50 protein-coding genes (1 of these 50 running past the window's edge) are annotated in these 56,978 nt (G+C 68.1%); 35 read left to right on the top strand and 15 right to left on the bottom strand.

The genetic code is table 11. The features are described from left to right. Positions 1 to 93 precede the first annotated feature (93 nt). Positions 94 to 1,482 carry a M20/M25/M40 family metallo-hydrolase gene (locus C5B85_RS16355; protein ID WP_104287078.1) on the bottom strand — a complete coding sequence of 463 codons (1,389 nt, stop codon included), beginning with the start codon at positions 1,480 to 1,482 and terminating at the stop codon, positions 94 to 96. 9 nt (positions 1,483 to 1,491) lie between these two features. Beyond that, complete coding sequence (locus C5B85_RS16360; RefSeq protein WP_104287079.1) at positions 1,492 to 2,043, bottom strand: MarR family winged helix-turn-helix transcriptional regulator; 552 nt, start codon at positions 2,041 to 2,043, stop codon at positions 1,492 to 1,494. Positions 2,044 to 2,082: 39 nt separating this feature from the next. Here C5B85_RS16360 and C5B85_RS16365 point away from each other — a divergent pair, with 39 nt between their 5' ends. The 8 genes from C5B85_RS16365 to C5B85_RS16400 all read left to right on the top strand — a co-directional run bounded on the left by C5B85_RS16365 (position 2,083) and on the right by C5B85_RS16400 (position 10,279). Then, positions 2,083 to 2,973, top strand: a complete 891-nt coding sequence (locus C5B85_RS16365) for a DMT family transporter (RefSeq protein WP_104287080.1) — start codon at positions 2,083 to 2,085, stop codon at positions 2,971 to 2,973. A gap of 132 nt (positions 2,974 to 3,105) precedes the next feature. Continuing rightward, positions 3,106 to 4,470 carry an ABC transporter substrate-binding protein gene (locus tag C5B85_RS16370; RefSeq protein WP_104287081.1) on the top strand — a complete coding sequence of 455 codons (1,365 nt, stop codon included), beginning with the start codon at positions 3,106 to 3,108 and terminating at the stop codon, positions 4,468 to 4,470. Beyond that, entirely contained in the window at positions 4,467 to 5,456 is a 990-nt protein-coding gene (locus C5B85_RS16375) for a carbohydrate ABC transporter permease (protein WP_258070858.1), read from the top strand. Before C5B85_RS16370 ends, C5B85_RS16375 begins: the two co-directional genes overlap by 4 nt. Before the next feature lie 13 nt (positions 5,457 to 5,469). Continuing rightward, complete coding sequence (locus tag C5B85_RS16380; protein WP_219819433.1) at positions 5,470 to 6,396, top strand: carbohydrate ABC transporter permease; 927 nt, start codon at positions 5,470 to 5,472, stop codon at positions 6,394 to 6,396. Then, on the top strand, positions 6,393 to 7,322 hold the full coding sequence (locus C5B85_RS16385) for an amidohydrolase (protein WP_104287082.1): 930 nt from the start codon (positions 6,393 to 6,395) through the stop codon (positions 7,320 to 7,322). Before C5B85_RS16380 ends, C5B85_RS16385 begins: the two co-directional genes overlap by 4 nt. A 113-nt stretch (positions 7,323 to 7,435) precedes the next feature. Next, a complete protein-coding gene (locus C5B85_RS16390) occupies positions 7,436 to 8,416 on the top strand; it encodes an aldo/keto reductase (protein ID WP_258070859.1) in 981 nt (326 codons plus the stop codon). Beyond that, entirely contained in the window at positions 8,413 to 9,261 is an 849-nt protein-coding gene (locus tag C5B85_RS16395) for a fumarylacetoacetate hydrolase family protein (protein WP_104287084.1), read from the top strand. The genes C5B85_RS16390 and C5B85_RS16395 overlap by 4 nt, the downstream gene beginning before the upstream one ends. A 211-nt stretch (positions 9,262 to 9,472) precedes the next feature. Continuing rightward, complete coding sequence (locus C5B85_RS16400; RefSeq protein ID WP_258070863.1) at positions 9,473 to 10,279, top strand: SDR family NAD(P)-dependent oxidoreductase; 807 nt, start codon at positions 9,473 to 9,475, stop codon at positions 10,277 to 10,279. A gap of 145 nt (positions 10,280 to 10,424) precedes the next feature. On the opposite strand, the gene C5B85_RS16405 is transcribed toward C5B85_RS16400, so the two are convergent. After that, positions 10,425 to 11,075: a dihydrofolate reductase gene (locus C5B85_RS16405; protein WP_181064471.1), complete on the bottom strand. Its 651-nt coding sequence runs from the start codon at positions 11,073 to 11,075 to the stop codon at positions 10,425 to 10,427. After that, entirely contained in the window at positions 11,072 to 11,881 is an 810-nt protein-coding gene (locus C5B85_RS16410) for a thymidylate synthase (protein ID WP_104287086.1), read from the bottom strand. The genes C5B85_RS16405 and C5B85_RS16410 overlap by 4 nt, the downstream gene beginning before the upstream one ends. Before the next feature lie 97 nt (positions 11,882 to 11,978). Here C5B85_RS16410 and C5B85_RS16415 point away from each other — a divergent pair, with 97 nt between their 5' ends. Beyond that, positions 11,979 to 12,830: a sugar nucleotide-binding protein gene (locus C5B85_RS16415; RefSeq protein ID WP_104287087.1), complete on the top strand. Its 852-nt coding sequence runs from the start codon at positions 11,979 to 11,981 to the stop codon at positions 12,828 to 12,830. Positions 12,831 to 13,025: 195 nt separating this feature from the next. Continuing rightward, entirely contained in the window at positions 13,026 to 14,801 is a 1,776-nt protein-coding gene (locus tag C5B85_RS16420; RefSeq protein ID WP_104287088.1) for an amidohydrolase, read from the top strand. A 63-nt stretch (positions 14,802 to 14,864) separates the two neighbouring features. On the opposite strand, the gene C5B85_RS16425 is transcribed toward C5B85_RS16420, so the two are convergent. After that, positions 14,865 to 15,413, bottom strand: a complete 549-nt coding sequence (locus C5B85_RS16425) for a hypothetical protein (RefSeq protein ID WP_104287089.1) — start codon at positions 15,411 to 15,413, stop codon at positions 14,865 to 14,867. 252 nt (positions 15,414 to 15,665) lie between these two features. Between C5B85_RS16425 and C5B85_RS16430 the strand changes: the two genes are divergently transcribed. Genes C5B85_RS16430 through C5B85_RS16490 form a run of 13 tightly spaced genes read left to right on the top strand, consistent with a single transcriptional unit; the run spans position 15,666 to position 30,384 of the window. Continuing rightward, positions 15,666 to 17,462, top strand: a complete 1,797-nt coding sequence (locus tag C5B85_RS16430; RefSeq protein WP_181064472.1) for a fatty acyl-AMP ligase — start codon at positions 15,666 to 15,668, stop codon at positions 17,460 to 17,462. Next, positions 17,459 to 17,734: an acyl carrier protein gene (locus C5B85_RS19295; protein WP_181064473.1), complete on the top strand. Its 276-nt coding sequence runs from the start codon at positions 17,459 to 17,461 to the stop codon at positions 17,732 to 17,734. Before C5B85_RS16430 ends, C5B85_RS19295 begins: the two co-directional genes overlap by 4 nt. After that, positions 17,731 to 18,690 (top strand): 3-oxoacyl-[acyl-carrier-protein] synthase III C-terminal domain-containing protein, encoded by a 960-nt coding sequence (locus tag C5B85_RS16440; RefSeq protein ID WP_104287091.1) that lies wholly within the window; start codon positions 17,731 to 17,733, stop codon positions 18,688 to 18,690. The genes C5B85_RS19295 and C5B85_RS16440 overlap by 4 nt, the downstream gene beginning before the upstream one ends. Further along, positions 18,687 to 20,096: an ATP-grasp domain-containing protein gene (locus C5B85_RS16445; RefSeq protein WP_104287092.1), complete on the top strand. Its 1,410-nt coding sequence runs from the start codon at positions 18,687 to 18,689 to the stop codon at positions 20,094 to 20,096. Before C5B85_RS16440 ends, C5B85_RS16445 begins: the two co-directional genes overlap by 4 nt. Beyond that, on the top strand, positions 20,089 to 21,423 hold the full coding sequence (locus C5B85_RS16450) for a type III PLP-dependent enzyme (protein WP_104287093.1): 1,335 nt from the start codon (positions 20,089 to 20,091) through the stop codon (positions 21,421 to 21,423). The genes C5B85_RS16445 and C5B85_RS16450 overlap by 8 nt, the downstream gene beginning before the upstream one ends. Next, the gene (locus C5B85_RS16455) at positions 21,420 to 21,689 is read left to right on the top strand and encodes an acyl carrier protein (RefSeq protein WP_104287094.1); all 270 of its coding nucleotides are present in this window, start codon (positions 21,420 to 21,422) and stop codon (positions 21,687 to 21,689) included. Before C5B85_RS16450 ends, C5B85_RS16455 begins: the two co-directional genes overlap by 4 nt. 2 nt (positions 21,690 to 21,691) lie before the next feature. Next, positions 21,692 to 22,558 (top strand): hypothetical protein, encoded by an 867-nt coding sequence (locus tag C5B85_RS16460; protein ID WP_104287095.1) that lies wholly within the window; start codon positions 21,692 to 21,694, stop codon positions 22,556 to 22,558. After that, positions 22,555 to 23,232, top strand: a complete 678-nt coding sequence (locus C5B85_RS16465; protein WP_104287096.1) for a hypothetical protein — start codon at positions 22,555 to 22,557, stop codon at positions 23,230 to 23,232. The genes C5B85_RS16460 and C5B85_RS16465 overlap by 4 nt, the downstream gene beginning before the upstream one ends. Next, positions 23,220 to 24,380, top strand: a complete 1,161-nt coding sequence (locus C5B85_RS16470) for an acyl-CoA dehydrogenase family protein (RefSeq protein ID WP_104287097.1) — start codon at positions 23,220 to 23,222, stop codon at positions 24,378 to 24,380. The genes C5B85_RS16465 and C5B85_RS16470 overlap by 13 nt, the downstream gene beginning before the upstream one ends. After that, positions 24,367 to 25,833 (top strand): MATE family efflux transporter, encoded by a 1,467-nt coding sequence (locus tag C5B85_RS16475; RefSeq protein ID WP_146077987.1) that lies wholly within the window; start codon positions 24,367 to 24,369, stop codon positions 25,831 to 25,833. Before C5B85_RS16470 ends, C5B85_RS16475 begins: the two co-directional genes overlap by 14 nt. Further along, positions 25,833 to 26,594 (top strand): 4'-phosphopantetheinyl transferase superfamily protein, encoded by a 762-nt coding sequence (locus tag C5B85_RS16480; protein WP_104287099.1) that lies wholly within the window; start codon positions 25,833 to 25,835, stop codon positions 26,592 to 26,594. The genes C5B85_RS16475 and C5B85_RS16480 overlap by 1 nt, the downstream gene beginning before the upstream one ends. A gap of 50 nt (positions 26,595 to 26,644) precedes the next feature. After that, positions 26,645 to 28,069: a condensation domain-containing protein gene (locus C5B85_RS16485; protein ID WP_181064474.1), complete on the top strand. Its 1,425-nt coding sequence runs from the start codon at positions 26,645 to 26,647 to the stop codon at positions 28,067 to 28,069. Continuing rightward, entirely contained in the window at positions 28,066 to 30,384 is a 2,319-nt protein-coding gene (locus tag C5B85_RS16490) for an MMPL family transporter (RefSeq protein ID WP_104287101.1), read from the top strand. The genes C5B85_RS16485 and C5B85_RS16490 overlap by 4 nt, the downstream gene beginning before the upstream one ends. Positions 30,385 to 30,438: 54 nt before the next feature. Here C5B85_RS16490 and C5B85_RS16495 read toward each other — a convergent pair whose 3' ends face one another. After that, positions 30,439 to 31,170, bottom strand: coding sequence for a FadR/GntR family transcriptional regulator (locus tag C5B85_RS16495; RefSeq protein ID WP_104287102.1), 732 nt, complete (start codon positions 31,168 to 31,170; stop codon positions 30,439 to 30,441). A gap of 94 nt (positions 31,171 to 31,264) precedes the next feature. Between C5B85_RS16495 and C5B85_RS16500 the strand changes: the two genes are divergently transcribed. The 10 genes from C5B85_RS16500 to C5B85_RS16545 all read left to right on the top strand — a co-directional run bounded on the left by C5B85_RS16500 (position 31,265) and on the right by C5B85_RS16545 (position 43,112). Beyond that, a complete protein-coding gene (locus tag C5B85_RS16500) occupies positions 31,265 to 32,437 on the top strand; it encodes a mandelate racemase/muconate lactonizing enzyme family protein (RefSeq protein ID WP_258070860.1) in 1,173 nt (390 codons plus the stop codon). Between the two features lie 417 nt (positions 32,438 to 32,854). Continuing rightward, positions 32,855 to 34,000: a Gfo/Idh/MocA family protein gene (locus tag C5B85_RS16505; RefSeq protein ID WP_219819434.1), complete on the top strand. Its 1,146-nt coding sequence runs from the start codon at positions 32,855 to 32,857 to the stop codon at positions 33,998 to 34,000. 73 nt (positions 34,001 to 34,073) lie between these two features. Continuing rightward, positions 34,074 to 34,988 (top strand): sugar phosphate isomerase/epimerase, encoded by a 915-nt coding sequence (locus C5B85_RS16510; protein WP_104287104.1) that lies wholly within the window; start codon positions 34,074 to 34,076, stop codon positions 34,986 to 34,988. Positions 34,989 to 35,163: 175 nt separating this feature from the next. Then, positions 35,164 to 35,919, top strand: a complete 756-nt coding sequence (locus tag C5B85_RS16515) for an SDR family NAD(P)-dependent oxidoreductase (RefSeq protein WP_104287105.1) — start codon at positions 35,164 to 35,166, stop codon at positions 35,917 to 35,919. Next, positions 35,916 to 37,088: an aldose 1-epimerase family protein gene (locus C5B85_RS16520; RefSeq protein WP_219819435.1), complete on the top strand. Its 1,173-nt coding sequence runs from the start codon at positions 35,916 to 35,918 to the stop codon at positions 37,086 to 37,088. Before C5B85_RS16515 ends, C5B85_RS16520 begins: the two co-directional genes overlap by 4 nt. Before the next feature lie 98 nt (positions 37,089 to 37,186). Beyond that, positions 37,187 to 38,587 (top strand): CaiB/BaiF CoA-transferase family protein, encoded by a 1,401-nt coding sequence (locus tag C5B85_RS16525; RefSeq protein WP_104287107.1) that lies wholly within the window; start codon positions 37,187 to 37,189, stop codon positions 38,585 to 38,587. Then, entirely contained in the window at positions 38,584 to 39,876 is a 1,293-nt protein-coding gene (locus tag C5B85_RS16530) for an extracellular solute-binding protein (RefSeq protein ID WP_104287108.1), read from the top strand. The genes C5B85_RS16525 and C5B85_RS16530 overlap by 4 nt, the downstream gene beginning before the upstream one ends. Further along, positions 39,873 to 40,667, top strand: coding sequence for an enoyl-CoA hydratase/isomerase family protein (locus tag C5B85_RS16535; RefSeq protein WP_104287109.1), 795 nt, complete (start codon positions 39,873 to 39,875; stop codon positions 40,665 to 40,667). Before C5B85_RS16530 ends, C5B85_RS16535 begins: the two co-directional genes overlap by 4 nt. A gap of 199 nt (positions 40,668 to 40,866) precedes the next feature. Further along, positions 40,867 to 42,087, top strand: coding sequence for a fumarylacetoacetate hydrolase family protein (locus tag C5B85_RS16540; RefSeq protein ID WP_258070861.1), 1,221 nt, complete (start codon positions 40,867 to 40,869; stop codon positions 42,085 to 42,087). Next, a complete protein-coding gene (locus C5B85_RS16545) occupies positions 42,084 to 43,112 on the top strand; it encodes a LacI family DNA-binding transcriptional regulator (RefSeq protein ID WP_104287110.1) in 1,029 nt (342 codons plus the stop codon). Before C5B85_RS16540 ends, C5B85_RS16545 begins: the two co-directional genes overlap by 4 nt. A gap of 686 nt (positions 43,113 to 43,798) precedes the next feature. On the opposite strand, the gene C5B85_RS16550 is transcribed toward C5B85_RS16545, so the two are convergent. The 6 genes from C5B85_RS16550 to C5B85_RS16575 all read right to left on the bottom strand — a co-directional run bounded on the left by C5B85_RS16550 (position 43,799) and on the right by C5B85_RS16575 (position 51,097). Further along, a complete protein-coding gene (locus C5B85_RS16550; RefSeq protein ID WP_104287111.1) occupies positions 43,799 to 45,373 on the bottom strand; it encodes an AMP-binding protein in 1,575 nt (524 codons plus the stop codon). A gap of 161 nt (positions 45,374 to 45,534) precedes the next feature. Continuing rightward, entirely contained in the window at positions 45,535 to 45,966 is a 432-nt protein-coding gene (locus C5B85_RS16555; protein ID WP_104287112.1) for a RidA family protein, read from the bottom strand. A 231-nt stretch (positions 45,967 to 46,197) separates the two neighbouring features. Then, positions 46,198 to 47,259, bottom strand: a complete 1,062-nt coding sequence (locus C5B85_RS16560) for an ABC transporter permease (protein ID WP_104287113.1) — start codon at positions 47,257 to 47,259, stop codon at positions 46,198 to 46,200. Then, on the bottom strand, positions 47,256 to 48,275 hold the full coding sequence (locus tag C5B85_RS16565; RefSeq protein ID WP_104287114.1) for an ABC transporter permease: 1,020 nt from the start codon (positions 48,273 to 48,275) through the stop codon (positions 47,256 to 47,258). Before C5B85_RS16565 ends, C5B85_RS16560 begins: the two co-directional genes overlap by 4 nt. Next, entirely contained in the window at positions 48,272 to 49,918 is a 1,647-nt protein-coding gene (locus C5B85_RS16570; protein WP_104287115.1) for a sugar ABC transporter ATP-binding protein, read from the bottom strand. Before C5B85_RS16570 ends, C5B85_RS16565 begins: the two co-directional genes overlap by 4 nt. A 96-nt stretch (positions 49,919 to 50,014) precedes the next feature. After that, on the bottom strand, positions 50,015 to 51,097 hold the full coding sequence (locus C5B85_RS16575) for a substrate-binding domain-containing protein (RefSeq protein WP_104287116.1): 1,083 nt from the start codon (positions 51,095 to 51,097) through the stop codon (positions 50,015 to 50,017). Between the two features lie 212 nt (positions 51,098 to 51,309). On the opposite strand from C5B85_RS16575, the gene C5B85_RS16580 reads away from it, so the two are divergent. Continuing rightward, positions 51,310 to 52,113, top strand: a complete 804-nt coding sequence (locus C5B85_RS16580) for a hypothetical protein (RefSeq protein ID WP_104287117.1) — start codon at positions 51,310 to 51,312, stop codon at positions 52,111 to 52,113. Between the two features lie 162 nt (positions 52,114 to 52,275). Here C5B85_RS16580 and C5B85_RS16585 read toward each other — a convergent pair whose 3' ends face one another. The 3 genes from C5B85_RS16585 to C5B85_RS16595 form a co-directional block, all read right to left on the bottom strand. After that, complete coding sequence (locus tag C5B85_RS16585; RefSeq protein WP_104287118.1) at positions 52,276 to 53,154, bottom strand: hypothetical protein; 879 nt, start codon at positions 53,152 to 53,154, stop codon at positions 52,276 to 52,278. After that, positions 53,151 to 53,996 carry a DUF3592 domain-containing protein gene (locus C5B85_RS16590; protein ID WP_104287119.1) on the bottom strand — a complete coding sequence of 282 codons (846 nt, stop codon included), beginning with the start codon at positions 53,994 to 53,996 and terminating at the stop codon, positions 53,151 to 53,153. The genes C5B85_RS16585 and C5B85_RS16590 overlap by 4 nt, the downstream gene beginning before the upstream one ends. 167 nt (positions 53,997 to 54,163) lie before the next feature. Continuing rightward, positions 54,164 to 55,498 carry a uracil-xanthine permease family protein gene (locus tag C5B85_RS16595; RefSeq protein ID WP_104287120.1) on the bottom strand — a complete coding sequence of 445 codons (1,335 nt, stop codon included), beginning with the start codon at positions 55,496 to 55,498 and terminating at the stop codon, positions 54,164 to 54,166. Between the two features lie 340 nt (positions 55,499 to 55,838). Between C5B85_RS16595 and C5B85_RS16600 the strand changes: the two genes are divergently transcribed. Further along, positions 55,839 to 56,978, top strand: the 5' portion of a protein-coding gene (locus tag C5B85_RS16600; RefSeq protein WP_104287121.1) for an NCS2 family permease. 408 nt of this gene lie beyond the right edge of the window; 1,140 of the gene's 1,548 nt are visible here — the first part of the coding sequence; it begins with the start codon at positions 55,839 to 55,841; its stop codon lies beyond the right edge, outside the window.

The following is a 56,978-nucleotide window of genomic DNA, read 5'->3' on the forward strand; positions in this document are numbered from 1 at the left end:
GGTGGGGAGATGGCGCGGGATGGTGGGGGAGGTGATCGGGGTTGGCGCGGGGAGGTGAGGCGCAGGGCGGCGGACAGAGTGGTGGTCTGTGGGTTAGATGGAGCGCAGCAGGGTCTCGTGGAAGCGCCGACCTGCCTCGAGGCTTGCGATCGAGACGCGCTCGTCAACGCCGTGGATCGAGGCGCGTTGTGTGGCGTCCATCGCGAGCGGCGCGAAGCGGTACGTCGCGGGAGCGAACCGCTGGAAGTGCTTCGCGTCGGTCGCTGCGAGCGTGATGTACGGGGAGGCTATCGCTTCCGGGTAGGCCGACCGAGCGGCGTCGCTCAGCAGTCTGAATTGCCGGTTATCCGTTGGCGCGAGAGCCGTCGGCTCGTTCGGGTCGGTGCAACGGATGCGCACCTGCCGGTCGCGGATCGCTCGCCGCACGTGCCGCAGCGTGGAAGCGACGCTCTCGCCGGGCGCGATGCGGCAGTTGAGGGTGGCGCTTGCGCTCGCGGGGAGGACGTTGTCAGCGGTCCCTCCGCTCAGTCGCGTCGTCGCGAGCGTCGTTCGGACGAGGGCCGCCGCGTCGCCGCCGAGCCTGGCCAGGGCTTGCGCTGAGACCAGCGGCGCGCGCGTCAGTGTCTCGAGGATCATGCGGCCGCGCCCTTGTGAGTGGGGGAGGAACGTCGCGAACATCTCCCGCGTCGCGGGTGCGACTCTGGCGGGGAAGGGGCTGCGCTCAACCCGCGTCACGGCCCGCGCGATGCGCGCGGTCGGCGTCAGGCCGGACGGAGCGGACGCATGCCCGGCGTTGCCACTCGCCTCGAGGACGATGTTGACCGACCCCTTCTCGCCGACGCCGATCATGGCGGCCCGCACGTCGATGAACGGCAGGGGCGCATCCACGACGGCGCCGCCTTCGTCGAGCACCAGCCACGGGGTGAGCTCGCGCTCGCGGAAGAGTGCGGCAGCTGCGGTTGCCGCCACAGACCCCGTCTCCTCGTCTCCGCCGAACCACAGGTACACGTCGCGTCTGGGGGTGAAGCCTTCCGCGAGCAGCGATTCCGCGGCCTCGAGGATCACGCAGAGCGCGCCCTTGTCGTCGAGCGTGCCGCGCCCCCAGACGGAGCCGTCGGCGATGACGCCGTCGAACGGCGGATGTGTCCACCCCTCGCCCTCGAAGGCCGGGACGACGTCGAAGTGCGCCATGAGGACTACGGGACCGGCGGCCTCGTCGGAGTTCGGAGAATGCGGGCGCGGTGCTCCCGGCCAGCGGTAGAGGACCCCGAACTCGGTGACGGATTCCCGTTCGAGTCGTTCCTGGACAAGCGGATAGAGCTCATCGATGAGCGCGAGGAACTCCTGGAACGGCGCCGGCCCACTCACATCGAAATCAGCCGAGACCGTCGTGACGCGCACCATGCGCGAGAGGCGCTCGGCGATGCCGCTCGGCTCGGCGGGGGAGCCTGGTCCGGGGTTCGACGCGTGGGGAGCAGCCATGGCGTCAGTCTAGGGACGCCCCGCGCTGCCGGCCTCCCCCGTGCTACCGGCCTCCCCCGCGCTGCCGCCTTCGATGTCGGCGAGCCAGCGGCCGAGAATGCGCGCCAGTGCCGCCCGGTCTTCGCCGCTCACCCCGGCGAGCAGGCGCTCCTCGTTTGCTAGGTGGCGGCCGTAGGCCTCGTCGATGAGCTCGAGGCCGCGAGGTGTGAGCTGCACAACCCGGCCGCGCCCATCCGTCTCGCTCACTCGCCGTGACACGAGGCCCGCGCCCTCGAGTCGGTCGATGCGCTTGGTCATGGCCCCGGTCGTGACCATGGTCGAAGCCGCGAGCGCGCTCGGGATGCGCTCGTAGGGTGCGCCCGCCCGCCGCAGGGTGGCGAGCACGTCGAAGTCGCCCTCGCCGAGCCCGAAGTCGCGGTAGACGCGGGTGATCTCTTCGGTGAGGTGTTGGCCTATTCGGTGGATGCGCCCGATGACTCCCATGGGGGAGGCATCGAGGTCGGGGCGCTCTCGCTCCCACTCGGCCAGGATCTGGGTGACGCGGTCATCCGGTGCTCGCATGTGGCCATCATAGCTTCCTTGGAAGCTAGACTGGCTTCCATGGAAGCTACTGTGTCGGCCGCGGGATCCAGGGTGTGCTGGATGCTCATCACCGCGATCGCCCCGATCGCCTGGGGCAGCAACTACTACGTCATGGGGTCGTTCCTCCCGGCGGATGCGCCACTTTGGGGCGCCGTGCTGCGTGCGCTCCCCGCGGGGCTCGTGCTCCTCCTGGTCGCGCGCAAACTCCCGAAGGGTGCGTGGTGGTGGCGCGCCCTCGTGCTCGGCACGATCAACATGAGCGCGTTCTTCGCGCTCGTCTATGTCGCATCGCAGCTGTTGCCCTCGAGTATCGCCTCGATGATCATGGCCGCGTCGCCCATCGTGATGATGGTCTTCGCGGTCTCCATGCTCGGGGAGCGGCTGCGCCTGCTGCCCGTGATCGGCGCTGCAACCGGCCTGCTCGGGGTTGTGCTCATGCTGGCAAGCGGGACGAGCACCATCGACTGGCGCGGCGTCCTCGCATCCGTCGCCGCCATGGCGCTCGCCTCGTTCGGCTTCGTGCTCGTGAAGCGCTGGGGGAGCACTGTCGAGATCCTGCCGTTGACCGCATGGCAGCTCGCCGGTGGCGGGCTGGTGCTGCTGCCGGTCGCGCTTGTCATCGAGGGGCCGATGCCGAGCTACGACGTGCCGGCGATCGCCGCGCTCGCGTACGTCGGCCTCGTCTCGACGGCGCTTGCCTATCTGGCTTGGTTCAGTGGGCTGAAGCACCTCACGGCGGGCACAACTGGCCTGATCGGGCTCCTCAACCCGGTCACGGGTGTTGTGCTCGGCACGCTGCTCGCTGGCGAAACGCTGGGGTGGCAGCAGGGGGCCGGCATGGGTCTTGTGCTGTTCGGCATCCTGCTCGGTCAGCCCATTCTGCGGCGACGCGCTGACCTATTGGTGTGATTCGCAGGCGGCGTATCCTTCTGGCAGCGCTGCCAAAAGTCCTTGCTCTAACGTCAGACGTATGATGTAATCGCATCAGCCCCGAGATGCGGGCAGCAGTCGTCAACGACGTCGACCAGAAAAGGACGCACAATGTTGCAAGATTCGTCCCAGAAGCGCCGCAGCAGGCGCATCGCCACCATCGCGGCAGCTGCTGCCTCAGCATTGCTTCTCGCCGGATGCGCCGGTGGTGCCGGCGGAGAAGTCAACAGCGAGTACGGCTTCGCAACGGCAGAGCAGGAAGCCGGCAGCCCCATCATGGTCTGGGTCGACGCGGCCCGCGAGCCCGCCATCGCGGCCTTCCAGGAAGCCAACCCGGACATCCCGCTCGAGTACGAGGTCTACGACGGCAACGCCGGCGGAAGTGGCACGTTCCAGACGCGCATCGCGCTCATGGACCAGGCGGGCGAGGGCTGGCCCGACGTCGTCTTCTCGACGCAGCAGAACGACGCATCCTGGGCATCGCAGCCCGCACCGGGTGGCGGGCAGGGCTTCGCGGCTCCCCTGAACAAGGGCTTCTTCGACCAGGAGTTCCTCGACGGGTTCGCCGCTGGCGCCCTCGACCCGTCGACGATCGACGACACCGTCTACGGCCTCCGCAACGACCTCGCGCAGGTCGTCACCTACTACAACCAGCCGCTGCTCGACCAGTTCGGCTATGAAGTACCGACCACCTGGGAAGAGTACGGAGCGCTCGGCGACAAGCTCGCGGCCGAGCACCCCGGCTACATCCTGGGCAGCGTCGGTGACGCCTTCATGCCGTACGTCTACTACCAGGGCTCGCAGTCGCCGGTGTTCCAGACCGAGGGTGACAACTTCGTCGCTGACATGGAGTCGGAGAACTCCGTGGAGATCTCCAAAATCCTCGACAAGATGATCGCCAACGGCACGATCGTGCAAGACAGCGTCTTCAGCGCCGAGTTCACGTCGAAGTACGCCGACAAGGTCGTCGTCATGCCAGGGCCGGTCTGGTACACGGGCGCCGTGTTCCAGAGCGCTCTCCAGGTTCCAGAAGGACAGCTCGGCGTCGCAGCCCCGCTCGCCTGGGAAGGCGAGGAGATCGCCACGGGCAACGTCGGCGGTGGCATCTGGTACGCCTCCAGCCACACCAAGAACCTCGAAGCGGTCAAGACGTTCCTCGAGTTCGCGGTGAGCTCCCCCGAGTTCCAGGTCGAGCTTTCGAGCGGCTACCCGGCATACTCGTCGGCGGCTGAGGGATGGCTCGGCAAGCTCGCCGACACCGGCTACTTCATCGACGGCTTCGAGCAGCAGATGATCGACGCCGGCGGCAGCATCTGGAGCGGCTGGGCATCTGCTCGCTTCAGCCCGGAGACCGGATGGGCAACCACCGTCATGCCGGCAATCGCCGAGGGCAAGACCATCGAGTCGGTCCTGCCGACCTGGCAGACCGAGGTGCTCAACGAAGCACAGGTGAACGGGTACACGGTCGCCGAATGACCTCCACCCCGCTCGAATCTGAGACGCGGTCTGCACCCGCGGTCGGCGCCGCTCTCCTGAGCGACGCCGACCCGGCGGGGCCGAAGAACCCCCGCAAGGCGAAGCGGCAGCGCACCGCCAACCCGCTCGCGAACGAGACCCGCTTCGGGTACATCTTCGTCAGCGGCTACGTGCTGCTGCTCCTCGCCTTCGGAATCGTGCCGACGCTCTACGCGGTCTTCCTCTCCATCACGAAGAACGGCGTCTTCGTCGGCATCGACAACTTCGTCCGTGTCTTCGGCGACTACCGCTTCCTGCCTGCGGTTGGCCACGTCACGCTCTACATCGTCTTCTGGCTGATCAGCCTCATCGTGCTGGTCGTCTTCCTGGCGATCATCGTGCACTCGATCCGCGCGAAGTGGCTCAGCGTCAGCATCCGCTTCCTCTACTACATTCCCGGGGCCATCGCGGGTGCCTCGAGCGTCATGCTCTGGCTGTTCCTGCTCGACCCGACCGTCAGCCCCGTCGCCGGCCTCCTGCGGGCCATGGGCTACGACTCGCTCATCCGCACCGTCTCCATCGACAACCTGCCGATCGTCTTCACCGTCATCGCGTTCTGGACCGGCGCCGGCAGCTGGATCGTCATCATGTACGGCGCGCTCAACAACATCAGCAACGAGGTCATCGAGGCGGCGAAGGTCGACGGCGCGAATCCCCTGCAGGTCGCCCTCTACATCCAGCTGCCCATGATGACCAAGTGGATCTCGTACATGGGCATCATGTCGCTCGCCGCAGGAACGCAGCTCTTCGTCGAGCCGCGCGTGCTCTCGCAGGCCAGCCGCGGCGTCGTGCCAGAGGACTACTCGCTGAACCAGCTCGCCTACCTGTACGCGTTCAAGCAGGGCGACTTCTCCGGCTCCGCAGCGATCTCCATCACGCTCCTCGTCGTCGCCCTCGCGCTCTCGACGGTCTTCATCCTCAAGGGAAAGCTGTTCGAACGTGACTGACACCGTGCAATCCATGAACGTCCAGCACCAGGACACCGCGCATCCGTCGACCAAGGCGCTCGCCCGCAAGCTCACGCCTGGCGAGTGGATCATGCGCATCGTGCTCGGCGCGGTCATTGCTTCCTTCATCGTGTTCTTCCTGCTGCCCATCGTGTGGCTCCTGCTCGCGGGCACGAAGGATGCGCGCTCGCTGCTGCTCGAAAACCCAATGTCGTTCGGCTCGTTCGAGCAGCTGGCCACCAACTGGGAGCAGCTGTTCAGCTTCCAGAACGGCATCTTCCTCACCTGGATCGGCAACTCGGCGCTGTACTCCTTCGGGGCGCTCGTCATCACGCTCATCGTGAGCGTGCCTGCCGGCTACGCTCTGGCGCTCGGCAACTTCAAGGGCCGCAAGGCGCTGCTGCTCGTGACGCTCATCGTCATGCTCATCCCGAACACGGCGCTCGTGCTGCCGATCTTCCTCGAGCTGAGCGCCGTGAAGCTCATCGGGTCGCCGTTGGCCGTGATCCTGCCGTTCTCGTTCTTCCCGTTCGGCGTGTACCTCACCTACATCTACTTCTCGACGGCGGTGTCTCGCGACCTGCTGGATGCCGCGCGCATCGACGGCGCGAGCGAGCTCCGCGTCTTCGCGCAGGTCGCGATGCCCCTCGCGGCGCCCGTCATCGCGCTGGTCGGATTCTTCAGCTTCACCGGCAACTGGAACAACTACTTCCTGCCGTTCCTCATGGTGGGCGGCAAGAACGTGCCAGTGCAGGTCGGTCTTGCGAACCTGCTCTCGAACGTGCCGCAGTTCAACCCGACGACCGCGACGAGCATCGTCATCGAGCTGCCGACGCTGGCCCTCGCGACGCTGCTCTCGGTCGCGCCGATCGTCATCATCTTCCTGTTCTCGCAGCGGTTCCTCGTCGACGGGATGACCGCGGGCGGCACGAAGGGATGAGCGACGACACGTCCCTGCGCATCCCGATCGACACGCATGTGCACCTGTGGGACCGATCGGTGGTGCCGCAGACCTGGATCGACCCGGATTCCATGGCGGCGATCAACCGCGAGTTCTCCGGCCTCGACCTCGCAGCTCAGCTGCGCGAGGTCGGCGTCACGCGCGCCATCGTCGTGCAGTCCGACCGCGTGCTCATCGAGAACGACCACCTCTTCGGCGAGGCCTCGCAGGCGCCCGAACTGGTCGGTGTCGTCGGCTGGGTCGACCTGCGTGGCGGCGCCGACGGCGTGCGGTTGCAGCTGGATGCGCTCGGCGGGCACGAGGGTGCGTCGAAGCTCGTCGGCATCCGGCACCCCGTGCACATCGACGAGGACGACCGGTGGCTGTCGCGTGACGACGTCGCCGACGGCCTCGCCGAGCTCGGCGCTCGTGGACTGAGCTTCGACCTGGTGGTCAGACCGTGGCAGCTCGGCCAGGCCGCGCGGCTCGCCGAGCGGGTGTCTGGCACCCAGTTCGTGCTGGACCACCTCGGCAAGCCGCCACTCTCAACGGGGCAGCTCGACGCCTGGAGTGCAGGCCTGCTGCGGCTGGCCGCGCTGCCCAACGTCGCCGCCAAGATCTCCGGGCTCACGATCGAGGACGATTGGGGCGACTGGTCGCAGGAGGCCGTGACGCGGGCCATCGACCCGGCGCTCGAGCTGTTCGGTCCCAAGCGCCTCATGTTCGGCTCCGACTGGCCGCTTGTCCGCTTGACGCGAGGCGGCTACCGGGCCTGGATCGATGCGTATCGATCCGCCACGGCCCCGCTCAGCGCCGACGAGCAGCGGCAGATCGACGTGGGCACTGCCGAGCGGGTGTACGGCCTCGATGTGGGTGCGGATGCGGGCATGGGCCTGCGCGTCGGCCCCGACGGGGGTGGCGAATGAGCGCGGTCGGCGATCCCGGGACCGCACCTGTGACTGGTGCACCCGCTGGTGCCGAACCGCGCGCGCGAGTCCCCAATGTCGGGCGGCGAAGGCTCGGCGAGTCCGATGTGCGCGTGAGCCGCATCGGCTTCGGCGCCGCGTCGCTCGGCAACCTCTACCGCGAGACGAGTGACGAGGAGGCCAGCGGTGCCGTCTCCGCGGCATGGGACGCGGGCATCCGCTACTTCGACACCGCGCCGCACTACGGGCTCGGGTTGTCAGAGCGGCGCCTCGGCGAGGCGCTCGCGGCCCGCCCACGGCACGAGGCCGTCATCTCCACGAAGGTTGGGCGCCTGCTGGTGCCCAACCCGCACCCGACGGGGGTCGACGACGGCTTTGTCGTTCCGGACGACCTCATGCGGCAGTGGGACTTCAGCCGTGACGGCGTGCTCCGCAGCCTCGAGGGCAGCCTCGAGCGGCTGGGCACCGACCGCGTTGACATCGTGTTCGTCCACGACCCTGACGCGTTCGGTGAAGGCGCCGCCCGCGAGGCGCTCGTGACGCTGCGAGAGCTGCGAGACCAGGGAGTCGTCGGAGCCATCGGCGTCGGCACCAACGAGACCCATCAGCTCGGCGCGCTCTTCGACGAGCGCCTCATCGACGTCGCCATGCTCGCCGGCCGCTACACGCTGCTCGAGCAGCCGGGCCTTGACACCGTCCTCGAACCCGCCCAGCGAGCGGGCGCATCCGTCATCGCCGTCGGCGTCTACAACTCCGGCCTCCTCTCGGCCCCGCGGCCCGGCCCGGACGCCGTCTACAACTACCTGCCCGCCCCGCCCGAGGTGCTCAAGCGGGTGCACCGCATCGCCGACACCTGCGAACAGCACGGCGTGACGCTGCCGGATGCGGCCCTCGCCTTCCCCCTGCAGCACCCGGCCGTCGCAGGGATCGCCCTCGGCATGCGCACCGCCGACCAGGTGCGCGACAACCTGCGGCGCGTATCCGTCGCCGTGCCCGACGGGCTGTGGCGCGCCCTCGCCGCCCAAGGCCTCATCGACCCCAGAAGCTTCACTACCGCAGGCACCACCCCAGACCAGCAGGAGGAAACACCGTGAGATTCGTTCAACGCCGCGACGGCGACCGAGTTGTGCCAGGCATCGTCGACGGCGACCGGGTCTACGACCTCGCCGGCGTCGAACAGGTGGACGGCGAGCTGCTCGCCCGCTCGGAGGTGCAGCTCGGCGAGCTCGAAGCCGCGGCCCTCGCGACCGAGGGGCGCGACCTGGAAAGTCTCGACCTCGCGGCCCCCATCGCGCGGCCCGTGAAGATCGTCTGCATCGGCCTCAACTACCGCGACCACGCCGCCGAGACGGGCGCCGCGATCCCCGAGGAACCCGTCATCTTCATGAAGGACCCCTCGACGATCGTCGGGCCCTTCGACGCCGTGCGCATCCCGCGCAACTCCGCCAAGACCGACTGGGAAGTCGAGCTCGGCATCGTCATCGCACGGGAAGCCCGCTACCTGGACTCGCCCGCGGATGCTGCGGGCGTCATCGGCGGCTACGTGCTCTCGCACGACGTGAGCGAGCGCGAGTTCCAGCTCGAACGCGGCGGCCAATGGGATAAGGGCAAGAGCTGCGAGACGTTCAACCCCCTCGGCCCCTGGGTCGCGACTCCCGACGAGATCGACGACGTGCAAGCGCTCGGCCTGCGCCTCAGCGTCAACGGCGTGCAACGGCAGAACGGCACGACCGCCGACCAGGTGTTCGACGTCAACCACGTCGTCTGGTACCTGAGCCAGTTCATGGTGCTGCAGCCGGGCGACCTCATCAACACGGGCACGCCAGCAGGTGTCGCGCTCGGCATCGACGGCAACCCGTACCTTCGCGACGGCGACGTCGTCGAGCTCTCCATCGACGGCCTCGGCACCGCCCGTCAGCGCTTCGAGGACGCCTCGTGAATGCGACGCCTCGCGGCGTGGTCGCCGCGTCCGCCGCTCGCGTCGCGGACGCCGTTGGCCGACTCGCGGGCGCCGTTTCGGGTTCGGCCTCGGTTTCGCCTACTTCAAGTTTCGGGATGGGTTCCTCACCTCGGGATGGGTTGCAAGGCATCCCGAAGTGCGTAACCCATCCCGAGACTGCTGGATGCACGGAGCTGGCAGCGTGAGCGGGATCGGAGCTGGCGGCGTGAGCGGCGTCGTCGATGCCAGCGCCAGCGGTGCGACGGGTGAGTTCGGCGGGCGCGCCGCGATCGTCACGGGCGGCGCATCCGGAATCGGGGCGGCCGTCGCCGAGGAACTGCTCGCGCGCGGCGCGCAGGTCGCGGTCTTTGACCTGAACGGCGGCTCAGTCGAAGGCTCGGCCCTCGGCGTGAGCGTCGACGTGGCCGACAGGGCATCGGTGGATGCTGGAGTCGCGGCCGTGCTCGATCGCTTCGGACGCCTCGATGTCGTCGTGAATTGCGCGGGCATCGGTGCGTTCGGCACCGTCGAGGACTCGAGCGACGACGACTGGGCGCGCGTGCTCAACGTCAACGTGCAGGGCGTCGCCCGCGTGTGCGCTGCGGCAATGCCCGCGCTGCGCGAATCTGACGCAGCCGCAATCGTGAACCTGACGTCGATCGCCGCCACGACCGGCATCCAGCAGCGCGCCCTCTACTCCGCGACCAAGGGTGCGGTGCACGCGCTGACGCTCGCGATGGCCGCCGACCACGTCCACGATGGCGTGCGCGTCAACGCGGTCTCGCCCGGCACCACCGATACGCCCTGGGTGCAGCGCATGGTCGCGAACGTCGCCGACCCGGAAGCCGAGCGCGCCGCCATGAACGCGCGCCAGCCCACGGGGCGACTCGTCACGCCCGCCGAGGTCGCGGGCGCCGTGGCCTACCTCGCGTCGCCACTCTCCGCATCCACGACGGGCAGCGTGCTCGCCGTCGACGGCGGCTTCGGCGGCCTGCGCGTGCGCCCCGTCCAGGCGTAGCTCCGCGAGGTCACTGCCTCGTCGATCACTGCCAGTCGAATCGCCCTCCACGAGGTCCGCTCAAGGGCGATTCGACTGGCAGCGATTCGCGGCGAGTGGGGTCCACCTCGCCTCATTAGCGGTGTGGTGGGGTGAGCCGAGCCGGTCAGGCGTTGCGGGTAAGGGTCAGGAAGCGGTAGCGGATGCCCGTGCGCGACTCGAGCCACCCCTCGGACGGCTCACGTGCATCCACGCGCCACGCGTCGCCGGACCAGTCGGGGGCGTGAGCGTCGCCGTCGACCTCGAGGTCGATCTCGGTCACCTCGAGGCGGTCGGCGCTTGCGATGGCCTCGCGGTAGAGCTCGCCGCCGCCCATGACCCAGGCTTCGCCGGGTGCGCCCACGCTGCTGCCGTCAGCGAAAGAGGCTGAGGCAGAGTCAGCCCCAGCGTGGTCGGAACTGGAGTCGGCGGAGCTGCCGGCCAGGGCCATCGCATCCTCGAGCGACCCCGCGCGCTCCGCGCCCTCGGCAGCCCAGTCGGGCTGCCTGGTGACGACGATGTTGCGCCGCCCGGGCAGCGGGCGGAAACGCTCGGGCAGGGAGTCCCAGGTCTTGCGCCCCATGATGACGGGGTGCTTCAGGGTGACGGCCTTGAAGTGGGCCAGGTCCTCGGGCACGTGCCACGGGATGCCGCCCTCAGCCCCGATCACTCCGCCGCGAGCCTGCGCCCACACCAGCCCGACCGTCAGGCTGCCGAATGCCGCTGTCCGCGCGCGGACAGCATCCGCGGCCCAAGTCGCTCCCGCCGCGTCGCTCATACCGCGATCGCCGCGCGGATCGTGGGGTGGTGCTGGTAGTTCGCGACCTCGAAGTCCTCGAACTCGTAGTCGAAGATCGTGTCGGGGGTGCGGTGGATGCGCAGCTGCGGGTAGGGGTACGGGTCGCGCGTGAGCTGCTCCCGCACCTGCTCCTCGTGGTTGTCGTAGATGTGGACATCGCCGCCCGTCCACACGAATTCGCCTGGTTCGAGGCCCGTCTGCTGCGCGACCATGAGGGTCAGCATGGCGTAGGACGCGATGTTGAAGGGCACGCCGAGGAACAGGTCTGCGGAGCGCTGGTACAACTGGCAGGAGAGCTTGCCGTCGGCGACGTAGAACTGGAACAGGGCGTGGCACGGGGGCAGCGCCATCGTCGAGATCTCGGCCGGGTTCCAGGCCGTGACGACGTGGCGGCGCGAGTCCGGGTTGGCGCGGATCTGCGCGACGACCTGCTCGATCTGATCGATGTGTCCGCCCTCCGGCGTCGGCCAGGAACGCCACTGCACGCCGTAGACGGGGCCGAGGTCGCCGTTCTCGTCGGCCCACTCGTCCCAGATCTTCACGCCGCGCTCCTGCAGCCAGCGCACGTTCGAGTCTCCGCGCAGGAACCACAGCAGCTCGTAGGCGATCGACTTGAAGTGCACGCGCTTCGTGGTGATGAGCGGGAAGCTCTCCGACAGGTCGAACCGCAGCTGGCGGCCGAACACGCTTCGCGTCCCCGTGCCGGTGCGGTCGGATTTCTGGGCGCCGTTCTCGAGCACGTCGCGCAGCAGGTCTTCGTACGGGGTCTTGATCTCCGAAGTCACGTCCCGAGGATACGCCCGACGCGGCACCGTGCCCAGCGGCTCAACGACACGTGACGCTTCGGGGCAACTCGCCGGGAACGAGACCTACGCTCGGGACATGAGCACACCCGCCCCTCCGTCGCCCGCGCCCGCACGCCTCCTGATCGCGGGCTTCGGCAAGCTCGGCGCGCGCCTGGGGGAGAGGTACGCCGCGCGCGGCACTGAGGTCTCCGGGGTGCGCCGCAGCGGCGGCACGGCGGGGGCCGGTGTCGAGCTCATCCGCGCAGACCTCGCCGATCCTGCCGCACCGCCTCTCGCTCTCCCGCACGTTGACGCCATGGTCATCACGCTGCCGCCGCCCACCGTGGACGGCGTCGTGGAGCCCGACGCTTACCGGCGCTCCCTCGAGACGCTCGCGGCGAGCCTGCCGAGCGTCCCGGCGAGGGTTGTCTTCGTGTCGTCGACGCGCGTCTTCGAGGGCAGGGGTGACGGGTCCGTGATCACCGAAGCGGATGCGCCGTCACCGACCTCCGACCGTGCGCGTGCGCTGGTTGACGGCGAGCGACGCGCGGCCGAGCTGTTCGGTGCATCCGTCATCAGGCCGTCTGGCATCTACGGCCCCGGACGCGACAGCCTCATCCGCCGCGTCCTCGCGGGGGACCCGATCCAGTACGCACGCCGGACCAACCGCGTCCACGAGAGCGATCTCGTCCGCGCCATCGAGGCGATGCTCGAGCGGGACGATGCGCCAGGGCTCCTCCATGCCACCGATGCCAGCCCCGCGTCCCTCGGCGACGTCGCCACGGTTGTGGCGGGCGAGCTGGGGGTCAGCGTGCCCCCGCGCGTCCTTCCGGACGAGGCAGGGGGCACCGTGTTGAGCGGCCAGCGGATGCTCGATTTCCTCGGCTCGCTCGACTACCCCAGCTACCGTGAGGGCTACGCCGAGATGGTGCGCCTCCGCGCGAGCTGACGCTGCCCCGCTCCGCCCGCCGCCCCCTCGTCCGCGTTCCGCAGCGGAGTTGTGGTTGCTCTCCAGCGATTTTGACGACCATCACACTGCCCTGGGCGTCCATACTGGGGGCGTCGCCGCGAGGCCGCAAGCTCCACACCAGCTCCACCCGAGATCGTCGCCCGTCGCGTCCCCGCGGCGCCCTGAAGGAGTCGCATGTCAGAGCCAACCACCACCCCCGCCGACACGCAGCCGATCCCTGAGGTGCAGCCTGCCCCGGAGGCCTTCATTCTGACCGCGGGCACGATCGTGACGATGGATGCGCAACTGCCGCGCGCATCCGCCGTCGCCGTCGCGGACGGGAAGATCGTCGCCGTCGGAACACTGGCGGAGTGCGCGGAGGTGCTGCCAGGCGCCCCCGTCATCGACAGCGAGGCACCCGTCCTCATGCCAGGGTTCATCGACCCGCACAGCCACCCGTTCCTGAGCGGCCTCGCGACGCAGCTGCCTGCTCAGTCGATCGCGCCGTGGAACGCACCGACCTGGAGTGAGGTGCTGAGCATCTTCTCGCAGGCGATGGCCGAGCATGACGCGGATGTTCCCCTGCTCTTCAACGGCTTCGACGCGCTCCTGCACGGGCGCCCGGCCCCGACGGCAGCCGACCTCGACGCGATCTTCGGCGACCGGGTGGCGGTTGTCGTCGACAACTCCGGGCACGCCTGCTCCTTCACGTCGGCGCTCATCCGCAGCCGCGGGTGGGACGCCACGCCGCCACAAGACCCGGTCGGCGGGTCCTTCGCGCGGGACGCGGCCGGCGCCCTCACGGGGGTCTCGTTCGAGATCCCCGCGAACACTGCTGTGCTCGGGCCCGTCCTGCAGCAGCTTGGCGGAAACCCGCTCGGCAGCGCCGCCGAGTACTACGCGCTCATGGCCCGCGCAGGCATCACCTCGACTTCTGACATGACGTTCTCGGGCGACCTCGCCCCTGCCTACGAGGCGCTCGCAGCCATGCCATCCTCGCCTCTGCGCGTGAGCCTGTGGGAGGTGTCGACGGCCACCGACCCCGGGGCGGTTGCGACCTTCGCGGCGGGGGAGGAGCGCCTCGTGAAGCAGGGCGTGAAGCTGTGGACAGACGGCTCCCCATGGATCGGTAACATCGCCACCTCGTTCCCCTACCTCGCGAGCGACGCGACGAGGCGCGCCGGAATCGACCCCGCGACAGCGGGCGGACCATCCGCCATGAACTACTCGCGAGAGCAGGTGGATGCGACCCTCGACGCGTGCGCGCCGCTCGGCTGGCAGATGTCGTTCCACGCGAACGGTGACCTGGCCCTCGACTTCGCGCTCGATGCCTACGAGCGGGCCCTGTCCGAGCACGGCCTGCTCGGCTCCGATCACCGCTGGCGCATCGAACATGCAGGCGCTGGTCGCCGCGACCAGTTCGAGCGGGCGGCTCACCTCGGCGTGCACGTGTCGCTCGCGCCGTTCCAGTATTACTTCTGGGGCGACCTGCTCGACGGTGAGATGTTCGCGCCGGAGCACGGCGCGCGCTGGCAGGCGTTCAGGGACGCGGTCGATGCCGGGGTTGTCGTCTCCCTGCACAACGACGGCTCCGTGTCGCCGCCGACGCCCATCCTGAACGTGCAGACCGCCGCTACCCGCCGCACGAGCAGCGGCCGCATCCACGCCCCAGAGCAGGCGATTCCAGTGGATGCTGCGCTCAGGGCCCACACGATCGACGCGGCCCGTACCCTGCACCGGGAGCACCTCGTCGGCTCGATCGCGGTTGGCAAGCTCGCCGACTTCGTTGAACTGACCGCGGACCCGTATGAGGTGCCGCCGCGCTACCTCGCGGAGCGCGTGCAGGCGCTTGGCACGTGGGTCGGTGGGGCGCGCGTCGACCTCCCTGAGTTCCTCGCTGCGGCGCACGCCAGCGATCCCGCGCCGCACGCTCACCACGCTGCGCGCGGCCGCACCGGTCACAGCTGCTGAGGCGGCCCAGCGCGGCCGGCACCTCGATCGGGTGTCGGTTTCAGGTCGCGCTCGTTCGCTCGGCTAATTGTCGCTCCGGCTCGCTGGCGCGGCTTCCGCGAGCAGCCAGCGCGAGACTCGGTGGCTCGCGTCAAGCCAGGCCGGAGCAACGGCATAGCCGAGAGCGATGAGGGCGGTGCCCAGCGCGGCTCCGAGGAGGAGGTTGAGAGCCTCTGGCATTGGGAGCAGCCCCTGCCACCCCGTGGGGTCGATACCGAAGATGAGTGTCAGCGCCGGTCTGACAAGGAGCCCTTCGAGTCCCCACCCGACGAGACCGATCGGGGCGAAGGCTAGTGGTCCGGCGAGGCAGGGTGCGGAGAGTCCCCACAGCACGATTCGGCGCGACGTCCCGATTGCAGCTGGACTCGCCGTCGGCGAGAGCTCACTGTCGATGACCTTCGCGTTCCGGACGATCTTCTCGAGGTAGGCGCTTGCGTCACCGGTGCGTGTGCGTGTGCGTGCGAGCGATGCGAGTGAAATCGCGAGCAGCAGGAGTGAATTCCAGAGGGTGGCGATGAACGCGAGCGTGACCCTGATCGAGGCGAGTAGAGCACGTGGACGAGAGTGGCGCATGGATCCCCATTCGTGGGTCGGCTCGCGGAGGTGACGCGAGTGTAGCGCGTCGATGTGAGGTGAATCCTCCAACACAATTTGGTGTTTCAGGCTATGCGGGACAAGATATCGCGCGAAATCAGGCCATGAACGAGCGCTCAATTGAGCGGAGGGGAGAACTGCCCGAGACGATGCCGCACGCCGGTGGTACTGTCCGAATCGCTGGACCCCGGGGGCAGGGTCAGCGAAGGCCACTTGGGGAGGGGGACTATCGTGCGCGATTCTGCGACGCTGATCGATCGGTTGCGCGAGCACGCTGGCCTCGACCCGCATCGTCGGGCTGTGACATTCGTGGGCGACGACGGCACGCAGTCGACTCTCACGTACGGCGAGCTCGAGACGCAGTCGCGGAAGATCGCGGAGGGGCTCACGGCCCGCTTCGAGTGCGGCTCCAGGGTGCTCGTCATGCTGCCCAACGGTCTGGACTTCGTGATTGCGCTCGTCGCGTGCTTCCGGGGTGGCTTCATCGCGGTGCCGATGCCGCTTCCAGGCCGATTCGCTCGACAGTGGGAGCGAAGCTCGGTCGTCGCTCGGGATGCTGCCGCCACAGCCATCGTCACGGCAGCCGCGCACCATGACGAGGTCGCGAACTGGGCCGGCAGGGAATGCGACCCTGCGGTTGAGCTTTTCAGAATCGACGGCTGCGAACCTGCCGCGGTCGCCTGCGCCGAGTCGGCGCCGCCGCGCCCGACGGACGTCGCATTCCTCCAGTACACCTCGGGGTCTACGAGCGCGCCGAAGGGGGTTGTCGTCACGCACGCCAACCTGACCGCTCATGCGCGGGCTTCATCCCGAGCCCTCGGGCTCGACGGCGATGATGTCTTCTGCAGCTGGCTGCCCATCCATCATGACTTCGGACTCATCGGGATGCTCCTGGTTCCGCTGCATCTGGGAGCGACCGCCTACCTCATGTCTCCCACCGACTTCGTGAAGCGGCCGGCGAGATGGCTGCAACTGCTCAGTCGCGTGCGTGCGACGCTCACGGCTGGCCCAAACTTCGGCTACAGGCACTGCTGCGATCGCGTGCGCTCCGAGCAGCTCGACGGGGTCGATCTCTCCGCCCTCCGCTATGCGCTGAACGCGTCTGAGCCGGTGGAGGCGGACACGCTGGATGCGTTTGCCGACCGCTTCGCCCCGTATGGACTCCGTGAGGGGGCAGCAGCACCGGCCTACGGGCTAGCGGAGGCCACGCTCGGCGTCACGTATCCGGGCGGGGCGGGGCACGGCCCTGCGTCCACGCCCTTGGTCGACCTCGAGGAACTCGCGCGCGGCCGCGTTGTCCGTGCAACCCAAGCGACCGGTGCCACCCGGAGACTCGTCGGCTGCGGGGTTCCGCATGGCGTCGAGGTTCGTATCGTGGATGATCGCGGCGATTCAGCCACCGACGGCGTGGTCGGTGAGGTGTGGCTGCGTGGCGAGACCGTCGCGGCGGGGTACTGGAACCAGGAGACCCAGACGAACGCCACGTTCCTGGCACGCCTCGCGGATGGTTCCGGTCCCTGGCTTCGCACCGGCGATCTCGGAGCGATGATCGACGATCAGCTCTATCTCACGGGCCGCATCAAAGAGCTGCTCATCGTGAACGGTCGCAACCTGTACCCAGTAGACCTCGAGCGCGCTCTGCAGCAGCAGCATCCGGGGCTCGATGGCCGCCCCGCCGCTGTGTTCGCTGTCGGCAGCGATGTCGTCGCCGTGCTCGAATGCTCGCCGAGCCTGGTCACCGCGCCCGGGTCCGCCGCTCAGCTCCTCAGCGCGCTGGCGCAGACGCTCGCCGAGACCACCGGCGCCTCGGTAGGAGACATCGTTCTGACGGCTCCCGGGAGCGTCAGCCGGACGACAAGCGGCAAAGTGCAGCGTTCTCGAACCAGATCACGGCTCGCAGACGGCAGCTTGACTCCGCTCGCGACGTTCCGTGGCTCTCCGCGCCAGGCGCGAGCGTCCATGGTCGCGTCGGCCGGCGCAGCATCACGACCAGCCACGACATCCCATGCATCGGAAAGAAGCACATGACCGACATCAGCGCCAGCGAGCAACTCGCCCAGGTTCGCACCTGGTTGCAAGCTCAGATCGCGGAGTACCTGGGCCGAGACGCCCACGAGATCGACATGGACAGCTCCCTCGCCGAGCTCGGGCTCGGATCAGTGCAGATGCTTGCCCTGTGCGGCGATGCTGAAGACCGCTTCGGCATCGTGGTCGACCCGGAGGTTGTGCTCGACTTCCCCACGCCGTCGAGCCTTGCGCCAGAAATTGCGGCGCTGGTCCAATCCGGAGCGCACGCATGACAGCAGTTCTCGAAGTTGCACGCGCGATCCCGGACGGTCGTGCTGAGATCGCCGATCTTGCGCCAGAGCTTGGCATCGATGACCTGCAGCTCGGCGTATTCCATCGCTACTTCGGCCTGAAGCGCGTCTGCGTGGCGCAGGAGAACTCTTACGTCGACATGCTCACGCAGGCAGGCGATGCTCTCGAGCTGCTCCGCGGCAACAAGCACCGAGTGCGATACGTGATCGGCGCCCGCACACTCGCGACGGTCGCTCATCCGGATGAGAACCCGCTGCACGAGGTCGCCGAGAGACTCGGACTCGGGCATGCGCTCGTCTTCACCCTCACTCAGCACGCGTGTGCTTCGGCACTCCTCGCCGTCGATCTCGCGGGACGTCTGCTTGCTGCCGACGCTTCCCCGGACGCGCTTGCGCTGGTCCTCACGGGCGAGAAGGCGGTGAGCCCAGAATCGAGGACCATCGCGGGCATCACGGTCATGGGCGAGGCGACTGCGGCGTGTCTCGTAGCGGCAGACCTGCGTGATGAGCCGCGAAGCGCCGATCGTGTTCTCAGCTACGCGACCCGCACACTCGGCGAGTTCCACCAGCTCCCGCTTCCGCACGAGTTGGCCGCCGGGTATGGGAACCAGTACGTGCCTGTGCTGGTGGAGGTCATCCGGGAAGCGCTCGATTCGGCGGGGCTCGAGGTGCTAGATCTGGCACGGATCCTGCCCCACAACGTGAACCGGATCTCCTGGAAGCGCGCCTGCAGGATGCTCGGCTACCCGTTGACGCAGGTGCATCTCGAGAACGTGCCGGAGCTCGGACACTGCTTCGGCGCCGACACGTTCATCAACTACGTAGATGTGCACCGGGACGGATTGCTCCGTCCTGGCGACCACTACTTGATGGCGTCCGTTGGTCTGGGGTCGACGTTCTCGGCCATGGTCTTCGAGTACGGGGGAGTTCCGGCATGAGGGCACCCGCGACGGTTCCACACGAACGGCATGGGGCTGCTTTTCTCTCTCGTCTCAAATCGGCGACGACGGGCGACTCGAACACCCCGCTTGTCCTTCTCGGCAACTTCGAGGTCGAGAACGCCTGGGCACGGTCGGAAGTGGGACTTCCCTCGGTCGCCGGGGCATCTGCATCGTCAGCTCTTGTCAATCGGATGGATGAGTACGCGCTTCTGCTCGGGGCCGGCGGCGACATCGTGGTCCTGAAATCGGCCCCGGACGATGGCCACCTCGCCCACCTCAGTTCGCTCGGGTTCACCCTGCCTGAAGTGGTTGTCGTTGATGAAGGGCACGCCGAGAACACGGTCACGGAGGACGCGCTCGCGTCTCCTGGCACGATTCGGGCCATCACGGCCGTCGCACCGGCAGGAGCCCACCTGCTGGCGCACGGCTGCTCCGCGGCCGAGGAACAGCTGGGGGTCGCGTGCGGACTTCCGCTCGCGCATCCGAGCGCAGCAACCGCGAAGGCCGTCAACGGCAAGGTCTACAGCCGCCTCCTGTGCGAAGAGCTCGGTATCAGGCAGTCGCCGGGGTGGACGATGCACACAGTCCACGATTTTGTTGACGCTGTGCCCGCGATCGAAGAGATGCTCCTCACGGGTGCTTCTGTCGGCGTCAAGGACTCCTACGGCGTCTCCGGCAAGGGCATCGTGGTGATTTCCGAACCGCGTCGGCTCTACCAGCTCGCCAGGATGGTGGAGCGCCGCGCGACGAAGTCAGGCGAAGATCGGCTGAACGTCGTCGCGGAAGTCTGGGCTGACAAGGTGCTCGACCTCAATTATCACGTCACGATCGCACGCGACGGAGACGTCGTCTTCGATTTCGTCCAGGAGGCGATCACCGAGAACGGGGTGCACAAGGGGCACCGCATCCCCGCGGGGATCTCAGAGGCGACGAGGGAGGAGCTTCGGAGCATCGGCGAGCTCGTCGGAGAGAAGCTCGCGAGCGACGGCTACTTCGGCCCGGTCGGCCTCGACGCGATCACGACCGCTGACGGGTCTCTGCTTCCAGTGCTGGACATCAACGCTCGCAACAACATGTCGACGTACCAGACTCGGATCCACGAGCGATTCCTGCTCGACGGGTCGGTCGCGATCGCGCGAACCTACGAGCTCAGCCTCGACAGGCGCCTGTCGTTCGAGCAGGTCGACCATCACCTGGGTGATGCGCTCCTCAGTCCTTCTCGTGGAGCTGGTGCCATCGTCACCAACTTCGCAACCGTCAACGCTGCGGCTCCCGAGGCTGACGGCGCCATGTTCCGGGGGCGGTTCGGGTGCGTGCTCGTCGCGGCAGACGCAGCGGAGCTCCGCCAGCTGGATCGCCGTATCGCCGCATCACTCGAAGCAGAGGGAATCGCCCGTGCCTGACCAGTTCACCGCAATCGCCTCCGCTCACGAGAAGGTCGCAGCTGCCGAGAGATTCGGGACGCCGTGCTACCTGTATGACGCCGGCGAGATCGAGCGGCAGTACTCCGGACTGCGCAGCAGACTCGACGACAGGATGCAGATCTACTTCTCACTGAAGGCGAACCCCAACGTGAGCATCATCGCGAAGCTGTTCGATCTCGGTGCCAGCGCCGAGGTGTCATCACTGGTCGAGTTGCACACGGCGCTTCGCGCTGGCGTGCCTGGGCATCGCATCCTGTTCCTCGGGCCCGGCAAGAGTCGCGCAGAGATCGAGGCCTGTCTCGAGCACGACGTGCGAGCGATCATCTGCGAGTCCGCGGGTGAACTTGATCTCATCGACCAGATCGCGCGCGGGCTTGGCGTCACGGCCGACGTAGTGCTGCGAGTGAACGCGAGCTTCGAGGTCAAGGGAAGCGGCCTCACGATGGGCGGCAAACCGCGCCAATTCGGCATCGACGAGCAGCAGCTCTTCTCGGACGACGCTTTCCGTCGTGAGCGGCCGCATGTTCGGCTCATGGGCGTGCAGGCATACATGGGCACGCGCATTCTGCTCGAGGCCACCATCGTGGAGAACACCCGTCGTATCTTCGAGCTCGCGGAGCAGATTGCCGCTCACCTCGACTTCCACCTTGAGCTCGTCGACGTGGGCGGAGGCCTGGGCGTGGCCTATTTCAAGGGGGAGCACGATCTTGACATCGAGCTGCTCGCGGCCGATCTCAACGAGCAGATCGCGGCGTTCGCCTCCCGCCGGCCCGGAACCGAGATCGTCATGGAACTGGGACGCTACCTCGTCGCGACCTGCGGGACCTACGTCACGCGTGTGCGCTACGTCAAAGAGTCGCTCGGCGAGCGGTTCGCCGTCACAGACGGCGGCACCAACCATCACATGGCTGCTATCGGCATCGGCTCAATCGGGAAGCGAAACTTCCCTATTGCCGCCCTGCGAACGGACGGGGACACGGAGCTTGTGCCCTGGAACGTCACCGGCCCGCTCTGCACACCGAACGACACGATCGGGAAAGCCGTGCAGCTCCCCGCCGATCTTGCACCGGGCGATCTGATCGCTGTCGAGCGTTCAGGTGCCTATGGCGTCACCGCGTCGCCCGTGCACTTCCTCAGCCACGGTTATCCCGCCGAAGTGCTCCTTGAGGGCGGCGCCGCCGTGCTCGTGCGTCACCGGGACGCGCCAGAGGACCTCATGTCGAGGCAGATCCTGCACCGCTTCGCTCACGCGTCGTCCGACGCGACACCAATCACCGTCCCTGTAGCCCCAGAAGGAGCATCATGACAACCCCAGAAATCGACCGGGCAGCTATCCGGGAACGCGTTGTCGAGGCGCTCGCGAGCGTGCTCGGACGAGAGCTCGTCGATGTCGACGACAGCACTCGCCTCTTCGACGATCTCAACCTCGACTCCACGAGTGTCCTCGGGATGCTCATGGAACTCGAGGACAAGGTAGGGATGGAGGTTGACGCCGATGAGCTCGAGCCCGAGCACCTCGAGACGGTCGGCGCGCTCACCGACTTCATCGCCTCCCAGGTCACCCGGCCCTGACGATGAGGATCTCTGCTCCGAGCCGTGACGCCCTTCGCATCGAGGCCGTCATCGACATTCCACTGGTCGGACTCCCGCACATCCAGAAACTGGTCGACCGCTCGTTGGCCAGAGACCTGCAGCACATCTACGGCGACGTCGGAGACGATTCGCTCCTCTCCTCCGACAGCCTCAGCTACCCGCAGATGGTGAGCGCTGCGGCGGACGCGCTGCAGCGCGATGGCCTCCTTGAGCAGGTCCGCTTCGTGGTCCTCGCGATCGCGACGCCGGATTCGCAACATCAGCGGCTGCTCGGGGGGTACGCGAACCAGCGTTTTCCATCGCGCCCGGATGTCTTCGCGGTTGCTGAGCAGGGCGCGGCTGGCCCGTTCACGGCGATCGCGTTGGCGGGCGTACGCCTCGAGTCGACGCAGGATCGGGCCGTGGTCCTGGTGCTCGAGCAGACCGCGCTCCCACCGGGCCGGACACCTCGGCCGTCTCGCGACAGCGCGGTGGCTGTGGTGCTTCGACGAAGCGGTCCCGGTTGCATCATTGGCTCCCTCTCCGTCGAACGGCGCTCGGCGAGTGACACGAGCGCTCCGACCACATCGGGTGGCGGGGGAGAGCGTCCTGTCGAGCGGGCGTCGGCGGCGACAACCATCTCCGGGTGTTCCGTGCCCGGGGTCGGTGGACTTCGCCCTGCGCACGATTCTGTCGCCACGGGCGTCTTCGCGCGGCTCGCCTCCGTCTGGGAAGAGGCAGCGTCGCGGGAGCCGATCGAAGTGGTGGAGCATGACCAGGTCCTCGGGTATGCCTGCAGGTTGACGCTCGATCAAACCCTGACCGCGGGCCTCGCGCTGGCTCAGCCGCAGGAGGCGGCGTCAGTATGATCCGGCACAGCGAGTCGCCAGACGAATCGGCTGCGGTCCAACTGAGCCACACGGCCCGCCAGAAGGGGAGCATCGCGGCACTCGCCGAACTCTCTCGGCAGGTCGCACCTCCGCGTGGGCAGCGCTACGTGCTGCTGCCGCACAGCGAGGCGGCCCCCGCGGGAGGGCACCAGGTGGAGGCCCTCGACGCGGAGGACGGCCAAATCGTTGTCTGGGCTCTCGCTCCGACGCAGTCGGGGTCGGGGTCGGAGGCAGAGGCAGGGGCAGAGTCCGGGGAGGTCCGGTCGCGGCGTGAATGGCGGTGGCGTGTGCACGCCGTCCGCCTTGGGCTCTCGCAGAGGCTCCTGGCGGTCGCGGTGGATCACCTCAAGGGGCGTCGGATCGGCAAGGTGCCCACCATTAACCTGCCGGCCGTGCGACTCATCGTCGCGGACGCCGATCTGCTCCACCAGACCGCAGCGATATCCCTGGAACGCCACGTGCGCGACGCTGACGAGGCCTCTCTCCGGACAGCGGCAGCCGAGATCGACGATGCAGTGCTCGCGGCAATGTCGATGCTCGGTGCCACGGGCTACGTCGACGCCGCACCGGGGCGTCTCGCTCGCATCGTGGACCTCCTCGGGCAGAGCGTCGCAACGGTCAATGAGAAGAGCCCAGAGAGATGCAACGCATGATCGCGGAGCGTCTCCAGGACGCCCTCCTGCCGTTCCAGCACACGCTCCGAGAGCACGCGCTCGCCATCGACAGCGACCCGCGGAGCATCTCGCGTGTCCTCGACAGCGGCGTGCCATTCCACCAGTTCGCAGGCCTCCCAAGGGAGTTCGCGAGCGACCCGTTGCGGGTTGATGGGGAAGCGCTCTATCTCACGAGCTGCGAGGAGCGAGTAATCGCGACCGAGATTCTCGCGACCGGCGACGCTTCGATGGTCGTCGGAGCTCCCGGAGCGTCGATGTCCGGCGTGCTCATCGACGCGCTCGGCAGCAACCGGCAACGGGAGCGCTTCTACTCGCGCGTCGCAGAACGTCCTATCTGGACGTTCTTCGGGCTCACGGAGCCGAACCGAGGCTCGGATGCCGCGTCCCTCGAAACCCTCGTTGACGGCGACGGCAGTGGTGAAGGGAGGCTCATCGGGCACAAGAAGTTTGTGGGTAACGCAGCCAGGGCCGAGATCGGCGTGGTCTTCGCGCGCTTCAGGCCGGGCCCGCTCGGCATCGGAGCAGTGCTGGTCGAGACCGATCGGCGCGGATTCGAGGCCACCCCATTGAAGACGCTCGGTTTCCGGGGCGTGCAGCTCAGCGAGATCCAACTCGATGCTGTTCCTGTGGTGGGAGCCGACCTGCTCGGTGAGCACCTCACGCCGTCCAGGCGCGGCATCCTGGGAGCCGTGCAGGTCTTCAACGCCTTGCGTCCGGTGGTCGGAGCCCTCGGTCTCGGCATCGCATCGGCCGGCCTCGACTACGTGCGGCGCGAGCGGCGCTCGCTCCGTCAGGACGAGGCAGCGACGATGGAGAACTTCGACGCCCGACTGCAGACTGTGCGCGCACTTGTGCGGCGAGCGGCCGCGCTCGTCGACAACGGGCAAGCGGACGGCGCGATGTCCTCCGCCGCCAAGGTGCTTTCGGTGGAGCTCGCCAGCGCGGTCACGCAGCAGATGCCGCGGCTTGTCGGGGGAGCAATCCGTTGGGAGCATCCGTACCTCGACAAGCTTCGTCGCGACGTGGGCGCGCTGGAACTCATGGAGGGCACTTCGCTGATCCAACGGCAGAACGTCGCGACCGGATATCTGCAACGTGGCCTTGGCGCAGCGCGTGTCGCAAAGTAGCGCAAGGGGAGTCACCGCCGACTTCAGCGACGCGGAACCGCTGCGATTCCGCGAGGCGGTCAGACGAGTCGCGTCGCTGGCCGCCCCGCTCAGCGTCGCCCTGCTGGTCGCGGCAGTCGCACAGTTCGCCGTCGTCGGTCTGCTCGGGCACCTGGGAGCTGACGCCGTGCACGTTCGCAGTCTTTACGTGCCCATCTCCTTCTGCATCCTCGCTGTGCAGGAGGGGCTCAGCATCAGCTCGCAGGTGGTGTTCGCGCGCCTCCGCGGCGCTGAACGCTCCGAACGCGCGCCCGCGGCCTTCCGCCGCCTGGTCACGACCGGGCTGGCAGCGACCGTCGTGCTCGCTCTCGTCGTGGCCACCGCGGCACCGCTCGTGGGGAGCGCACTCGGCGCAGAGGGTGCGAGGGCAGCGGCCTTCACGTCGTTTGCGCAGCTCATGGGTATCGCCACCGTCTTCACCGTTCCAGGCACGGTCGCCGTGGGCGCGCTGCGGGGTTGGGGGCGCCCGGGCTTGTCGATCGTGATGGCCCTCGTCCTGGCGGTGACGCAGGTGCTCGGCGTCTGGATCGTCGGCGACCTGGCCGGTCTCGGAATCACCGCGGTCCCCATCTTCGTTGCAACCGCAGGACTCGCGGCGCTCGCCGTCGCCCCCTCGCTCGCGAAGGTGGCACGCCTGCCGCTCACCAAGCGCTGGCTATCTGTCGACGCGACGCTCCAGCGCGGTGAGCAGCGAACGCCGGCCAGCGAATGGGACGACGAAGCCGCAGCGATCGCCTCGTTGGCAACGCGGACACTGCTCGCCGTCGGGGTGCCCGTGGCCCTCTCCTATATGCTCCTCACCGCTGCCAACCTCGCGACGATGTGGGTGCTCGCGCCCTTCGACGGGTACGCGCAGACCGCTTTCGGCATCGGCTCAACTGTGCAGGGTGTGATCATCGTGCCCGCGATCGCTGTTGGCTCCGCGGCGGGCGTGCTCATGCATCAGCATTCCGCCGCGGGAGCGGATCGTGCTCTCCCTTCGCTCTTCCGAGCCGCAGTGGCGATCGTCGTCGGCAGCTACGCGGTGCTCTCCGCCCTGATGGTGCTCACTCCGAACCTCCTGGCTGGCCTGCTCGTGGCCGACTCGCGCATCCAAGCTGCCCTGGCGGAGTTCCTTGCAATCGTCGGCCCGTCCTATTTCGGGCTCGGCATCGTGCTGTTCCTGCTGACCGTGCTGGAGCAGCTTCGCTTCGGAGCGCTGGCCGTGACCCTCAACCTCGCCTACTACGCCGCGTCCATCGGCCTCGGAGCATTGATGGCTCACTCGACGGGCGATGCATCGACGCTGTTCCGCGTCCTCGCCATCTCGAATCTGACCGGACTCGGCCTGCTGCTCCCGCTCACGAGCATCCTCGTACGCCGACGCTCCCGACGGCGCGGATTCGCAGGAGACCCCCGGCGGGCAGAACCGTGATGTCTCTCGTGCGAGAACGGCCGGATGTGCGCTCCGCATCATGCGTCCACGTCGACGTCTGGAGCATCGACCTCGACAACTGGCAGGGACCGGTCCTCGCCGAGTGTCTTGCCGTGCTCGACAGCGCGGAGACGACGCGAGCGGCTCGCTTCACGAGGCAGGTGGACGCCATCAGGTTCGTCCGTGCCCACGCGGCGACCCGACTCCTGCTCGCGCATGCGACGGGAGGACACGCCGCCAAGCTGCGATGGGATCGATCAGCGAACGGCAAACCGTCGCGTGTGCTCGGAGTGGAGTGGAATCTGAGCCACAGCGAGGGGATGGCGCAGCTCGCCGTCGTGCCTGCCGGAACCGGCGCCGCAGGCGTCGGCATCGACGTGCAGACAACGGCCCTCCGCTTCGACGCGTCCAGATTTGCGAGGCGCTACCTCTCGCCGGGCGAGCAGCGGATGCTGGGTGAGCGGCCAAGTCGCGGTGCGCTCGCCATGGCCATCGCGCGCAAGGAAGCCGCCGTGAAGGCCGTGGGCTTGCGCCTCCTCGATGCGCTCGATACCGACACGTCCTCAAGCAGCACTGTGGTGATGCCCGGCACGGAGGAGAACGCCGCGCGGCAGGTCCGCATCAAGGCGCTTGAGTCTCAACGAGGTGGGGCTGTCGCTGTGGCTGTTGCTGTGGCTAGCCGTGCAGCGAACCCAGCCAACCAGTTCACGACGACAACACGTGACTGGCTGCTGGCTGGGGGAGGAGAGCGCGTCGTATGAATGGAGCTTCGGAGAACGTCTCAGCCCATGAGTTCCGAGGTGGGCCGGGAATGAGACACGAAACCCACGTCGTGACGTTCACGGGCGCACCCTCGAGAAGGGGACCCGCAACGTGGGGCCAGCAATTCAACCGGACCCGAATCGAGGCGCTCGGCGCTGAAGGTCACCGATACAACATCGTTCTCGGTGGCCCCGCGCTTGAGCCACCACCCGTCCGCAGCGCCCTGAAGATGCTCCACGAGCTGCTTCTCGCCCATGAGGTGCTGCGCACCACCTGGCACGAAGGTGCGGGCGGGCTTCAGCAGGTGGTCCAGGCCGAGGGCCGGGTGAAGGTGCTCGACTGCGGCGTCGAGAACCCTGAGGACGCCGAGCAGGTCACCGAGTCGCTGCGCGGAAGCCTACGCACCAGACTCTTCGACAGTGAGCGCGAGCTTCCCATCCGCTGCGCATTTGTGACTCACGGCGAGCGAGTGCTGCACACGATCGTCGTCGTGTCTCACCTCGCGCTCGATGGCGTCAGCGCCCAGCTGCTGACCACCGAGATCCAGGGCCTTGGCCGGCTCAAGGAGGGCGACCAGAGTCACGACGTCGAGCGGCTCGGGAGGCGCGGATCAATCGACGGTCCGAGTGTGCGGTGGCAACCGATCGATGAGGCCGAGTACCAGTGCAGTCCCGAAGGCGCCCGTCAGGACGAACGGGTCCGTGAGCGGCTGATCACGCGCATCACCGCGGCGGGAAGCCCGATCCTCAGAGCCCGACGTAGGCCGAGAAACGGCCGTTTCGAGCGCCTAGTCCTCCGCAGCAGCAGACTGAAGCTTGCCGCGGCTGCGATTTCCGTCGCTCACGGCATGACGCCGGCAACGACCCTGCTCGCGGCGGCCGCGACGTCCTTCGCAGCGGCCACTGGCCGTGACTCCGTGGCGATGCGCATCCTCGTCAGCAACCGGTTTCGCCCAGAGCTGGCTCAACTCATGTCACCGGTGGCGATGGACACGCTTTTCGCACTGGGCGAAATCCGCCCTGAAAGCGACTTCCTCACGACCGCCAAGCGCGCGTGGAAAGCCGCCATGATTGCGTACAGGAGCGCGTACTACAACCCGACGCTGCTGCACGAACAGCTCTCCAACGCCGACTCAATCGTCTTCGATGAAGCGCTCCGGTACAACGACCACCTCGGCGTCGGCGCCGACAGTTGGGACAGGTGGCCTGACGCAAGCGACGGTGTCGTGGCATGGAGCCCTTCGCCCTCACTCCAGCCCGACGGGCGAGCCCTGTATCTGCACGTGCACGATTCCGGGGATGCCATCGTGCTCGAACTCATCGCCGACACCGGGCGGATCGAAGCTGAGACGGCCGAGCGCCTGCTGTACCGCATCGTCGAGTCGGTCGAGTCCGCCGCGTCCGCCGCGGAGCACCACCAGGACCAGAATCCACATCAGCCCGATCGGGCACACCAACCGAGGAGCACGCAGTGACGGCACCTGGAAAGCACGCAGCCGAGCCCGAGAGGGCGTCCTTGCTCCGGCGCGTCGGCGCGTGGAGCGCCGAGCATCCGCGCAAGACCTTCGGAGGGTGGGCCGCGCTCATCATCCTGTCCGTGCTCTTTGCGCTTGTCGGGGTCGGTGGACAGAACATCTACGAACGCCTGGAGAACGGCACGCCACAGGTTGACGGCGAAGCGGGTCAGGTTGATGACCTCCTCGAGGCCGCAGAGAACGACGACAGCAGGGCGCTGAATCTTCTCGTCTACGGGGTCGCGCCCGATGACAGGACGCTCGCCGCTCACCTCGACCCGCTGCCGGACAAATTGCAGCAGATCCAGGACGAGAATCCTGGCTCGGTGCTCACGATCAGCGACCCGCGTCAGGGTCTCGCGGCGCTCGAGTCCGGAGTCGCTTTGAGCGCCTCCGATGCCGCGCGCGTGCAGGCGCTCGCCGCAGCGGACGGCAACGGCATCCTCGTCGTTGTCCGCGCAGGCACGGAGCAGGTTGGCTCCGAAGAGCAGACTCCCGCGCGGAGGGCCGCCCAGGTGCAGGCTCTTGAGCTGCTCGACGGCATCGCTGAAGAATTGAAGACCGTCCATCCGGACGCGACCGTGCACGTCAGTTCGGAGGCGCGCATCGCGACCTCCTATCGCGCAGTGGCGGCCGCGGACCTGGAGCGCGGAGAGGGCATCGCCCTGCCCATCGCCCTGCTGGTCATGATCGTCGTCTTCGGAGGCATCCTCGCCGCCGGGGTGCCGATCCTCGGCGCAATAGCCTCGATCCTCCTCGGCTACGGAAGTCTGTTCGCGCTGAGCTTCGCATTCGGCTTCGACAGTATCGTCCTGAACGTCGTGACGCTCCTGGGGCTCGGCCTCGCCATCGACTACGGACTGCTTGTCATCAGCAGGTTCCGGGAGGAGATGCGGGATGTCGGCGAGGGGGACCGGAGCGGCATCGTCGGCGCCACTGCGTCGACCGTCGAGCACGCCGGGCGCACCGTCGTCTTCTCCGGCACGATCTTCGCGGCGGCTTCACTGGGTCTGCTGCTCTTCGAGCCGACCATCATGCGGGCGATCGGCGTCGGAACGATCGCCGTCGTCGCGATCGCGATTGCCGTGTCCATCTCCCTCGTCCCCGCGATTCTGGCGACTGCCGGCCACAAGCTCACGAAGCCAGGCCTGCTTGCGAGAGTGAAGCCGCTTCGCCCGATCTTCGGCAGGCTGGGAACAGTCACGCCTGACGATGGCAACTTCGGGAAGCTCGCGCGCTGGTCGCAACGCCGACCGGCGCTCGTGACCGCCGCCTGCGTGCTTCTCCTCGGCGTGCTCGCAAGTCCAGCACTCTCGCTGATTCCCGTGAACGACGTCAGCGGGGCCGTGCCTCGTGCCGCGACCGAGTACTCGTTCATCGAGACGATCGCCGACGAGTTCCCGGATGCGGCACCCGCCAAGGTGGAGCTCGTCATCCGGGCCGAAACAGGTGCCTCGGCGGACTCCCGGGTTGCTGCGTGGGCTCAAGACATGGCAGGTGACCCGCGCGTCGCTTCCGTGGGCGTCCCGGAGCAGACGGAGTCCTACGCCACGGTCCGCGTGCATCCCGAAGAAGGAGCGAACGCGATGGACCTCGTCGAGCGCGCTCGCGAGGCGGCTCCTGCTGACGCGGAGGCCTGGGTCACCGGCACGGCAGCGCACGACCTCGACCTCATCAGCTCCGTGCAGGCGACCGCGCCCTGGGCTGCGCTGATCATCTGCGGGCTCACCTTCGTGCTGCTGTTCTTGATGACCGGTTCCGTCATCATGCCGATCAAGAGCCTTGCCATCGCGCTCCTCTCGCTCGGCTCGGCGGTCGGCGTCCTCGTCTGGGGGTTCCAAGACGGACACCTGGCAGGAGTTCTGAACTTCGAACCGGACGACATCAACGGCGTCGACGTGCTGGTGTTGACGATAACCCTCGTGCTTGGGTTCGGTTTGTCGATGGACTACGAGGTGTTCCTGCTTGGGCGCGTTGCTGAGTTGCGAGACCGCGGCGTCGCCGGTCGGGAAGCGGTGTGGAAGGGACTCCAGGGAACCGGTCGGATCATCACCTCTGCTGCCCTGATCATGGTTGTTGTGTTCCTGGGGTTCACGCTCGGGGACCTGCTCATCATCAAGCAGATGGGCACCGCCCTTGCCGTGCTCGTGGCGCTTGATGCGACGCTCGTCCGCTGTGTGCTGGTGCCCGCCGCAATGACCTGGGGGGAGAGCATCATGTGGTGGTCCCCTCGCTGGCTCAGGCCCGTGGCTGACCGCCTCCGCATCCGTCACTAGCGTCACGAGCGTCACGAGGATTCGTCGCTGAAGTTCACGCCACGGTGCTGCGATTCAGTCGCGGATGCGGCGGCGTTCCCAGGCGAGCGCGATGTGGTCCCGCATCTCTCGGGCGGCGGCGTCGCTGTCTCCAGCCTCGATGGCGTCGTACACGCGCTGGTGCTCTTCGAGGGTGAGTCGCACAGCATCCGCGCCAGGGGCGCCGTAGTAGCGGCTGCTCTCGCCGGCGCGCTTCGAGAGGCTGCGGGCGATGCCGGAGGCGAGGCGGTCGCCGGCGATGTCCATGACGGCGAAGTGGAAGGCGACGTCAGCGGCCGCGAACGCGTCGCGTTGCTCGGCGGTGGTGTGCATCGTGTCGAGGTGGTCGTGGATGACGCGCAGCTCGTCGCCGCTCCGTGCACTGGCAGCGGCGGCGGCGATGCTCGACTCGAGTTGGCCGCGCACGACGGCGAGCTCGTCGAGGATGCCGAGCGTCTCGTCGTTCTCGATCATTGTGCCGAGGACAACCTTGTCGAGGATGTTCCACTCCGATTGCGGCGCGATCTGCGTGCCGCGCCCTTGCACGACAGAGACCATCCCCTTCTCCTCGAGGCGCTTCATGGATTCGCGGATGACGGTGCGGCTCACGCCGAAGTTCTCGCACAGCTCCGTCTCGGTCGGGAGGAGGTCGCCTGGGGCGACTTCTCCGGTGACGATGGCGGAGACGAGGTCGTGCACAACCTGCACGCCGAGCCTCGCGGCGGGCGTGCGGTGGGCGCCGAGCCGGGGCGTCGTGGTGCTTGACATGCGGCGATCTTAGTCACGAACCCGCTCCTGCAGAGGCGAACACGGGCAAAGTGACGAAAAACATATGACGAATAAATCATGTGATGTATGCTGAATGTCCCATCTGAAGATCAAGGACGATATGAAGATCACCGGCTTCCGTTTGCTCACGACCAGGCACGACTGGGGGCGGTCCATCGGCGACGTCAACGGCCACATCCGCGCCGCGGTCACCGATGTCCCCATCGTGATCCTCGAGACGGACGAGGGGGTAGAGGGTATCGGCATCGGCTCGCACGCCGACGTCGCAAGGCTCTTCCCTGCGCTCGAGGGGGAAGACCCGCGTGGGGTCTCCGCCCTCTTCGATCGGATGCTCGCCCAGGTCTTCAAGTCCGGCCACGCGGGTGCCACCTACGGTGGCATCGCGACCCTCGACGCCGCGCTCTGGGACCTCAAGGCGAAGCTCGCGGGCGAGCCGCTCTGGCGTCTGCTGGGCGGGCGTGACAGGTTCGTGCCAGGGTACGCATCCGGTCTCGATATCGCGCTCGACGACGGAGAGCTCGTCGCCTTCTATGAGGACTTCGCCGAACGCGGCTACGTGGCCGGCAAGCTCAAGGGCGGCGTCGACCCCGTCGCCGACCTGCGCAGGCTCCGCCTCCTGCGCGGCGTGCTGGCTCGCAACACCCCGAGCCCCGGACTCATGCTCGACGCGAACGAGTCGTGGCAGGTGAAGCAAGCGGTGCGCTACGTGGCATCGATCGAGGGCGAGATCGACCTGCTGTGGGTCGAGGAGCCCCTGCGGAGGTGGGACGCGCTCGGTCATGCCCGCCTGTCGGCCGCGGTGCGCGCGGCCGTCGCGACAGGCGAGAACCTGACGGGGGTCGACCAGTTCCGGCCGCTGTTCGACGCTGGCGCACCGGACGTCGTGCAGGCCGGCGCGATCTGGGGGGTCACACACGTGCTGCGCCTCGCATTCGCCGCGAATGCCCGAAACCTGCCGGTGAGTCCCGTCGGCTACAACACGAACCCGGCCGTCGCGGCGGCTATGACGGCCGTGCCCAATCACCTCACGACCGAGGTGCAGGCGCTGCACTGGGCGCACGGCATGAGCGTCGACCAGGAGTTCGCCGACGGTGGCATCGTGCTGGGCGACTCAGTCGGCGCCGGCATAACCATCGATGAGACCGCGATCATGGATGCAGGGCGCGGCTGGGCGGACCCGGCGGGTCCGCACATGCGCCCGTCGCGCGCCGGCTTGCGGGTTGTGCTCGACGGCATCGAGCGCTGAGCGCTGAGCGCGAGCCGAGCCGAGCCGGCGCCGGTCGCGAGCCGGCGCCGATCGCGAGCCGAGCCGAGCCGAGCCGAGTCGGGCAGGGCTGGGCTGGGCTGCGGCGCCGGAGAGTTGTGGCGCCGGAGAGTTGTGGCATGGTGTCGTTCCCGGTCGACGGTGGTGCGCTTGTCCACAACCCTGTGGCGCCAGCGGCGCCCGGGCCAACGGGGCCGGGCCAACGGGGCCAGGTCGACGGGGCCGCGGGTCGGCGGGGCGCGCGATGCGCACGCCGAGAAGAACCCGCCGAAAGGACTTGCGGCTGGGTCGCCGCATCGGTACATTAGGTGCAATGGCAGCGCTACCAGTAGCGCTCACATGGCTCGGACTTCCCCGGTCCTGAAGCAGACGCTCACGCAACGGCGCGAAGGAGTCGCAGTGTCCACGAGTTCTCTTGAAACGCAGGTCGACGAGGCCAGGTCCGGCAACGCCGCCCTTCTCCCGGACGGACCCATCCGGGCCCGCTCCGCGAAGATCGGCGCGATCGGCGCTGGCGCCATCATGGCAGACCAGCACCTCGCCGCCTACAAGGAAGCCGGGTTCCCGGTTGTCGCCATCGCGTCGCGCACCAAGGCCAACGCCGAACGTGTCGCCGAGCAGTGGGGCATCCCGACCGTGCACGACACCCCGGAGCTGCTCATCGAGGACCCGGACGTCGAGATCGTCGACATCGCGTACCCGCCCGACCTGCAGCCGGCTCTCATCCGCAAGGCCCTCGCGCAGCCCCACATCACAGCGGTGCTTGCTCAGAAACCCCTCGCGCTGACCCTCGACGAAGCCATCGCGCTGCGCGACGAGGCGGCGGCCGCAGGCAAGATCCTCTCCGTCAACCAGAACATGCGCTACGACCAGTCGATCCGCGTGCTCAAGCAGCTCCTCGACGGCGGCGAGCTCGGCGACCCCGTCTTCGTCGAGATCGATATGAAGGCCGTGCCCCACTGGCAGGGCTTCCTTGAGGGCTACGACCGCCTCACCCTCGCCAATATGAGCGTGCACCACTTCGATGTCCTCCGCTTCCTCTTCGGCGACCCGGACGAGATCATGACGGTCACCCGCTCTGACCCGCGCACCCAGTTCCCGCACACCGACGGCATCGTCGTCTCCACGCTTCGCTTCCCTGGTGGACTCCTCGCCCTCTCGACTGAAGACGTGTGGGGTGGCCCGCGCGAAGAAGGCTTCGACGACGACTTCTCCATCACCTGGCGGGTGGAGGGGACGCGCGGCGTCGCGAAAGGCACGATCGGCTGGCCGAGTGGCACGCCTTCGACGCTCACGTACGCGTCAGCGGCTCGCGATGACGGCGGCCCGTCGACCAATGGCAAGTGGGTGACGCCCACCTGGGACACCCACTGGTTCCCGCACGCCTTCATCGGCGTCATGGAACAGCTGCAATACGCGGTCGAGACCGGCAACGAGCCAGCGCTCACCGTCGCAGACAACGTCAAGACCGTCGCGCTCATCGAGGCCGGCTACCGGTCCATCGCCGAGCGCCGCCCCGTGCGCCTCGACGAGTTCCCGCTCTGAACCAACCACCAGCATCCACTTCACCAACACCTCACCCGGCCAACGGCCCCCCACAGAAGGAGCAAAGAAGCTCATGATCCAAGTCGGCATCTTCAGCGGATACTTCCCCTACGACCTCAAGACCACCGCCGAGAAGGCGCGCGAGCTCGGCTTCAACACCGTCCAGCTCGACCTGCACTTCAAGGACCTCGACCTCACTGCCGGGCAGATCACGAAGGAGAAGGCGAAGCTTGTCGCCGACACCTTCCGCGACAACAACCTGCCCATCTCCGCGATCTCCGGCTACACGAACATCGTTCACCCGGACCCGGACCACCGGCGCGCCAACGTCGACTACCTGAAGGAGATCATCCGCAACGCGCGCTCCTTCGGCACGCCGTACGTCATCTCCGAGTCGGGCACCTTCAACCCCGACAGCGAGTGGGACAGCGACCCGCACAACAAGACAGAGGACGCCTACGAGCAGGTGCGCGACGTGCTCGCCGAGCTCGCCCAGGAAGCCTACGACCACGGCTCGATCTTCCTGCTCGAGACGTACGTCAACAACGTCATCGGCTCCGTCCGCGAGACCGTTCGCGTGTTCAACGACATCCGCTCGCCTGGCATCGAACTGCTCATGGACCCGACGAACTACTTCGACGCCTCCAACATCGACGACCAAGCCGGCGTGCTCAACGAGGTCTTCGACACGCTCGCCGACAAGGTCCGCGTCGCCCACGCGAAGGATGTCAAGCGGGCGGGTGACGACAAGAGCGAGAAGCACGCCGACATCGGCGACGACGACGCGCTGGCATCGCACACGTTCCGCGGCGTCGGCGAGATCGAGCTGCCGGCCGCTGGCCTCGGCTCGCTCGACTACGAGCTGTACCTGCAGCGCCTCGCGGAGCGCAGCCCCAACGCGCCGCTCATCATCGAGCACCTCGACGAGTCGGACATCCCGCGCGCCAAGAAGTTCATCGACGACATCCTGCGCAAGTACTCGATCTAGTCGCTCGGGCGCGCGCATCTCGGCCTTCGGGCCCTGGTCGCGGCGCGCCCGGTCAAACTTCGGCGACTATCCGAGCAGAGATGCCCGAAAAGGGTGCATTCTGGCCGAGTTGTCACCGAAGTTTGACGCGAAGGCAGATGAGCAATCCAACGAACAGGCTTCGGCCGGAGGAACCATGACGGAAATAGGTGAGAAGCCGGTCGCGATCGTGACCGGCGCTGGCGGATCGCTCGGTCGGGCGACCGCGCTGCGGCTCGGACGCGACGGCTACGCGGTTGCAGTGCTCGGCCGCGGCGGGGCGACTCTCGCGGAAACGGCCGACGAACTGCGCGCGGCGGGTGTGCCCACGTACGTGCTCGAGGTCGACCTGCGCGACGCAGCGGCCATCAAGGCGGCGGTCCGAGAGGCCGAGGCCGAGTTCGGCCCGGTGCACGCGCTCATCAACAACGCCGCGATCTACCCGCCGACGCCGTTCTTCGACATCACCGTCGAGGAGTTCGACGACGTCGTCGCCGTCAACCAGCGCGGCTACTTCGTCGCAGCGCAGGCTGCGGCCGAGCTCATGCGCGAGCGTGGCACGGGCGCGATCGTCAATATCGGCTCCATCACCTGGAGCGGCGGCTGGGACAAGCTCGCAAGCTACGTGACGACGAAGGGCGCGGCCGTCGCCATGACGCGTGCCCTTGCGCGCGAGCTCGGCGAGTTCGGCATTCGCGTGAACCTGCTCTCACCTGGCGCGTTCCCCACCAAGGCCGAAGAGATCCATGAGAACCCCGAGCAGTACACGCAATTCGTGCTCGACCACCAGTCGCTCAAGCGGCGCGGCGACCCCGACGAGGTGGCGAGCGTCATCTCGTTCCTCGTGGGCAAGGACTCCAGTTTCGTGACCGGGCAGACGATCAACGTCGACGGCGGATGGGTGATGATGTGAGCGAGCAGACAGCGGCAGCGGGCGCAGGAGGAGCGGCGGCCGCACCGGGCGTCGACGTGTTCGGCTCGACCCTCTCGGTCGCCGAGCTTCGCAGGCGCACGGGTGACCTCTCCGCCGTGGCGGGCATCCGCCAGGTGGTGCTCGACAACGGCGTGGAGCGCGGCGTGCGGGCGATCGACCTGCGCACCTCCGCGGGTCTCGAACTCGAGGTGCTGGTCGACCGCGCGTTCGACCTCGGGTCGATGCGCTTCCGCGGGGCCCCCATCGGGTGGCGCAGCGGCAACGGCTTCCGTCACCCTGGCCTGCACGAGCACAACGACGAGGGCGGGCTCTCGTGGCTGCGGGCGCTCGACGGCCTGCTCGTCTCTGGCGGCCTCGACCACACGCTCTTCGGTGGTGAGGTGGATGCGACTCGCTACAACTACCCGCCGAAGCAGACCGTCACCCACGGGCTGCACGGGCGGCTCACGGCGATTCCCGCGCGGCTGCTCGAGGCCCGCGAGGTCGAGCGCGACGGCCGTGTTGTGCTGCGGGTGGTCGGCGAGGTGATCCAGGCGACGGCGTTCGGTGAGCACCTGCGCCTGACGCGCACGATCGAGCTCGACTTCGACGGCCGCGAGGTGCGCTTCGACGACGTCGTCGACAACCTCGGTTTCGACCCGACGCCGCACATGTTTCTCTACCACATCAACGTCGGCTGGCCCTTCCTAGATGAGGGTGCAAGATTTGTCGCGCCCATCACGAAGCACCTCTGGCAGTCGGACTCGGTCGCCGAGCAGGGTGCGAGCTACCGCGTCATGCCGGCCCCGATTGACGGCTTCGTCGAGCAGGTCACCGAGCACGAGCTGGTGGTCGGCGCCGACGGCAGGCACCGCGTCGCGCTCATCACCGCGGGTGGCGAGCGGGGTATCGAGCTGAGCTGGGAGGCCGAGGGTATGCCGCACTTCTTCGAGTGGCAGAACCTGCGCAGCGGCCAATACGGCATCGGCCTCGAGCCGAGCACCCACCACGTGTCGGGCGATGCGGCTTCGCGCCAGGACGGCACGGCGCTGTTCCTCGAGCACGGGGAATCGCGCAGCTACTCGACGACGATCCGGGTGCTGGACGGCGTCGCGGAGACCAGCGCGGTCGAGGCTGCGATTCGTGCCATCGGCGACCAGCCGGAATAGCTCCCCACGCTCGGGGCTGACAACGATGTTGGCCCCGGGCGCTCTACACTTGATATGTTAGCGCTGCCAGCAGCGCATCCACCGAAACGAGGAACACCATGAGCGGCGCAGAAGACACCAGCGAGACGCACCAATCAGAGGCCGGTGCTGGCGGCGGAATCCTCTCCGGCATTCGCGTGCTCGACTGCTCGATCGCCATGGCGGGCCCCTTCGCGGCTCAGCGCCTCGGCGACCTCGGCGCCGACGTCATCAAGGTCGAACCGCCAGCCGGCGAGTGGCAGCGCCACGCCCCAGCAGGCGGTGCCGCCGGCAACGAGATCAACGTGTCGTTCCTCTCGCTCAACAGGAACAAGCGCTCCATCGCCCTCGACCTCAAGTCGGAAGACGGCCGCCAGGTGCTGCGCGAGCTCGTCGCGACCAGCGACGTCTTCCTCCAGAACTACCGGCCCGGCGTCGCCGCCCGCCTCGGCGTCGACTACGAGACGCTGCGCGCCATCAACCCGAGCATCGTCTACGTGTCAGTGTCCGGTTACGGCGAAGACGGCCCGTACCGGATGCGGCCCGGGCAGGACCTGCTCCTGCAGGCCATGAGCGGCGCCATGCTCTCCACCGGCCGCGACGGCGAGCCGCCGCAAGCCGCCGGCCAGTACCTCGTCGACGCAGTCACCGCATCCACCGCCTTCGAAGGAGTGCTCGCCGCGCTCTTCCACCGTGAGCGCACGGGCGAGGGGCAGCTCGTGACCGTCAACATGCTCGACGCGATCACGACCCTGCAGATGCAGGAGCTGTCCGTGTTCACCGCCGGGGGAGTGCCGCAGCAGCGCAGCGCAGAGCCGCACGCGCACGTCTACATCCGCTCGCCGTACGGCTCGTTCGCGACCTCAGACGGCTTCATCGTGCTCGCCATGCCCGACCTGGAAGAGCTCGGCCGCACGATCGGCGAGGACAGCTTCATCGGCCTCCACACCCTCGACGACTCGTGGCGCCTGCGCGACGAGGTCTTCGCCAAGACCGCGGCCCGGCTCGCGACGAACACCAGCGCCCACTGGCTCGACGCGTTCTCGAAGACTTCGATCTGGGCCGGACCCGTCTACGGCTACGCCGACCTCGTCGACGACCCGCAGATCGCGCACAACGGCACGTTCATCGAATACGAGCACCCCACGGAGGGGCTCGTGAAGACGCCGGGGTTCCCCTACAAGTTCTCGAAGACTCCCGCTCGAATCGACCGCGGCGCACCGCTTACGGGCGAGCACACTCGCGAGATCCTGAGCGAGCTCGGCCACGCGGCCTCACACATCGAGGAGCTCGCCGAGCGCGGCGCCATCGCCGTGCGCAAGACGCTCGAGCACGCCAAGGAGCAGCTCGGGGGCTCGATATCCGCCGACGGCACCGCCCTACCTGGCGGTTCGGATGCAGTTCTTCCCGGAGAAGGTGCGCCTGAGACGAGTGCGGCGACAGTCGGATCAGGCACTCCAGGATCCGGCGAACGATCATGAGCGACCCCTCGCCGTCGGAAGCGGAGCCGGTGACCGGGAAAGCGGCGCCGGAGAAGCCGGCGCCGGAGCCTGCGAGGGGCCTGCCGCGCTACCGCGGACTGACCTGGGATCACCCGCGAGGCCGGCACGCGCTCGAGGCCGCTGCTGCTGTCGCCGCGGGCGAACAGGGTGTCCTGATCGAGTGGGACGTGCATCCGCTCGAAGGGTTCGAGTCGGCGCCCATCGCCGAACTCGCTGATCGCTACGACCTCATCGTGCTCGACCACCCGCACCTCGGTGAGGCGCTCTCGAGCGGCTCGTTCATGCCGCTCGAGGAGGTCTTCGACGACGCACTCCTCGACCGCCTCGAGGCCGACGCGATCGGCCCGAGCTTCACCTCCTATTCGCTGGGCGGCTCCCAGTGGGCTCTGCCGCTCGACGCGGCCACGCAGGTCGCCGCGGCGCGCGTAGACCTGATCGCAGGCGCGGCGCCGAGGACCTGGAGTGACGTCGTCGCCCTCTCGCAGCACGCCCCAGTAGCACTGTCGCTCGCCGGACCGCATGCGTTCCTCACGTTCGCATCCGTGCTGGCAGGGGCCCGTGCGCCGATCGCCGACAGCCCGGCGGTGGGCTCGGTGTTCTCGTCGAGAGCCGTCGCGCGCGAGGTCTTCAACGTGCTGGCCGACATCGCTCGCCGTTCGCCGGCGGAGACGCACGGTGAGAACCCCATCGCGCTCCTCGAGCGCATGGCGAGTACCGATTCGCTCGCCTACGTGCCGCTTGTCTACGGCTACGTGAACTACTCGTCTGGGTCCCTGCAGTTCCTGGATGCACCACGTTGGGGCGCATCCGCTCGCCTCGGCTCCACGATCGGTGGCACCGGCATCGCGATCTCGAAGCGCTGCCCCATCACGCCGGAACTCGTCGCCCACCTGGCCTGGCTGCTTGACCGCGAGACGCAGCGCACGTTCATCCCGGAGCACGACGGGCAGCCCGGCCTGCGCTCCGCGTGGCACGACGGTCGGATCAACGAAGGGGCCCACGGCTTCTACTCGAACACCGCCGCGACCATCGAGGACTCGTGGGTGCGCCCCCGCTACGACGGGTACATCGGCTTCCAGGCGCGCGCATCCGACCTCCTCCGGTCTGCCCTGCTGAATGCATCCTCCGCCGCCCCTGGGCAGCAGGCCGAGCTTGCCGAGCAGTGCCTCGATGCTATCGACTCGGCCTTCGCAGTATCGATGCGCATCGATGCAGGCGACGCGCGAATCCCCTCAGCCACACCCACCACCTCAGGAGTCAGCTCATGACCGGCAGCATTCCCACGCTCGATACCGACGAGATCCGCGTCGAGCTCGACGGGTTCACCGCGACCGTCACGATCAACCGCCCCGCGAAGCTCAACTCGGTGACCCAGGAGATGTCAGACGCCCTGGTGACCGTTGCCACCTGGGCCAACGAGAGCGACGACGTTCGCGTCGTCATCCTGACCGGTGCGGGCGAGCGATCGTTCTGCGCGGGCAGCGACATCCGCTCGCTCGACAAGTACGCGACGCCGTGGGATTTCCGCAACCGCGAGGACTATTGCGACGCGCTGCGCGCCCTCCGCAAGCCCATCATCGCCGCCATTAACGGCTACGCGTTCGGGGGCGGGCTCGAGACGGCGATGACCTGCGACATCCGCCTCGCCGCGGAGACCGCATCGCTTGCCGCCCCCGAGATCAAGCTCGGCTGGATCGGCGGCGGAGGCATGGCGTCGTTCCTCGCCCACTCGGCAGGTGCCAGCAACGCAGCCGTCATGCTCCTCACGGGCGACCCCATCTCGGCGCAGCAGGCGCTCGCATGGGGCATCGTCTCGGAGGTGCTGCCAGGCGAGCGGCTGCTGGACCGGGCTCGCGAACTCGCCGCGATCATCGCATCCCGACCGCCCATCGCCGCGGAGACGGCGAAGGCCAACCTCCGCGCCTCCTACAACATGCCCCAGGATGCGGCCGTCGCCTACGAACGCGACCTCCAGACCATCACCTTCGCCACCGCGGACGCCGACGAGGGCCGCGCCGCATTCGCGGAGAAGCGCCAGGGCGTCTTCCATCGCCGCTAGGCGCTGAGGCGACCGGACCCGAATTCGGCCCGTCGCGGCCCGCGCCGTCGACTCGGGATGGGGTTCACGCTTCCGGATGGGTTGCAAGCCATCCCGAGGTGTGGAACCCATCCCGAAACGAGTCGGCGCGAACTTCGGGACCGGCACCGCACGACCGGCACCGCACGACCGACACCTCATAACAACCTCAGGAGCTCACATGACATCGCAGCAGATGGCCTCAGGCCGGCAGCCGGCAGCCGGATGGTCGGGCAACGCCGCCCAGGCGCTCCCTGCCGACGGAACTTCAGGCACGCTGGTGGGCCGCGTCTGGGACCCGGCGGTCGGCGGACCTTCACCCGTGCTCGTGACGGCTGAGGGGGTCCTCGATCTGAGCCGCACGTTCGCGACGGTGAGCGACATCACCGAGTCGCCCGACCCAGCGGCGGCGGTGCCGAAAGCAGCAGCGGATGCGCCGAGGCTCGGCTCGCTCGAGGAGATCTTCGCGAACACCGAGCCGGATACTCGCGACGAATCGAAGCCGTGGCTCCTCGCGCCGGTCGACCTGCACGTGCTCAAGGCGGCCGGCGTGACGTTCGCGGTCTCGATGATCGAGCGGGTCATCGAGGAGCGGGTGCGCGGTGACATCGAGGCGGCGGCGCGGATGCGTGAGCAGATTCTCGCGGAGATCGGCACTGACCTCGCGAGCCTCAAACCTGGGTCCGAAGAGGCGACCGCGCTCAAGGCGTACCTCGTGGGCGAGGGGCTCTGGAGTCAGTACCTTGAGGTCGGCATCGGCCCGGACGCGGAGATCTTCACGAAGGGGCCGACGCTCTCGGCGATGGGCACTGCCGAGCAGGTGGGCGTGCATTCCTCGTCCGAGTGGAACAACCCGGAGCCGGAGGTGGCGCTGCTCATCGCATCCACTGGCGCGATCGTCGGTGCGACGCTCGCGAACGACGTGAACCTGCGGGACATCGAGGGCCGTTCGGCGCTGCTGTTGCCGAAGGCGAAGGACAACAACGCGTCGTGCGGGCTCGGCCCGTTCATCCGCCTCTTCGACGGCGACTTCGACCTCGACTCGGTGCGGGGGATGACGGTCGAGCTCGACATCGTGGGACTCGACGGCTTCACCCTGCACGGCTCGTCCGACCTGGCGCAGATCTCCCGCGACCCCGCGGACCTCGCCGCGCAGTTACTCGGCCCGCACCACCAGTACCCGGACGGCGCGGTGCTCATGCTCGGCACGATGTTCGCGCCCATCGTCGACCGCGACCAGCCCGATCACGGTTTCACGCACCACGCCGGTGACGTCGTGCGCATCTCCTCGCCAGCCCTCGGTAGTCTGGTGGGACAGGTACAGAGCAGTGAGGGGTGTGCGCCGTGGACATTCGGGATCGCAGCGCTCATGCGCAATCTGGCGGCCAGAAAGCTCCTGTGACCAGGCGCTCGACGCAGAAGGTGACGCTCACTGACGTCGCGGCGTCTGCCAGGGTCTCTCCGCAGACCGTCTCTCGGGTGCTGCGGACGCCTGAGCTTGTGTCGGCCGACACTCTCGAGCGCGTGCAGTCGGCGATCGCGGCGCTTGGCTACGTCCCGAACCTGGCGGCCTCGAACCTCGCGTCGAACCGGTCGATGACGGTCGCGGCGATCGTGCCGTCGATCTCTGCATCGGTGTTCGCCGATGCGCTGCACGGACTCGAGGCGACGCTCTCCCCGTCGGGCTACCAGCTCTTCATCGGCACGACCGGGTACAGCCCGGAGCACGAGGAGGAGCTGGTCCGCGCGTTCCTCGGGCGCCGGCCGGATGGCATGTTCATCGTCGGCGCCCAGCACACGGATGCGGCTGCGACGTTGCTGCGCGCGTCCGGCATCCCGGTCGTTGAGGCGTGGGATTCGAGCGAGAACCCCGTCGACAGCCTCATCGGCTTCTCCAACGAGGACGCGATCCGAGCCCTCGTCGAGTACGTGCAGGGCAAGGGGTACGCGCATCCGACGTTCGCCGGTTCCTTCCAATCGGGCGACTTCCGCGCCGCTGCGAGGCGCGCGAGTTTCGAGGCGTCGGTCGCCGAGTTGTATCCGGGCGAGCCGGTGCGTGTCGTCGACTCGGGAGTTGCCGCCGTCGACCTCGAGACAGGGCGCGACCTGCTCGACGCGGCGCTTCGCGAGCATCCGGAGACTGATGCGCTCATGTTCGCGAGCGATGTCTTCGCCGCAGGCGCCGTGCTGGAGTGTGCGCGACGCGGCGTTTCCGTGCCAGGCGAGCTCGCGGTGACTGGCTTCGGCGACTTCGAGCTGTCATCGCACCTCACCCCGACGCTCACGACCGTGGCGGTGCCCAACCGCGAGATCGGCACGAAGGCGGGTGACTTGCTGCTGGCTCGGATGAGCCGTGGTGGCACGGATGCGCCCCAGGGTGAGACCGTCGACCTCGGCTTCGCGGTCGTCGCCCGCGAGAGCGCGTAGCGGCCCGCATCCACGGCGTCCGACGCGTCGGTGCCTTGAGTGTTGGGCGGAGGTCGCGCGGGAGCCGGACTGCCAGAGTTGTGGCCCCGTGTCGTTCGTGACGTCAGGGACAGCGTCTGTCCACAACTTCGTCACGGGCGGCTGCTTCCGTCTCCGCTCCGGCTCTGCTCGTCTCCGCTTCGTCTCTGCTCATCTCCGCTTCGTCTCTGCTCGTCTCCGCTTCCGCCTCCGCCGTGCACCTGACTCATCCGCGGGGAGGATTGTGGCTTGTTGCGCTTGGTGCGCCCCGCAGCCGCCTTAGGCCACAACCTTGTATTTGCGCCTCGGGCTTGCGCCTGGTGATTGGTGGATGCGGGGGTTGCGCAGATGGTCGCACAGGATTGTGGATTGTTGCGCTTGGTGCGCCCCGCAGCCGCCTTAGGCCACAACCTTGTATTTGCGCCTCGGACTTGCGCTTGGTGCTTGGTGGATGCGGGAGTTGCGCAGATGGTCGCACAGGGTTGTGGGTCGTTGCGCTTGGTGCGAGCGGGAACCGCTTCCAGCCACAACTCTGCGGCGGGAGGCGTGGGCGGGAGGCACGGGCCGGAGGCGCGGGCGGGAGGCGCAGGCCGGCTGCGTGGGCGGGAGGCGCGGGGCGGCGTGGCTGAGCCGCGCGGGCGGGTGCACCGCCCGTGCGGCGCCTCGCCTCAGCGGCCGCGGAGGTCTTTCCGCAGGATCTTGCCTGACGTCGACTTCGGGATGACGTCGATGAACGCGACGGCTCGCACTTTCTTGTGCGGCGCGACGTGGCTTGCGACGAACGCTTCGACGCCGGCCTCGTCGAGCGAGGCCCCTTCGCGGCGCACGACGAACGCCTTCGGGATTTCCTGCCCGTCCGCATCCAGCGCCCCGACCACGGCCGAGTCGGTGATGTCGGGATGCGTGAGCAGCAGGGCTTCGAGTTCAGCCGGCGCGACCTGGTAGCCCTTGTACTTGATGAGCTCCTTGAGGCGGTCGACGATGGTGAACTCCCCGAGTGGGCCGACGGTGGCGATGTCGCCGGTGTGCAGGAAGCCGTCGTCGTCGATGGCTTCGTGGGTCGCGTCGTCGCGCCCGAGGTAGCCGAGCATGATCTGTGGCCCACGCACCCAGATCTCGCCTGGCTCGCTCTGCCCGCCCTCGACGGCGTCGATCTCGGCGCCCGTCTCGGTCGAGACGAGCTTCACCTCTGTGTTGGCGATCGGCACGCCGACGGAGCCGAGCGGCATGCCGTTCTCTTCGAGCGGGAGCACGTGGGTGACGGGGCTCGCCTCGCTCATGCCGTAGCCCTGCCGCGTGCGGGTGCCGAGCCGGTCGGCGACGGCCTTCATGAGCGCCGAGTCGATGGGGGCCGCGCCCGAGAAGACGGTTCGCACGCTCGTCAGGTCGAAGTTGTCGATGAGCGGATGCTTCGCAAGCGCGACGGCGATGGGCGGCGCGATGAACAGGTACGTGCATCGATGCGCTTCGATGATGCGGAGGAACTCGGCGAGGTCGAACTTCGGCATCGTGACGAGGCGAGCGCGTTTCTTGATGGCGATGTTGAGCAGCACGGTCATGCCGTAAATGTGGAAGAAGGGGAGGAGCGCCAGCACCACGTCGTCTTCCTCGACGTCGAGCACGGGGTAGGTCTGGACGACGTTCGCGACGAGGTTGGTGTGGCTGAGCTTGACGCCCTTGGGCTTGCCTGTCGTGCCGGAGGAGTAGGGGAGGACCGCGACGTGGGTCGCCGGCTCGAAGCTCACGTCCGGCGCCGGGAGGCCCGCACCGAGGAGCTCGCGGAGGTTGTGGTAGCCGTCGGCTCCGTCGAGGACGATGATCGCGTCCTGCTCGAGGCCGGCCGCGATCGCACCCTCGTGGGCCTGCGTGAGGAGCGGGCTCACCGTGAAGAGCAGCTTCGCGCCGGAGTCGCGGAGCTGGGTTTCGATCTCCTCGGCCGTGTAGAGACCGTTGATGGTTGTGGCGGTTGCGCCGGAGCGGAGGATGCCGTGGAACACGGACGCGAACGCGGGCACGTTCGGGCAGTGCAGCGCGACGACGTCGCCGACTCCGACGCCTCCGCCAGCCAGCGCTCCCGCGATGAGTTCGATGTGCTGCTTGAGCGCCCCGAAGGTCATCTCGGCTCCGCTTGTGCCGTCGACGATGACTGTGCGGGCCGCATCGGCTTCGCTCAGCTCGGCGAAGAGGAAATCGAAGACCGAGACGTTCGGGATGTGCTCGTCTGGGAAGGGGCTCTTGAACACGGCGATCTCCTTTGATCGAAATGCAGGCGGCGCGATTGTCGGGTTGTGCCCGGTCTGGCCTTGTCTGGCGGATGCACGTGTCGCATCCGCTGCCCATACTGCGCACCCCAGATGGGAACGACCCCAGCGACGGGTGCCGCGCCTCGGTGAAACGAGGCCGGTTACGCCGGCGCTGCGACGGCCGCGACGGCCGCGACGGCCGCGACCGCCTCGATCTCGACAAGCTGGTTGTCGTAGCCGAGCACGGTGACACCGAGGAGGGTGCTCGGTACGTCGTGGTCGCCGAAGGCGTCGCGGATGACTACCCACGCGGTGACGAGGTCGGCCTGGGAGGTGGACGCGACGAGCACGCGAGTGCTGGCGACGTCTTCGAGACGAGCCCCGGCTTCGGTGAGGGCGACGCGCAGGTTCTCCACGCACTTCGCAGCCTGCCCTGCGTAGTCGCCGACTGCTGCCGTTGTGCCGTCGTCGTTGATCGGGCAGGCGCCGGCGGGGAAGACGAGGCGCGCGCCGGCCTCGACGGTGGACGCGTAGGCGTACTCGGCGGTGTCGCTGAGCGTGTGCGCGCGGATGAGGGAGACGTAGCCAGACATGAAGTCCTCCTGATGGTGATGCGGGGCGTCTTCGGGGTCCTGCCAATTTAGGGGCGAACCCGGCCAGCACACGAATCTGGGGCGCGGAACTCTGCGGCACGTCAGGGAGATGCGAGACCGCGCTCGGCACTTCGCCCTCGAATTGGCGGGGTGGGCGCGCGACCGTCACGCAAGTGGCCCGCTGCCGCCCCGGTTGGGAGCGGCGGCGGGCCGTTTCGAGGTGCGAGGCCGTTACCCGCGCTTGCGCCCGTACAGCGAGATGACGACGAGGATGATGGCGCCGTAGATGAGCTGCTGCACGTTCGAGCCGAGGTTCAGCACAGTCACGAGCGTCGCGACCTGGCCGAGGACCAGTGCGCCGCCGACGGTGCCGACCACTGAGCCTCGCCCGCCGAAGATGGATGCACCGCCCACTACGACCGCGGCGACGGACGAGAGCAGGTAGCTGTCGCCCATGGTCGCGGAGGCTTGCTGGAAGTACCCGACGATGACCATGCCGGCGAAGGCTGCGAGCATGCCGGAGATGACGTAGCCGGTGATGCGGATGCGGTCGACGGGCAGGCCGGCGAGCCTCGCGGTCTCGGGGGCCGCGCCGACGAGGAACAGCGAGCGCCCCCATCCGGTGTAGCTGAGGACCAGTTGCAGCATGATCATGAGGACGAGCCCGAGCGGCAGCACGGCGGCCATGGTGAGTCCGAAGACGCTGATCTGCGCTGATGTGATGGCGGTGATGAAGTCGGGGATCTGCGTGAGCTCGGAGAAGTTGAACTGCAGCAGGATCACGCCGAACAGCAGCCCGTTCATGGCGATCGTCGTGACGATGGGGGTGAGTCCGAGCTTCGCGATGACGAGCCCGTTGAGGAGGCCGATGACGGCGCCGGCGAGGAGCGCGCCGACGAACGCGCCGAAGGGGCCGAGGGGCCCGACCATCGCGAGGAACGACAGCGCCGAGAACGCGATCGTGTTGGGTACGGACAGGTCGATGCCCGCCTGGATGACGGCGAACGTCTGCCCGAAGGAGGCGATCGAGAGGATGATCGCGAACGTCGCGGTGCCGATGAGCGATTCGATGGTGATGAGGTTCGGTCGGATGATGCCGCCGATGAGGAACAGCACGAGGAACGCGAGGAGCGGCCACACGCTGCGTGGCACGCGTGCGAGCAGCGACTTCGCGGGCGTGTATTCGACCTCGTGCTCACCGCCGCCAGGGGAGCCCGGGCCGGTGCCGGAACTTCCTGCCCCGGATGCACCGGCTCCGGCGCCGCCGATTGCGGCCGGAACTGTTGTGGTCATGACCGTGCTCCCTTCCGAGCGAACGACACCTTGCGCCACACGACGGGGATGCCCACGACGGAGACGATGATGAGCGCCGAGATGACGTACTGCCAGTACGAGTTGATGCCTGCGAAGAAGAGCAGGTTGCCGATGAGGCCGAGGGTGATGCCGGCGAGGATCGTGCCGATGATGCTGCCTCGGCCGCCGGTGAAGCTGGCGCCGGCGAGGGCGACGGCCGCGATGGAGGACAGCAGGTAGGGGTCGCCGCTGCGCGGGTCGCCGGTCATGGTGGAGCCGGCGAGCATGATGGCGCCGGTCGCGGTCAGGACGCCGGCGATGCCGAACGCGGCGAGCTTCGTGAGGCGGGCGTTGAGGCCTGCCGCGCGGATGCTGTCCATGTTGGAGCCGACGCCGTAGATGTGCCTGCCGAGGGCGGTGCGCTGCAGGATGAACCAGAGCAGCACGGCGATGAGGGTGAGCCAGACGAGGGCGACGGGCACGAACGGGATGGCTTCGCCGCTCGTCGCGAGGTGGAATTCGGTGGTGATGTCGCCACCTGGTCGGTCCATGACTTCGCGGGCGAGGGAGCCGAAGATGAATGCGCTCGCCAGGGTGACGGCGATCGCGGGTAGTCCGCCGTAGGAGACGAGGAAGCCGTTGAAGAGGCCGCACGCGAGTCCGGTTGCGAGCCCCATGAGCACCGCGATCGGTACGGGTACAAGCTCGGTCTGCGCCGCGAAGACCACGTTGGAGAGGCTCATGATGGCGCCGATGGAGATGTCGATGCCGCCGACGAGCACGATGAGCAGCTGCCCGAGGGCGACGAACGCGAGCGGCACGACGAGGTTCGCCGCCGTCTGCAGCTGGAACCGCGTGAGCAACTCCGGGTTGATGATGATGTAGACGATCAGGAACACGACAAACGCCGCCGCGGGCGCGAACGCGCCTTCGCGTCGCAGCCTCACGAGTCCCTGCCGCTTCGCGACGGCCCGGGTGACGGGGGCCGCTGGGGGAGGGGTGACGGTGGCGGTCATCTGCTGCTCCTCGCAGTCTTGTGGTGAGCGGCTTCTTCGAGCTCGGCTGCTGAGACGGTCTGGATGCTGCCCGTCACGCCGACTGCGGCGCCGACGATCGCATCAGCCGTCAGTCGTTCGCCGGCGAGCTCGTCGGTGACCTGCCCGTTGTAGAGCACAAGCACGCGGTGGCAGACGTGCACGAGCTCCTCGACTTCGGTCGAAAACCAGAGCACGCCGACGCCCTGTTTCGCGAGGTCGACGATCGCGCCGTACAGCTCCTGTTTCGCGCGCACGTCGATGCCGCGTGTGGGGTCGTGGAGCAGGATGACGGACCGCGAGCGGTTCATCCACCTGCCGAACACGAGTTTCTGCTGGTTGCCGCCCGACAGTGAGCCGGCCGCTTCGAGCGGGCCACGCGTGCGCACGGAGAGTGCGGCCAGGACCCCGTCGAGCCAGCCGCGCTCGCGGGACAGGCGTGGCTTCCCGCCGAGCTGCCAGGCTTTGAACCAGGGCGCGAGGAGATTCTCGCCGACGCCGAGCTCGAGCGCGAGTCCTTCTTTCTTGCGGTCTTCTGGCACGTAGCCGAGGCCACGCCGCACGCCGCGCACGGGGGTGAGGCGGGTGACGGGCTGGCCGTTGATGGTCCACGAGTCGGCCGTGGCGGCGGATGCACCGAACAGTGCCCGGAGCAGCTCGGCTTGGCCGTGCCCCGCGAGTCCGCCGATGCCGACGATCTCGCCGGCGCCGATCGTGAGGGAAATGCCGTGCACGCCCTCGGCGCGCAACCCCTCGACCTCGAGGACGTCGCTGTCGTCGGTGCGCGCGGGAGGGTCTGGGAAGAACCGTTCGGCTTTGCGGCCGGCCATGAGGGAGATGAGCTCGTCGTCGGTCCACGAGCCCCGCGAGAACTCGCCGGCGAGCCCGCCGTCGCGCAGCACGATGCCGCGGTCGGCGATCTCGGCGATCTCACCGAGGCGGTGCGAGACGTAGATGACACTGCCGCCGCGCGCGGTGAGCTCGCGGATGCGCGAGAACAGCCACTCGACACCGGGTGGTGTGAGCGCTGACGAGGCTTCGTCGAGGATGAGCAGCTTCGGCTCGCCCGCGAAGGCGCGCGCGATCTCGACGAGCTGCCGGTTGGCGAGCGACAGGTCGGAGACGAGCGCTCGCGGGTCGATCTGGGGGAGGTCGAGCGACTCGAGCAGCGTGGTGGCCGCGGTGATGGCCTTCTTCTGGGAGAAGCCGCGCAGCGGCGCCCCGTCGGGGAGGCTGAGGTTCTCGGCGACGGTCCACTCCGGCACCAGCGCGAGCTCCTGGAACGCGCAGCGCACGCCCGAGCGGCGCGACAGCCGCACGCTTCCGGATGCGAGTGGCGCATCCTCGACTGTGATCGTGCCGGAGGTCGGCGTGACCGCACCCGCCAGCATCTTCGCGACGGTGCTCTTGCCGGCGCCGTTCTCACCAACGAGGGCGAGTACCTCGCCGGGGTGGCAGACGAAGCTCACCCCCTGCACGGCCTTGACGGGGCCGTAGCTCTTGACCAGGTCGGTCGCGACGAGGAGCGCCTCGCCCGACCGTGTCTGCTGGGGGGATGCACCCCCGGGCGCCGCGGCGGGCAGGGTCGGCCCTGGGGCTACGGCGCCCACTTCACTTGCATTCATGACTCGATGTGTCCTCGCTGATCGGTTCGAGTTGGGGCTGGCGGCGGCCCTCGTCTGGAGGGCCGCCGCGGTCGCTGCCGCTGGCGTCGGGCTCGCTTAGGAGCCGGAGTAGTACTCCATGACGTCCTCGAGCTTCAGGTCGAGGCCGGGGAAGTCGTAGCCGAGCTGGAAGTTCGCGGGGCGATCTTCGAGGCAGTAGTCGGCAGCGTTCTCCGTCGTGATCTCGAGCGGCGGGAAGAGCTGCTCGCGCTCGATGTCCTCACCCTCGAGGAGCTTCACGGCCTGCTCGAGGCCCTTGGCGTAGATCGACGGCTGGCCGAAGATCATGTTGCCCGTGTAGCCCTCTGGCCCGTACTCGACGAGCGCGCACGCCTCACCGTTGTAGCCGGAGCCTCCGACGGTCGGGACGAACGGGATGCCGGCCGCCTTGTAGGCCTCCGCGACGCCCTGGCCGCCGGTGAGGAACGAGTAGACGCCGCCGATGTCGGGGTTGGAGCGGAGGATGTTCGCCATCGATTCCTGCGCGGTCGCCTCGTTCCAGCCGTTGGTGTCCTGGGCGACGACGGATGCGCCGCCCGCTTCGAGCGCGTCGATGACGCCTGGCATGGAGCCCTCGTTGAGGGGCACGCCGGCGAGGCCTTCGAGCACCGCGACGTCTTTGTTCGTGGTGAGGTTCTCGAGCAGCCACTCGGCGCCGATCGTGCCGGCGCTCGCCCAGTCGGTCGAGACCGTGTAGACGTCGTCGCTTTCGTACGGACCGCCGTTGGCGATGACGGGGATGCCCTGGGCGGTTGCCTGCGCGATGGCCGGGTCGGCACCGCTCGAGGAGGCGGGGTCGAAGAGGATGAGGTCGACGCCGTCCGCGATGAGGTTCTGCATGGCGGCGTTCTGCTGGGCTGCGTCGTTGTCGTCGGTGCGTACGATCTTGAGTTCGACCTTGTCGACGTACTCTGGCGAGTTGGCGAGGGCCTGCAGGGAGGCGAGGCCCATCTCGCGCCAGGCTTGGCCGCCGAGGGGCTGTTGGAAGCCGATGACGAACTTGCCGTCCTCGCTTCCCGCGGAACCGCCGCCGCCTTCTGCGGGTGCGCTGGTGCATCCGGCGAGGAGGACCACGGCCGAGGCCGCGGCGACGAGAGCTGAACTCATCTTGAGGCGCGATTTGGGTCGACGAGAGTGCATGATTTCTCCTTTGAAATCTGGCGGATGCTGCTGGCGAGTGGAGGTGGGAGGTTGGCCCGCTGAGGGAGGTCAGGGGCTCATCGCCGGCTTGCTTCGTGACACTAGCCCAAAAATGGCAGCGCTACCAGTAGCGCTGCCAAATCGAGCATGGACAGTTACCCGTACCCGCCGCGGAGTGCTGGGTAGGGTGATCCATGACGAGGGGATGCGACGTGGGATCACTTGCTGAAATTTCAGAGGCCGTCGGGGCGAAGATGCGAGGCCGGCTCGAGGATGCGCTTGCTCGCCGTGCTGAGCTTCACGGCGGCGGCGACGGCGAAGGCGACGGGGGCGGCGACGGCGAAGCGCGTGCTGGGGCGGACGCGACTGCCGAGTCGAGCGGGCCAGCGGGCACGGCCGCATCAGCTGCATCCGCCGCAGAACTACCCGCCGCCGCGACCGACCGCGATGGCGCGGGTCGTGCCTGGGTCGCGCAGCCCATGCACTCTGACGCGGCGATCCGCGCGCAGACCGGGCGGGGATGGGACGACTGGATCGACGCGATCGACGCCGGTGTGGGGCGTGACGCCGCACATCCGCGGATCGTCGAGTGGGTCATGGCGAACTCGGAGCAGAACGGATGGTGGAGTCAGGGCATCGCCGTCAGCTTCGAGCGCATGACGGGACGGCGTCTCGCCGGTCAGATGCCCGACGGCACGTTCACGGCGAACCGCTCGCGCACGCTCACGGTCGACCGGGAGGTGCTGCGCGAGCTGGTCGCCGACAACGAGACTCGAGATGCGCTGCTCGGCTTCGAAACGGAGTTCCGGTCGAAGGTCGCGTCCAAGACCTACAAGGTGCTGATCGCGCGCGGCGACGAGCCGATGGGCGGGCTGCTCTTCACCTTCGATGCTGCCAGCAACGGGCGGACGAAGCTCGCGATCTCGCACGAGAAGCTGCAGGTGTTTGACGAGATCGAGCTGTGGAAGGCGTACTGGGGCGACTGGCTCGACGCGCTGGAGGCGTCCTTGGTTTGACGCCGCCGTCCTAGGAACCGCCCCGCACGCGCGCCATCCGAACGCAAACATGCGGCAGACGCATCTTAGTGACGCCGGGAAGGTGCATTCGCCGTGCGGATGCACGCGCTCAGCTGGCGCGGGCGGCGCGCGCCAGCTGAGAACACCCGCGCCGCCCGCAGCTCACGGCCCGAACGGGAACGGCGGCTTGTGGGCTCGGTACGACTCGATCCGGTCTGGATGCTCGCGGGCGATGAGGATGCGGCTCTCGTCTCCGGGGATCGTGGGGTCGTAGATGACGGTGACGGCGTCACCAGCCGCGGGCAGGGATTCCTCGTGGAACAATCCCCACGGTGTGGTCCAGCGGGTCTGCCCGTTGACGTCAGTGAACTGGATCGTCCAGCGGCTCACGACCCGTGTGCTCTCGCGCGGACGCTCGACGCCCTGAGTGACGATGCCACTGGTTCGGGTGCCTGTCGCGAAGACAGCTTCGAACGTCGACGTGGTGCGTCGCGTGCGCCTTGCGCGAGCGATACGCCGCCACACCGACAGCGCGAGCCCAAGCGTGAGCAGCGAGGGCAGCACCCATGGCAGCACCTCGATCGCCCAAGGAGTCTCATCGACGACCGGAGGTCCGTCGCCGTTCGACATGATTGGGCCCCCGCTGATTGTGGTGAGCAACAGCAGCGCCGCGAGCGACCCCCACGCGCCCACGGCGGCTCCGCCGAACCAGACTGGCTGCCCGTCGGTGAGCGCGCGAGTGAAGTCAGGTGCGCCCGTGTAGGCGCGCCTCGCGACCGCCTGCGCGATCAGGAAGCCGACCGACATGAAGATTCCGGCCGGGATGAGCAGCGGCAGCAGCGCGACGAGGGGGAAGGTGTTGGTCTCCTCGAGCTTCGTGATGAAGAACAGGGAGCTCAATCCCACGGCGCCGAGGAAACCCCCTGCAGCCAGGCCGAAGTCCATCAGCAGGAGCACGGCGAGCGCCGGCCCGCCGCCGACGCGCCGTCGCTTCGCGGCGTCTCGCTGCGCCGCCACGTCTCTGGGGTTGAAGGTGCTCATGCGTAGTCGTCCGCTCGGTCTCGCGTCGACCGCGACACGAAGATTCGCGACGCGTCGCCCGGGTTCGCGGCGTTGAACAGCACCCACACGCGCTGCCCCGGCTTCGGGGCGGTCTGCCAGTCCATGGTGCTGGTGCGCTTCACCCAGCGTTGCACGCCCTGCGCGTCGGTGAACGTGAAGCGCCACGACGCGATCGTGCGCGTGCCGGGGGAGATCGCGACCCCCTCGGTGACGGTGCCAGGCGTCGGGTGGCCTGCCGCGAGCATCCGCCGCACTGCATCACCTCGCCGCGAGTATCGGAGTCGGAGCAACGTGCACGTGACGAACGCGGCCACGGTGAGGAGCGCTGCAAGCGCGGGCAGCCAGACGGGGAGCCAGTAGGACACCCATGCGCTGGACGACCAGGACTCGACGGTCGCGAACTGCTCGTTGCGCGTGAACCCGACGAGCTGCGGCTGCGACCACAGACCAGTGAAGGCGAGCAGCCCGGTTGTGGTGCCCGCGAGAGTGATCGTGAACGGGTCGACCGGCGGGAGCGGCTGCGGGGTGCCGATGAGTCTCGCGTAGACGAGGAAGTAGAGCGGGAGTGCGCCGAACAGCAGAACAAACGCAGCCGGGAGTGCGTACCAGGCGTCGTTGATCCACGGCTCGGCGTCGAAGTCGCGGATGCCGAGGGCCATCTGGCGACCCGAGTTCCGCTCCGCGATCAGCCCGAAGCCCAGGGCGGTGCCGAGGACGAAGAGCAGGAAGCCGACGCCCCAGAGCGAGGCGCGCGTGCGCGGGCTGCCGATGCGGCGCTCAGCTCGCGCTCGCCGTGCCTGGACCGGGTCGATGGTGCTCATGGCTGGATAGTGACAGGCGGATGCGCCCGGCGCCAGTCCCGAATGCTTCGACTTCGCCGCGCCCCCACCCCGAAAGTCGAAAGTGGACTCGCGATCGTCAAACTTCGCGTGTGACGACCACAAGTCCACTTTGGAGTCTGCGGCGCGGGCGGAGTTGACCGAGCGGGTTAGCGCGTGCCGCGCTCCGCATCCACTGCCCCGTCGGCACCCGCGACGAGGTCTTCGCCCGCGTCCTCCGCGTCGGATCCGCGGAGCTTCGCGATGCCGCTCATGAGGTGGTAGACGACAAGCGTCGCCACGGTGCCGAGGACGATGCCGCCGAATGTGACCTGGCCGCTGTTGATCGTGAAGTCGCCGATCGCGACGATGAGGCCGACGCCCGCCGTGAACTGGTTCGTGGGCGACGAGAAGTCGACCTTGTTCTCGAGCCAGATGCGCACACCGATGATGCCGATGAGCCCGTAGAGGGCGGTCGTGATGCCGCCGAGCACGCCGCCCGGCACGCTCGCGATGAGCACGCCGACCTTCGGTGAGAGCGCGAGGAGGATCGCGGCGATCGCTGCCACCCAGTAGGCGGCCGTCGAGTAGACGCGCGTCGCCGACATGACGCCGATGTTCTCGCCGTACGTGGTGGTGGGGGAGCCGCCGCCGAAGCCGGAGAGCACCGTCGCGAGGCCGTCAGCGAGCAGCGCGCGGCCGGCCATCGGGTCGAGGTTGCGGTTCGTGAGCTGCCCGACGCCCTTGACGTGGCCCACGTTCTCGGCGATGAGCGCGAGCACAACCGGCACGAACATGAGGTACACGAGCAGGTGCTCAGCGGCGAAGACGGGGGCTGTGAAGGTCGGCAGGCCGATCCACGCGGCATCGTCGAATCCTGCGAGATCGACCTGGCCCATGAACGCGGCGACGATGTAGCCGACGACCACGCCGATGAGGATCGACAAGCGGCCGACCATGCCCTTGAACGCCACCGCGACGACGATGACGGTCAGCAGCGTGATCGACGCCACGATCGGCGACGCCTCGAAGTTGTTTTTCGCGGCAGGGGCGAGGTTGAAGCCGATGAGCGCGACGATCGTGCCGGCGACGACGGGCGGCATGAGGAGGTTGATCCAGCGCGTTCCCGCAAGGTTCACGATGAGGCCGACGATCGCGAGCAGTGCGCCGACGACGATGATGCCGGCGAGCGCCACGCCCTGGCCGTCAGAGGCGACGGCCGCGAGGATCGGAGCGATGAACGCGAACGACGAGCCGAGGTAGCTGGGCACTCGGTTGCGGGTGATGAGGAGGAACAGCATCGTGCCGATGCCCGAGAACAGCAGCGTCGTTGACGGCGGGAAGCCCGTCAGCAGGGGCACGAGGAACGTCGCGCCGAACATCGCGACGACGTGCTGCGCTCCGAGGCCGATCGTCCGGGGCCAGGTGAGCCGCTCCTCGGGGAGCACGATCTCGCTCGCGGGGACGTTCTTTCCGTCTCCGTGCAGTTTCCAGGGCAGTGCCACGGCGGTCTCGCTTCCAGGTCGTTCGGCGGGGATCGGCCTGCGCTGGGGAGCGGCGCGTGACCTCTACGAGATTAGGGGATCGGATGGCCGTGGCCGCGCGTCAGCCGCTGCTGGAGAATTTCGGTGACAACCCGGCCAAATCGGTCGCCGAATCGGGCGAGAGACGTCATTTGTCACCGAAGTTTGCGGGCCGACCGCGAGAGCACGCGCGCATCCGTGTGGAGGTGGCGCCGGGCCCGCGTCGAGGTCGGCCTCGAGGTCGTCGCAGAGCGGCAACGGGCACTGCGCGCGCTGGCTACGCTTGTCCCTGTACCGCGAGCAGCACGATCAGGGGAGCCGCATGAGCGACAGCCACGAGTCAGCAGTGGATCACGAACAGGCGGAAGGCGGCGACGGCGGGCACGTCGCCACTCCAACGCGTGCGACCCAGGTGGCGCCGACGAAGCGCGGCAGCGGCTCGACGTTCAAGGAGCGCCTCGACACGTTCTTCGAGATCACGCACCGTGGCTCGAACGTGCCGCGCGAGATCCGGGGCGGGCTCGTCACGTTCATGACGATGGCGTACATCGTCATCCTGAACCCCCTGATCCTCGGCGGATTCTCGCAGGACCAGGCGACGCTCGACGTCGAGGGCGGCTGGCTGCAGGCGTCGCAGGTGGCCGCGGTCACGGGCCTCACCGCCGGGGTCATGACGATCCTGTTCGGCGTCATCGTGAACCTCCCGTTCGGTCTCGCGGCGGGCCTCGGCATCAACTCGTTCCTCGCGGTCAACGTCGTGCAGCAGGTGACGTGGGCTGAGGCGATGGGGCTCGTGGTCATCAACGGCCTGGTCATCGTCGTCCTGTCGGCGACCCGCCTTCGCGAGATGATCTTCCACGCCGTGCCGCCGCAGCTGAAGACGGCGATCACGGTAGGCATCGGCCTGTTCCTGGCCTTCATCGGGCTCGTGGATGCGGGCTTCGTCACGTCCTCGGGGAACGCGTCGCCGCCCGTCCAGCTGGGGGTCGGCGGTTCGGTGACGACCGTTCCGACGCTCATCTTCGTGATCGGCCTCATCGTGATGGGTGTGCTCATGGCGCGCCGCGTGAAGGGTGCGCTGCTCATCGGCATCGTCGGCACCACGATCGTCGCGGTGGTCGTCGAGGCGATCATGAAGCTCGGACCGGCGTTCGAGAACGAGGGCGGATGGTCGCTCAACGTCCCGATGCTGCCGACGCAGATCGTCTCGGTGCCAGACCTCGGCCTCATCGGCGCGTTTAACTTCGGGGCGTTCGAGCGCATCGGCATTCTGGCCGGCGTGATGCTCGTCTTCACGCTGGTCTTCACGAACTTCTTCGACGCGGTCGGCTCGCTCACGGGCCTGACGCGTGAGGCTGGTCTGCAGGACAAGGAAGGCAACTTCCCTCGCCTCAAGTCGTCGCTGGTCGTCGAGGGCATCGGAGCCGTCGCGGGTGGGGCGACGTCGAGCTCGTCGAACACG

It is taken from the genome of Pseudoclavibacter sp. AY1F1 (assembly GCF_002931075.1).
GTDB lineage: Bacteria > Actinomycetota > Actinomycetes > Actinomycetales > Microbacteriaceae > Pseudoclavibacter.

Excerpts from the sequence above, each read along its gene's own strand:
- C5B85_RS16355 (WP_104287078.1), bottom strand. The coding sequence starts at position 1,482 with ATGGCTGCTCCCCACGCGTCGAACCCCGGACCAGGCTCCCCCGCCGAG.
- C5B85_RS16360 (WP_104287079.1), bottom strand. The coding sequence starts at position 2,043 with ATGCGAGCACCGGATGACCGCGTCACCCAGATCCTGGCCGAGTGGGAG.
- C5B85_RS16365 (WP_104287080.1), top strand. The coding sequence starts at position 2,083 with ATGGAAGCTACTGTGTCGGCCGCGGGATCCAGGGTGTGCTGGATGCTC.
- C5B85_RS16370 (WP_104287081.1), top strand. The coding sequence starts at position 3,106 with ATGTTGCAAGATTCGTCCCAGAAGCGCCGCAGCAGGCGCATCGCCACC.
- C5B85_RS16375 (WP_258070858.1), top strand. The coding sequence starts at position 4,467 with ATGACCTCCACCCCGCTCGAATCTGAGACGCGGTCTGCACCCGCGGTC.
- C5B85_RS16380 (WP_219819433.1), top strand. The coding sequence starts at position 5,470 with ATGAACGTCCAGCACCAGGACACCGCGCATCCGTCGACCAAGGCGCTC.
- C5B85_RS16385 (WP_104287082.1), top strand. The coding sequence starts at position 6,393 with ATGAGCGACGACACGTCCCTGCGCATCCCGATCGACACGCATGTGCAC.
- C5B85_RS16405 (WP_181064471.1), bottom strand. The coding sequence starts at position 11,075 with ATGAGCGACGCGGCGGGAGCGACTTGGGCCGCGGATGCTGTCCGCGCG.
- C5B85_RS16415 (WP_104287087.1), top strand. The coding sequence starts at position 11,979 with ATGAGCACACCCGCCCCTCCGTCGCCCGCGCCCGCACGCCTCCTGATC.
- C5B85_RS16420 (WP_104287088.1), top strand. The coding sequence starts at position 13,026 with ATGTCAGAGCCAACCACCACCCCCGCCGACACGCAGCCGATCCCTGAG.
- C5B85_RS16425 (WP_104287089.1), bottom strand. The coding sequence starts at position 15,413 with ATGCGCCACTCTCGTCCACGTGCTCTACTCGCCTCGATCAGGGTCACG.
- C5B85_RS19295 (WP_181064473.1), top strand. The coding sequence starts at position 17,459 with ATGACCGACATCAGCGCCAGCGAGCAACTCGCCCAGGTTCGCACCTGG.
- C5B85_RS16440 (WP_104287091.1), top strand. The coding sequence starts at position 17,731 with ATGACAGCAGTTCTCGAAGTTGCACGCGCGATCCCGGACGGTCGTGCT.
- C5B85_RS16445 (WP_104287092.1), top strand. The coding sequence starts at position 18,687 with ATGAGGGCACCCGCGACGGTTCCACACGAACGGCATGGGGCTGCTTTT.
- C5B85_RS16455 (WP_104287094.1), top strand. The coding sequence starts at position 21,420 with ATGACAACCCCAGAAATCGACCGGGCAGCTATCCGGGAACGCGTTGTC.
- C5B85_RS16460 (WP_104287095.1), top strand. The coding sequence starts at position 21,692 with ATGAGGATCTCTGCTCCGAGCCGTGACGCCCTTCGCATCGAGGCCGTC.
- C5B85_RS16465 (WP_104287096.1), top strand. The coding sequence starts at position 22,555 with ATGATCCGGCACAGCGAGTCGCCAGACGAATCGGCTGCGGTCCAACTG.
- C5B85_RS16470 (WP_104287097.1), top strand. The coding sequence starts at position 23,220 with ATGCAACGCATGATCGCGGAGCGTCTCCAGGACGCCCTCCTGCCGTTC.
- C5B85_RS16480 (WP_104287099.1), top strand. The coding sequence starts at position 25,833 with ATGTCTCTCGTGCGAGAACGGCCGGATGTGCGCTCCGCATCATGCGTC.
- C5B85_RS16485 (WP_181064474.1), top strand. The coding sequence starts at position 26,645 with ATGAGACACGAAACCCACGTCGTGACGTTCACGGGCGCACCCTCGAGA.
- C5B85_RS16495 (WP_104287102.1), bottom strand. The coding sequence starts at position 31,170 with ATGTCAAGCACCACGACGCCCCGGCTCGGCGCCCACCGCACGCCCGCC.
- C5B85_RS16500 (WP_258070860.1), top strand. The coding sequence starts at position 31,265 with ATGTCCCATCTGAAGATCAAGGACGATATGAAGATCACCGGCTTCCGT.
- C5B85_RS16510 (WP_104287104.1), top strand. The coding sequence starts at position 34,074 with ATGATCCAAGTCGGCATCTTCAGCGGATACTTCCCCTACGACCTCAAG.
- C5B85_RS16515 (WP_104287105.1), top strand. The coding sequence starts at position 35,164 with ATGACGGAAATAGGTGAGAAGCCGGTCGCGATCGTGACCGGCGCTGGC.
- C5B85_RS16525 (WP_104287107.1), top strand. The coding sequence starts at position 37,187 with ATGAGCGGCGCAGAAGACACCAGCGAGACGCACCAATCAGAGGCCGGT.
- C5B85_RS16530 (WP_104287108.1), top strand. The coding sequence starts at position 38,584 with ATGAGCGACCCCTCGCCGTCGGAAGCGGAGCCGGTGACCGGGAAAGCG.
- C5B85_RS16535 (WP_104287109.1), top strand. The coding sequence starts at position 39,873 with ATGACCGGCAGCATTCCCACGCTCGATACCGACGAGATCCGCGTCGAG.
- C5B85_RS16540 (WP_258070861.1), top strand. The coding sequence starts at position 40,867 with ATGACATCGCAGCAGATGGCCTCAGGCCGGCAGCCGGCAGCCGGATGG.
- C5B85_RS16555 (WP_104287112.1), bottom strand. The coding sequence starts at position 45,966 with ATGTCTGGCTACGTCTCCCTCATCCGCGCGCACACGCTCAGCGACACC.
- C5B85_RS16560 (WP_104287113.1), bottom strand. The coding sequence starts at position 47,259 with ATGACCACAACAGTTCCGGCCGCAATCGGCGGCGCCGGAGCCGGTGCA.
- C5B85_RS16565 (WP_104287114.1), bottom strand. The coding sequence starts at position 48,275 with ATGACCGCCACCGTCACCCCTCCCCCAGCGGCCCCCGTCACCCGGGCC.
- C5B85_RS16570 (WP_104287115.1), bottom strand. The coding sequence starts at position 49,918 with ATGAATGCAAGTGAAGTGGGCGCCGTAGCCCCAGGGCCGACCCTGCCC.
- C5B85_RS16575 (WP_104287116.1), bottom strand. The coding sequence starts at position 51,097 with ATGCACTCTCGTCGACCCAAATCGCGCCTCAAGATGAGTTCAGCTCTC.
- C5B85_RS16585 (WP_104287118.1), bottom strand. The coding sequence starts at position 53,154 with ATGAGCACCTTCAACCCCAGAGACGTGGCGGCGCAGCGAGACGCCGCG.
- C5B85_RS16590 (WP_104287119.1), bottom strand. The coding sequence starts at position 53,996 with ATGAGCACCATCGACCCGGTCCAGGCACGGCGAGCGCGAGCTGAGCGC.